The sequence below is a fragment of the Streptomyces bambusae genome (assembly GCF_020532645.1).
GTDB lineage: Bacteria > Actinomycetota > Actinomycetes > Streptomycetales > Streptomycetaceae > Streptomyces > Streptomyces bambusae.
The window spans coordinates 1-51,506 of the sequence record NZ_JAJAUZ010000039.1; the positions used below are offsets into that span (position 1 = coordinate 1).

76 protein-coding genes (1 of these 76 running past the window's edge) are annotated in these 51,506 nt (G+C 72.0%); 7 read left to right on the forward strand and 69 right to left on the reverse strand.

Going from position 1 to position 51,506, the window contains the following annotated elements:
• Together LG634_RS24500 and LG634_RS24505 are read left to right on the forward strand one after the other, a co-directional pair.
• Positions 1-2,063: DUF7507 domain-containing protein (locus LG634_RS24500; RefSeq protein WP_226736322.1), on the forward strand; the 2,063-nt coding region annotated here is incomplete at its 5' end.
• 139 nt (positions 2,064-2,202) lie between these two features.
• Complete coding sequence (locus tag LG634_RS24505; RefSeq protein WP_226736324.1) at positions 2,203-4,314, forward strand: DUF11 domain-containing protein; 2,112 nt, start codon at positions 2,203-2,205, stop codon at positions 4,312-4,314.
• Between the two features lie 122 nt (positions 4,315-4,436).
• Here the strand turns inward: LG634_RS24505 and LG634_RS24510 are convergent, their stop codons facing one another.
• Positions 4,437-4,868 (reverse strand): hypothetical protein, encoded by a 432-nt coding sequence (locus tag LG634_RS24510; protein WP_226736326.1) that lies wholly within the window; start codon positions 4,866-4,868, stop codon positions 4,437-4,439.
• A 17-nt stretch (positions 4,869-4,885) separates the two neighbouring features.
• Positions 4,886-5,101, reverse strand: a complete 216-nt coding sequence (locus LG634_RS24515; RefSeq protein ID WP_226736328.1) for a hypothetical protein — start codon at positions 5,099-5,101, stop codon at positions 4,886-4,888.
• A gap of 229 nt (positions 5,102-5,330) precedes the next feature.
• Between LG634_RS24515 and LG634_RS24520 the strand changes: the two genes are divergently transcribed.
• Positions 5,331-5,522, forward strand: a complete 192-nt coding sequence (locus LG634_RS24520; RefSeq protein WP_226736507.1) for a helix-turn-helix transcriptional regulator — start codon at positions 5,331-5,333, stop codon at positions 5,520-5,522.
• 313 nt (positions 5,523-5,835) lie between these two features.
• Here the strand turns inward: LG634_RS24520 and LG634_RS24525 are convergent, their stop codons facing one another.
• The 25 genes from LG634_RS24525 to LG634_RS24650 all read right to left on the reverse strand — a co-directional run bounded on the left by LG634_RS24525 (position 5,836) and on the right by LG634_RS24650 (position 26,125).
• Positions 5,836-6,324, reverse strand: a complete 489-nt coding sequence (locus LG634_RS24525; protein WP_226736330.1) for a glycine-rich domain-containing protein — start codon at positions 6,322-6,324, stop codon at positions 5,836-5,838.
• A 167-nt stretch (positions 6,325-6,491) separates the two neighbouring features.
• Positions 6,492-6,722: a hypothetical protein gene (locus LG634_RS24530; protein WP_226736332.1), complete on the reverse strand. Its 231-nt coding sequence runs from the start codon at positions 6,720-6,722 to the stop codon at positions 6,492-6,494.
• Positions 6,723-6,861: 139 nt separating this feature from the next.
• Complete coding sequence (locus tag LG634_RS24535) at positions 6,862-7,092, reverse strand: hypothetical protein (protein WP_226736333.1); 231 nt, start codon at positions 7,090-7,092, stop codon at positions 6,862-6,864.
• A 50-nt stretch (positions 7,093-7,142) separates the two neighbouring features.
• Positions 7,143-8,387 carry a helix-turn-helix domain-containing protein gene (locus LG634_RS24540; protein ID WP_226736335.1) on the reverse strand — a complete coding sequence of 415 codons (1,245 nt, stop codon included), beginning with the start codon at positions 8,385-8,387 and terminating at the stop codon, positions 7,143-7,145.
• A gap of 144 nt (positions 8,388-8,531) precedes the next feature.
• Positions 8,532-10,691, reverse strand: coding sequence for a GDSL-type esterase/lipase family protein (locus LG634_RS38305; RefSeq protein WP_308072659.1), 2,160 nt, complete (start codon positions 10,689-10,691; stop codon positions 8,532-8,534).
• A 12-nt stretch (positions 10,692-10,703) separates the two neighbouring features.
• A complete protein-coding gene (locus LG634_RS24555; protein WP_226736337.1) occupies positions 10,704-11,075 on the reverse strand; it encodes a hypothetical protein in 372 nt (123 codons plus the stop codon).
• The gene (locus LG634_RS24560; RefSeq protein ID WP_226736339.1) at positions 11,065-11,499 is read right to left on the reverse strand and encodes a hypothetical protein; all 435 of its coding nucleotides are present in this window, start codon (positions 11,497-11,499) and stop codon (positions 11,065-11,067) included. Before LG634_RS24560 ends, LG634_RS24555 begins: the two co-directional genes overlap by 11 nt.
• Entirely contained in the window at positions 11,499-11,762 is a 264-nt protein-coding gene (locus tag LG634_RS24565; RefSeq protein ID WP_226736341.1) for a hypothetical protein, read from the reverse strand. The genes LG634_RS24560 and LG634_RS24565 overlap by 1 nt, the downstream gene beginning before the upstream one ends.
• A 20-nt stretch (positions 11,763-11,782) precedes the next feature.
• Complete coding sequence (locus tag LG634_RS24570) at positions 11,783-12,730, reverse strand: hypothetical protein (RefSeq protein ID WP_226736343.1); 948 nt, start codon at positions 12,728-12,730, stop codon at positions 11,783-11,785.
• Entirely contained in the window at positions 12,730-12,888 is a 159-nt protein-coding gene (locus LG634_RS24575; RefSeq protein WP_226736345.1) for a hypothetical protein, read from the reverse strand. The genes LG634_RS24570 and LG634_RS24575 overlap by 1 nt, the downstream gene beginning before the upstream one ends.
• 63 nt (positions 12,889-12,951) lie before the next feature.
• Positions 12,952-13,434 (reverse strand): hypothetical protein, encoded by a 483-nt coding sequence (locus LG634_RS24580; protein WP_226736347.1) that lies wholly within the window; start codon positions 13,432-13,434, stop codon positions 12,952-12,954.
• Between the two features lie 16 nt (positions 13,435-13,450).
• Complete coding sequence (locus LG634_RS24585) at positions 13,451-16,825, reverse strand: hypothetical protein (RefSeq protein ID WP_226736349.1); 3,375 nt, start codon at positions 16,823-16,825, stop codon at positions 13,451-13,453.
• A gap of 18 nt (positions 16,826-16,843) precedes the next feature.
• Positions 16,844-20,044, reverse strand: coding sequence for a phage tail family protein (locus LG634_RS24590; RefSeq protein ID WP_226736350.1), 3,201 nt, complete (start codon positions 20,042-20,044; stop codon positions 16,844-16,846).
• A 15-nt stretch (positions 20,045-20,059) separates the two neighbouring features.
• Positions 20,060-20,209: a hypothetical protein gene (locus LG634_RS24595; RefSeq protein WP_226736352.1), complete on the reverse strand. Its 150-nt coding sequence runs from the start codon at positions 20,207-20,209 to the stop codon at positions 20,060-20,062.
• A gap of 44 nt (positions 20,210-20,253) precedes the next feature.
• The gene (locus tag LG634_RS24600) at positions 20,254-20,754 is read right to left on the reverse strand and encodes a DUF7426 family protein (RefSeq protein WP_226736354.1); all 501 of its coding nucleotides are present in this window, start codon (positions 20,752-20,754) and stop codon (positions 20,254-20,256) included.
• The gene (locus LG634_RS24605) at positions 20,751-21,221 is read right to left on the reverse strand and encodes a phage tail tube protein (RefSeq protein WP_226736355.1); all 471 of its coding nucleotides are present in this window, start codon (positions 21,219-21,221) and stop codon (positions 20,751-20,753) included. The genes LG634_RS24600 and LG634_RS24605 overlap by 4 nt, the downstream gene beginning before the upstream one ends.
• Positions 21,222-21,235: 14 nt before the next feature.
• The gene (locus tag LG634_RS24610; protein WP_226736357.1) at positions 21,236-21,667 is read right to left on the reverse strand and encodes a minor capsid protein; all 432 of its coding nucleotides are present in this window, start codon (positions 21,665-21,667) and stop codon (positions 21,236-21,238) included.
• Positions 21,668-21,715: 48 nt separating this feature from the next.
• Positions 21,716-22,069 (reverse strand): hypothetical protein, encoded by a 354-nt coding sequence (locus LG634_RS24615; protein WP_226736359.1) that lies wholly within the window; start codon positions 22,067-22,069, stop codon positions 21,716-21,718.
• Positions 22,066-22,380, reverse strand: coding sequence for a hypothetical protein (locus LG634_RS24620; protein ID WP_226736361.1), 315 nt, complete (start codon positions 22,378-22,380; stop codon positions 22,066-22,068). The genes LG634_RS24615 and LG634_RS24620 overlap by 4 nt, the downstream gene beginning before the upstream one ends.
• On the reverse strand, positions 22,374-22,793 hold the full coding sequence (locus LG634_RS24625) for a hypothetical protein (RefSeq protein WP_226736363.1): 420 nt from the start codon (positions 22,791-22,793) through the stop codon (positions 22,374-22,376). The genes LG634_RS24620 and LG634_RS24625 overlap by 7 nt, the downstream gene beginning before the upstream one ends.
• Before the next feature lie 12 nt (positions 22,794-22,805).
• A complete protein-coding gene (locus LG634_RS24630) occupies positions 22,806-23,315 on the reverse strand; it encodes a hypothetical protein (protein ID WP_226736365.1) in 510 nt (169 codons plus the stop codon).
• A 10-nt stretch (positions 23,316-23,325) separates the two neighbouring features.
• Positions 23,326-23,913, reverse strand: coding sequence for a hypothetical protein (locus tag LG634_RS24635; protein WP_226736367.1), 588 nt, complete (start codon positions 23,911-23,913; stop codon positions 23,326-23,328).
• On the reverse strand, positions 23,910-24,254 hold the full coding sequence (locus LG634_RS24640; protein WP_226736369.1) for a hypothetical protein: 345 nt from the start codon (positions 24,252-24,254) through the stop codon (positions 23,910-23,912). The genes LG634_RS24635 and LG634_RS24640 overlap by 4 nt, the downstream gene beginning before the upstream one ends.
• Before the next feature lie 2 nt (positions 24,255-24,256).
• Positions 24,257-25,321, reverse strand: a complete 1,065-nt coding sequence (locus LG634_RS24645) for a major capsid protein (RefSeq protein ID WP_226736371.1) — start codon at positions 25,319-25,321, stop codon at positions 24,257-24,259.
• 15 nt (positions 25,322-25,336) lie between these two features.
• The gene (locus LG634_RS24650; protein WP_226736373.1) at positions 25,337-26,125 is read right to left on the reverse strand and encodes a hypothetical protein; all 789 of its coding nucleotides are present in this window, start codon (positions 26,123-26,125) and stop codon (positions 25,337-25,339) included.
• A gap of 213 nt (positions 26,126-26,338) precedes the next feature.
• Between LG634_RS24650 and LG634_RS24655 the strand changes: the two genes are divergently transcribed.
• Positions 26,339-26,593, forward strand: a complete 255-nt coding sequence (locus LG634_RS24655; protein ID WP_226736375.1) for a hypothetical protein — start codon at positions 26,339-26,341, stop codon at positions 26,591-26,593.
• Here LG634_RS24655 and LG634_RS24660 read toward each other — a convergent pair.
• The 16 genes from LG634_RS24660 to LG634_RS24730 all read right to left on the reverse strand — a co-directional run bounded on the left by LG634_RS24660 (position 26,590) and on the right by LG634_RS24730 (position 36,701).
• Positions 26,590-27,738: a phage minor capsid protein gene (locus tag LG634_RS24660; protein ID WP_226736376.1), complete on the reverse strand. Its 1,149-nt coding sequence runs from the start codon at positions 27,736-27,738 to the stop codon at positions 26,590-26,592. The genes LG634_RS24655 and LG634_RS24660 overlap by 4 nt on opposite strands.
• Positions 27,739-27,748: 10 nt before the next feature.
• Complete coding sequence (locus LG634_RS24665; RefSeq protein WP_226736378.1) at positions 27,749-29,317, reverse strand: capsid protein; 1,569 nt, start codon at positions 29,315-29,317, stop codon at positions 27,749-27,751.
• Positions 29,304-29,432: a hypothetical protein gene (locus LG634_RS37965; RefSeq protein WP_264203535.1), complete on the reverse strand. Its 129-nt coding sequence runs from the start codon at positions 29,430-29,432 to the stop codon at positions 29,304-29,306. The genes LG634_RS24665 and LG634_RS37965 overlap by 14 nt, the downstream gene beginning before the upstream one ends.
• 17 nt (positions 29,433-29,449) lie before the next feature.
• Positions 29,450-29,611, reverse strand: a complete 162-nt coding sequence (locus LG634_RS24670; protein ID WP_226736380.1) for a hypothetical protein — start codon at positions 29,609-29,611, stop codon at positions 29,450-29,452.
• Complete coding sequence (locus tag LG634_RS24675) at positions 29,608-30,897, reverse strand: PBSX family phage terminase large subunit (protein WP_226736382.1); 1,290 nt, start codon at positions 30,895-30,897, stop codon at positions 29,608-29,610. The genes LG634_RS24670 and LG634_RS24675 overlap by 4 nt, the downstream gene beginning before the upstream one ends.
• A complete protein-coding gene (locus LG634_RS24680) occupies positions 30,887-31,402 on the reverse strand; it encodes a helix-turn-helix domain-containing protein (RefSeq protein WP_226736384.1) in 516 nt (171 codons plus the stop codon). The genes LG634_RS24675 and LG634_RS24680 overlap by 11 nt, the downstream gene beginning before the upstream one ends.
• A gap of 101 nt (positions 31,403-31,503) precedes the next feature.
• Positions 31,504-32,088 carry a DUF4352 domain-containing protein gene (locus LG634_RS24685; RefSeq protein ID WP_226736386.1) on the reverse strand — a complete coding sequence of 195 codons (585 nt, stop codon included), beginning with the start codon at positions 32,086-32,088 and terminating at the stop codon, positions 31,504-31,506.
• A 62-nt stretch (positions 32,089-32,150) separates the two neighbouring features.
• Positions 32,151-32,369 carry a helix-turn-helix domain-containing protein gene (locus LG634_RS24690; RefSeq protein WP_226736388.1) on the reverse strand — a complete coding sequence of 73 codons (219 nt, stop codon included), beginning with the start codon at positions 32,367-32,369 and terminating at the stop codon, positions 32,151-32,153.
• Between the two features lie 126 nt (positions 32,370-32,495).
• Complete coding sequence (locus LG634_RS24695; protein WP_226736390.1) at positions 32,496-32,837, reverse strand: hypothetical protein; 342 nt, start codon at positions 32,835-32,837, stop codon at positions 32,496-32,498.
• 198 nt (positions 32,838-33,035) lie between these two features.
• Positions 33,036-33,293: a hypothetical protein gene (locus LG634_RS24700; RefSeq protein ID WP_226736392.1), complete on the reverse strand. Its 258-nt coding sequence runs from the start codon at positions 33,291-33,293 to the stop codon at positions 33,036-33,038.
• A gap of 7 nt (positions 33,294-33,300) precedes the next feature.
• Positions 33,301-34,050: a hypothetical protein gene (locus LG634_RS24705; protein ID WP_226736394.1), complete on the reverse strand. Its 750-nt coding sequence runs from the start codon at positions 34,048-34,050 to the stop codon at positions 33,301-33,303.
• A complete protein-coding gene (locus LG634_RS37970; protein WP_264203536.1) occupies positions 34,047-34,550 on the reverse strand; it encodes a hypothetical protein in 504 nt (167 codons plus the stop codon). The genes LG634_RS24705 and LG634_RS37970 overlap by 4 nt, the downstream gene beginning before the upstream one ends.
• The gene (locus tag LG634_RS24715; RefSeq protein ID WP_226736395.1) at positions 34,547-35,098 is read right to left on the reverse strand and encodes a hypothetical protein; all 552 of its coding nucleotides are present in this window, start codon (positions 35,096-35,098) and stop codon (positions 34,547-34,549) included. The genes LG634_RS37970 and LG634_RS24715 overlap by 4 nt, the downstream gene beginning before the upstream one ends.
• Positions 35,098-36,060: a hypothetical protein gene (locus tag LG634_RS24720; RefSeq protein WP_226736397.1), complete on the reverse strand. Its 963-nt coding sequence runs from the start codon at positions 36,058-36,060 to the stop codon at positions 35,098-35,100. Before LG634_RS24720 ends, LG634_RS24715 begins: the two co-directional genes overlap by 1 nt.
• A 72-nt stretch (positions 36,061-36,132) precedes the next feature.
• On the reverse strand, positions 36,133-36,384 hold the full coding sequence (locus LG634_RS24725) for a hypothetical protein (protein ID WP_226736399.1): 252 nt from the start codon (positions 36,382-36,384) through the stop codon (positions 36,133-36,135).
• A complete protein-coding gene (locus tag LG634_RS24730) occupies positions 36,381-36,701 on the reverse strand; it encodes a hypothetical protein (RefSeq protein WP_226736401.1) in 321 nt (106 codons plus the stop codon). The genes LG634_RS24725 and LG634_RS24730 overlap by 4 nt, the downstream gene beginning before the upstream one ends.
• A 164-nt stretch (positions 36,702-36,865) precedes the next feature.
• On the opposite strand from LG634_RS24730, the gene LG634_RS24735 reads away from it, so the two are divergent.
• From LG634_RS24735 to LG634_RS24745, 3 genes are all read left to right on the forward strand, one after another.
• Entirely contained in the window at positions 36,866-37,093 is a 228-nt protein-coding gene (locus LG634_RS24735; RefSeq protein ID WP_226736403.1) for a hypothetical protein, read from the forward strand.
• An 86-nt stretch (positions 37,094-37,179) separates the two neighbouring features.
• Positions 37,180-37,650, forward strand: a complete 471-nt coding sequence (locus LG634_RS24740; RefSeq protein WP_226736405.1) for a hypothetical protein — start codon at positions 37,180-37,182, stop codon at positions 37,648-37,650.
• 42 nt (positions 37,651-37,692) lie between these two features.
• Positions 37,693-37,926, forward strand: a complete 234-nt coding sequence (locus LG634_RS24745; RefSeq protein WP_226736407.1) for a hypothetical protein — start codon at positions 37,693-37,695, stop codon at positions 37,924-37,926.
• 394 nt (positions 37,927-38,320) lie between these two features.
• Here the strand turns inward: LG634_RS24745 and LG634_RS24750 are convergent, their stop codons facing one another.
• The 26 genes from LG634_RS24750 to LG634_RS24875 form a co-directional block, all read right to left on the reverse strand.
• Positions 38,321-38,983 (reverse strand): hypothetical protein, encoded by a 663-nt coding sequence (locus LG634_RS24750; RefSeq protein WP_226736409.1) that lies wholly within the window; start codon positions 38,981-38,983, stop codon positions 38,321-38,323.
• A gap of 47 nt (positions 38,984-39,030) precedes the next feature.
• Positions 39,031-40,002 carry a hypothetical protein gene (locus LG634_RS24755; protein WP_226736410.1) on the reverse strand — a complete coding sequence of 324 codons (972 nt, stop codon included), beginning with the start codon at positions 40,000-40,002 and terminating at the stop codon, positions 39,031-39,033.
• Complete coding sequence (locus tag LG634_RS24760) at positions 39,999-40,271, reverse strand: hypothetical protein (protein WP_226736412.1); 273 nt, start codon at positions 40,269-40,271, stop codon at positions 39,999-40,001. The genes LG634_RS24755 and LG634_RS24760 overlap by 4 nt, the downstream gene beginning before the upstream one ends.
• Before the next feature lie 85 nt (positions 40,272-40,356).
• Complete coding sequence (locus tag LG634_RS24765) at positions 40,357-40,767, reverse strand: hypothetical protein (RefSeq protein ID WP_226736414.1); 411 nt, start codon at positions 40,765-40,767, stop codon at positions 40,357-40,359.
• On the reverse strand, positions 40,764-40,934 hold the full coding sequence (locus LG634_RS24770) for a hypothetical protein (RefSeq protein WP_226736416.1): 171 nt from the start codon (positions 40,932-40,934) through the stop codon (positions 40,764-40,766). The genes LG634_RS24765 and LG634_RS24770 overlap by 4 nt, the downstream gene beginning before the upstream one ends.
• A gap of 2 nt (positions 40,935-40,936) precedes the next feature.
• Positions 40,937-41,341: a hypothetical protein gene (locus LG634_RS24775; RefSeq protein WP_226736417.1), complete on the reverse strand. Its 405-nt coding sequence runs from the start codon at positions 41,339-41,341 to the stop codon at positions 40,937-40,939.
• Positions 41,338-41,622, reverse strand: a complete 285-nt coding sequence (locus LG634_RS24780; protein ID WP_226736419.1) for a hypothetical protein — start codon at positions 41,620-41,622, stop codon at positions 41,338-41,340. The genes LG634_RS24775 and LG634_RS24780 overlap by 4 nt, the downstream gene beginning before the upstream one ends.
• Complete coding sequence (locus LG634_RS24785; protein WP_226736420.1) at positions 41,619-42,107, reverse strand: hypothetical protein; 489 nt, start codon at positions 42,105-42,107, stop codon at positions 41,619-41,621. The genes LG634_RS24780 and LG634_RS24785 overlap by 4 nt, the downstream gene beginning before the upstream one ends.
• A 169-nt stretch (positions 42,108-42,276) precedes the next feature.
• Complete coding sequence (locus LG634_RS24790) at positions 42,277-42,750, reverse strand: hypothetical protein (RefSeq protein WP_226736422.1); 474 nt, start codon at positions 42,748-42,750, stop codon at positions 42,277-42,279.
• Positions 42,751-42,825: 75 nt separating this feature from the next.
• Positions 42,826-43,155 carry a hypothetical protein gene (locus LG634_RS24795; protein ID WP_226736424.1) on the reverse strand — a complete coding sequence of 110 codons (330 nt, stop codon included), beginning with the start codon at positions 43,153-43,155 and terminating at the stop codon, positions 42,826-42,828.
• Positions 43,156-43,181: 26 nt separating this feature from the next.
• Complete coding sequence (locus tag LG634_RS24800; protein ID WP_226736426.1) at positions 43,182-43,517, reverse strand: hypothetical protein; 336 nt, start codon at positions 43,515-43,517, stop codon at positions 43,182-43,184.
• Positions 43,518-43,528: 11 nt separating this feature from the next.
• The gene (locus LG634_RS24805) at positions 43,529-43,972 is read right to left on the reverse strand and encodes a helix-turn-helix domain-containing protein (RefSeq protein ID WP_226736428.1); all 444 of its coding nucleotides are present in this window, start codon (positions 43,970-43,972) and stop codon (positions 43,529-43,531) included.
• Between the two features lie 16 nt (positions 43,973-43,988).
• Positions 43,989-44,306, reverse strand: a complete 318-nt coding sequence (locus LG634_RS24810) for a hypothetical protein (protein WP_226736430.1) — start codon at positions 44,304-44,306, stop codon at positions 43,989-43,991.
• Entirely contained in the window at positions 44,303-44,554 is a 252-nt protein-coding gene (locus LG634_RS24815) for a hypothetical protein (RefSeq protein ID WP_226736433.1), read from the reverse strand. The genes LG634_RS24810 and LG634_RS24815 overlap by 4 nt, the downstream gene beginning before the upstream one ends.
• A 56-nt stretch (positions 44,555-44,610) precedes the next feature.
• Complete coding sequence (locus LG634_RS24820; RefSeq protein WP_226736435.1) at positions 44,611-45,030, reverse strand: hypothetical protein; 420 nt, start codon at positions 45,028-45,030, stop codon at positions 44,611-44,613.
• An 8-nt stretch (positions 45,031-45,038) separates the two neighbouring features.
• Positions 45,039-46,793, reverse strand: coding sequence for an AAA family ATPase (locus tag LG634_RS24825; protein WP_226736437.1), 1,755 nt, complete (start codon positions 46,791-46,793; stop codon positions 45,039-45,041).
• A gap of 11 nt (positions 46,794-46,804) precedes the next feature.
• A complete protein-coding gene (locus LG634_RS24830) occupies positions 46,805-47,104 on the reverse strand; it encodes a hypothetical protein (protein WP_226736439.1) in 300 nt (99 codons plus the stop codon).
• Positions 47,104-47,427, reverse strand: a complete 324-nt coding sequence (locus LG634_RS24835; RefSeq protein WP_226736441.1) for a hypothetical protein — start codon at positions 47,425-47,427, stop codon at positions 47,104-47,106. Before LG634_RS24835 ends, LG634_RS24830 begins: the two co-directional genes overlap by 1 nt.
• Complete coding sequence (locus LG634_RS24840; protein ID WP_226736443.1) at positions 47,424-47,825, reverse strand: hypothetical protein; 402 nt, start codon at positions 47,823-47,825, stop codon at positions 47,424-47,426. The genes LG634_RS24835 and LG634_RS24840 overlap by 4 nt, the downstream gene beginning before the upstream one ends.
• A complete protein-coding gene (locus LG634_RS24845) occupies positions 47,822-48,514 on the reverse strand; it encodes a WhiB family transcriptional regulator (protein ID WP_226736445.1) in 693 nt (230 codons plus the stop codon). The genes LG634_RS24840 and LG634_RS24845 overlap by 4 nt, the downstream gene beginning before the upstream one ends.
• A complete protein-coding gene (locus LG634_RS24850) occupies positions 48,511-48,948 on the reverse strand; it encodes a hypothetical protein (RefSeq protein WP_226736447.1) in 438 nt (145 codons plus the stop codon). Before LG634_RS24850 ends, LG634_RS24845 begins: the two co-directional genes overlap by 4 nt.
• Positions 48,945-49,517 carry a RuvC family protein gene (locus LG634_RS24855; protein ID WP_226736511.1) on the reverse strand — a complete coding sequence of 191 codons (573 nt, stop codon included), beginning with the start codon at positions 49,515-49,517 and terminating at the stop codon, positions 48,945-48,947. The genes LG634_RS24850 and LG634_RS24855 overlap by 4 nt, the downstream gene beginning before the upstream one ends.
• A 5-nt stretch (positions 49,518-49,522) precedes the next feature.
• Complete coding sequence (locus LG634_RS24860) at positions 49,523-49,735, reverse strand: hypothetical protein (protein WP_226736449.1); 213 nt, start codon at positions 49,733-49,735, stop codon at positions 49,523-49,525.
• Complete coding sequence (locus LG634_RS24865) at positions 49,732-50,112, reverse strand: hypothetical protein (protein WP_226736451.1); 381 nt, start codon at positions 50,110-50,112, stop codon at positions 49,732-49,734. The genes LG634_RS24860 and LG634_RS24865 overlap by 4 nt, the downstream gene beginning before the upstream one ends.
• Positions 50,112-50,939, reverse strand: coding sequence for an exonuclease domain-containing protein (locus LG634_RS24870; protein WP_226736453.1), 828 nt, complete (start codon positions 50,937-50,939; stop codon positions 50,112-50,114). Before LG634_RS24870 ends, LG634_RS24865 begins: the two co-directional genes overlap by 1 nt.
• Positions 50,936-51,506, reverse strand: partial view of an ERF family protein gene (locus LG634_RS24875; RefSeq protein WP_226736455.1) — the 3' portion only. It continues 191 nt past the right edge of the window; only the last 571 of its 762 coding nucleotides appear in the window; its start codon lies off the right edge, out of view — the gene reads right to left on this strand; it ends in the stop codon at positions 50,936-50,938. The genes LG634_RS24870 and LG634_RS24875 overlap by 4 nt, the downstream gene beginning before the upstream one ends.

The following is a 51,506-nucleotide window of genomic DNA, read 5'->3' on the forward strand; positions in this document are numbered from 1 at the left end:
CCCTGTGCGCCGCCGCGCTGGCCCTCGCCGCACTGCCGCCGGCCGCCGCCACCGCGCATCCGGGCGGGAGCGGCTCCGCGCCCCGGACCCTGGTCTTCCCCGTGCACGAGCCCTTCGACAGCGCCACGAACTCCGGCACCGCCACCGGCAACGCCTCGTACCCGGACGCCGGCTGGCTCCGGCTCACCTCGACCGCCGGCAGCCAGGCCGGCACCTGGAAGATGAAGGACTCGTTCCCCTCCGCGCTCGGCATCGTCGCCGAGTTCACGTACGCCACTTACGGCGGCACCGCCTTCGAAGGCAAGCGGGGCGACGGACTGTCCTTCTACCTCACCGACGGCTCGGCCGCCGACGGGGTCGGCGCGACCGGCGGCGCCCTCGGCTACGCCTGCTCCATGTCGGGCTCCACGTGCACGGCCCGGTCCGGCGTGCCCGGCGCGTACCTGGGCATCGGGCTGGACGAGTTCGGCAACTTCTCCTCGGCGGGCGTGGGCAACGGCGGACCCGGCGCCCAGCCCAACAGGATCGTCGTCCGGGGCGGCGGCAACGGCTCCACCGGCTACCGGTACGCCACCGCCGTCAGCCCGCCGGGCGGCACCGTGGAGACCGGCAGCCGCGCCAAGAACCGGACCATCCGGGTCTCGCTCCTGCCCAGCGACAAGAAGATGCTGCTGTCCCTGTGGTCGGACAGCGGTCCCGGCACCGACCTGACCAGGCTGCTCACCGACTACGACGTCACCGGGATCACGAGCCAGCCGGCCCTGCCCGCCACGCTGAAGGTGGGGTTCTCCGCCGGCACCGGGGGCGCGACCAACAACCACGAGATCAACGATCTCAAGATCAACATCCCGGTCGACCTGACGATCGGGAAGTCCGTGGACACCGGCACCGTTCCCGCCGGCGGCGGGCCGGTGACGTACACGGTGACGGTCACCAACAGCACCACCAACGACGTGACGGGGGCCGTCGTCCGCGACTCCGTCCCCGGTCTGACCGGTGTGACCTGGACCTGCACGGCGGAGACCGGCAGTGCCTGCGGGAGCGCATCCGGCAGCGGCAGCGTCCTCGACACCACCGCCGACCTCAGACGCGGCGGCAAGGTCACCTACACGCTCACCGGCACCGCACCGGCCCAGCCCGTCACCCTGACGAACACCGCCACGGTGACGGCACCGGCGGACCGCACCGACACCAACACGGCCGACAACACCGCCTCGTCCGGTACCACGACCGTCACGGCCCGCGCCGACGTGGCGGCGCTGAAGCAGAGCCTGGGCGCGGGCCCGATCGCCCCCGGCGAGGAGTTCGACTACCGGATCACCGCCCGCAACCTGGGGCCGTCGGACACCACCGCGGTCACCGTCGCCGACACCCTGCCCGCCGCGCTGACGTTCGTCTCCTCCCCCGACCGCTGCACGGCGGCCGGGCAGGTGCTGTCCTGCCCCGCCCGGGCCGCCCTCGCCGCGGGCCGGGACGTCTCGTGGACGTTCCGGGTCCGGCTGGCCGCCGGCTACCGGGGCGACGGCACCGACCTCGGGAACACCGCCACGGTCCGGCACGCGGTCACCGACCCGCAGGCCGCGAACGACACCAGCGCGGCGGCCGGACCGCCGGGTGGCACCCCCGTCGCACGGGCCGACCTGTCCACGGTGAAGGCGACGACCACCACGGCCGCCGTGGCTCCCGGCGAGACCTTCGCCTACCGGGTCACGGTGAGCAATGCGGGCCCGTCCACGGCCCGCCAGGTCAAGATCACCGATCCGCTGCCGCCCGCACTCTCGTTCGTCGCCCCGGCCGCCGGGTGCGCGGCCGACGGCGCGACGCTGACCTGCGGTCCGCAGGACGAACTCGCCCCCGGGCAGAGCGTGTCGTGGACGTTCACCGTGCGACTGGACCCCGGCTACCGGGGCGACGGCACGACGCTGGCGAACACCGCGACCGCCGCCTCGGCCACCGGCGACCCGGTGCCGGCCAACAACAGCGGCACGGCCGGCCCGCCCGGCGGGACCGTCCGCCCGGCGACGGCCGACGTGGAACTCGCCAAGACGGCGACGGCGGGCTGACGGCTCCCCACCCGCCCGTCCCCCGTCCCCCCGTCCTCCGGCTCCGGCTGCCGCTGCCGCTGCCGCTGCCGCTCCTGCTCCTGCTCCCGACTTCCGTACAGCCCCTGTACGGCCGACTCCCCACGAACGGAAAGATGCGATGACGAGGACACCCGGCCGGCGGCCCGCAGCGTGGGCCCTGGCCGCGCTGCTCTGCGCGGCACCCCTGGGGACCGCCCCGCCCACGGCCGCCGCCACGGCCCCGGCCGGCCCGTCCGCCGCCGGGCACGCGGGCGGCGGCATCGAGGTGACGGCCCGCACCACCCGGGCGCCCGGCGAGATCATCACGTACACCCTCACCGCGAAGAACAACGGCCCGTCCGTGGCGCGCAACGTGCGGGCGCGCGACCGGCTCCCCACCGGCATCACCTTCGTGGGCTCCTCCGACGGCTGCACCGCCACCGCGCAGACCGTCACCTGCGGGCCCGAGCCCGAGCTGGTCGTCGGCCAGAGCAAGACCTGGACCTTCCAGGCCCGCCTCAGCGCCTCGTACGAGGGCGACGGCTCGGACCTCGGCAACAGCGCCACCGGCAGCTCGGACGCGGTCGACCCGCGGCCCGACAACAACAAGCCGGACCCGGTCCTCCCGCCGGGACCGTTCGACCCCGTCTCGGACCTGGCGACGGTCAAGACCGCGCTGGGCACCGGGCCGACGGTGCCGGGCCAGGAGTTCGAGTACGAGGTCCGCACGTCCAACAAGGGTCCGTCGGACGCCCGGAACGTCACCGTGACGGACACCCTGCCGGACGGGCTGACGTTCGTCTCCTCGGCGGACCCCTGCACCGCCTCCGGCCGGAGGGTCACCTGCGGGCCGCTGGCCCGGCTGGTGCCGGGCGGCGAGGTGGTGTGGACGTTCAAGGCCAAGCTGGACCCGGCCTACCGCGGCGACGGCAGCGACCTGCGCAACACCGCGACCTCGGCCTCTGCCTCGAAGGACCCCGAGCCGGCGGACAACACCTCCCGTCCGGTACTGCCGCCCGGCGGTGTCACCGCGCCGCAGGCCGACCTCTGGACCTCGAAGCGCCCGGTGACCGACACGCCCATCGCTCCCGGCCAGACCTTCGAGTACCAGGTCACCGCGACCAACGACGGCCCGTCGCGGGCCCTCAACACCACGGTCACCGACCGGCTGCCCGCGCAGCTGGCCTTCGTGTCCTCCGCCGACGGCTGCACGGCGAGCGGCGCCACGGTGACCTGCGGACCGCTGGCCGTCCTGGACCCGGCGGCGTCGCGGAGCTGGCGGTTCACCGTGCGTCTGGACAGCACGTACACCGGCGACGGCCAGGACGTCCGCAACACGGCGACCACGACCTCCGACACCGCGGACCCGCGGCCGGAGAACAACACGAGCACGGCGGCCGGTCTGCCGGGCAGCAAGGTGAACAAGCCGACCGCCGACCTGGCCGTGACCAAGGAGGCGCTGGGCAGCCGGGCGCCGGTGCCGGGCGAGGTGTTCGACTACCGCATCCGCGTGACCAACAACGGTCCCTCCGCCGACGCGTTCAACGTGAAGCTGACCGACGACCTGCCCGTGGGCCTGATGTACGTCGCGTCCTCGCCGTCCGGCTGCGAGGTCTCCGGACGCCTGGTGTCGTGCCGGCGCGGTACGCCGCTGAAGGTCGGCGAGACGGTCGAGTACCTGCTGACCGTCAAGGTGGACCCGGCGTACAGCGGTGACGGCAGCGACCTCAAGAACACCGCACGCGTGACGGCGGACAACATCGACCCTGCGAGCGAGAACGACTCCAACACCGCGAACGTGCCGGGCGGCGGCGTCGCCGCCCCGGCCGCCGACCTGGCGGTCGCGAAGAAGCCGGTGCAGACGGACCCGGTGGCCCCGGGTGAGACCTTCGACTACGCGATCACCGTGACCAACCACGGCCCGTCGCAGGCGGAGCAGGTCACCGTCACCGACACCCTGCCGACTGCGCTGAGCCACGTCTCCGGCGACGCCGGCTGCACGACGGGCCGCGCCGTCACCTGCGGGTCGCTGCCGCGCCTGGCTCCCGGGGCCTCCTTCACCTGGGTGATCAAGGTGAAGCTGGACCCGGAGTACACGGGCGACGGCTCGGACATCCGCAACACGGCCACCGTGTCCGCGCTGACCCGCGACCCGAAGCCGGAGAACAACACGAGCAGCGCGGCGGGCCCGCCGGGCGGCTCGGTGAAGGACCCGACGGCGGACCTGGAGGTGGGCAAGACCACGCCGTAGCGTTCCGCGCCCCCCCGCCCGGCCGGGTCAGGCGGCGCGGGGCGCCGGACGCCCCCGCGTCCTGCGCCCCGCGCCGGGGGACCCCGCCGCCGGTCTTCTCGGGTACCGGCGGCGGGGAGTCGTCAGCCCACCCGGACGGTGACCGTGCCGCCGGGGGCCACGGACGGGGTGGCGTACGTGTACGCCGTCCCGTCGACCACCTTGGTGCGGACGGGAACCGGGAGGCCGTTCACGCGGATCGAGGACCAGCGTCCGGGGAAGCGGGCCTCCCAGGTCCAGCGGCCGGTGCCGGAGGTGTGGGTGAGGGTCGAGCTGCGGGCTCCGTCGTGGCGCAGGGCGAACGCGGAGCTGCCGATCCGCAGGTCGTCGATCTTCAGCCAGTCCATTCCGGCGGGCAGCCGGGACTGACTGGACAGACGGCGGGCGGGTGCGTCGGGGGTGACGCCGAGGAGACCCTCGACGGTCTGCCCGAGGAGGGTGAAGGAGACCTCCGGGTAGTCGCCGTTGGTGCCCTGGGCGGTGTTGACGTGGCGGACGTCCTTCTGGTCCGACAAAGTTTGAAACCACACATCTAAACGTCGAGGTCATCCAGAAGGAGGACGGACTCGTCGAGGCTTGCACGCAGGGTCTCGATCAGGGTGATCAGCTCCGCCTCGTCGAGCGCGGCAAGGTTTATCACTCGGGATGCCGCGAGGGTGCGGCGGACCACGGCGAGGCGGCTGCGTTGGGCGTCGGACAGGGCAGCGTGCTGGCGGGGCAGGCCTGCGGGGTCCGGCTTTTCGTGCACTGTGCATCACCCTGAGTCGTCGGTCGGAGCGCGCTGTAGCCGCTGTCAGCACCCTGACAAGTTCAAGCCACTGACGCAATACGTTTCGGTCACTTGATTGGCCGGTGCACTGAAATTGCTTTGATGTACCTGGGCAGGTACAGACAAAACGGCATGATCACCCGAGCGTGGTCGGGTGCACACCGACCCCCCGCCCACGCCCGCGTGGGTCCACGCCCGCAGGGTGGCCGTGGGGGACAACCTGCGCGACGCGCGAACCACAGCGAACATGTCGCAGGAACACCTGGCCGAGCTGGCCGGCATCGACCGGAAAACGGTCTCACGCATCGAGGGCGCCACCAGCGACGCCCGCCTCTCCGTCTGGCTCCGCCTCGCCGACGCCCTCGGCGTGCCCCTCGCGTACCTCGTCAGAGACGAGTGAGCCCCGACCGGTGAAGCCAGCTCCGGCCGGGGCGGTCGCTCGTGCAGCGTCAGCCGCTGCACTCCTCGCAGTGCAAGTTCCGGTGCGCGCGGGTGGCCACGTCGACCAAGACGAGCACGCCCCGACCATGAGGGCATGTCCGGCGCGGCCGACGACCGGGACGCCGCTCCACCAGGTACTCGTTCCAGTTGGCTACGAGGCCGCTGTACCGAGGGTCAGTCCACCGGCCGGGCTCAGAGTTGTTCAAGGCGGCTCCTTCCCGAGGGTGCGACTGTAGTGGAACGGGCATGGTCATTTCGCCCAGACGTCAGCCCTACTGCGGCGCGGTGCAGGCCCCGCCGCCGTTGTCGTCGTTGCATTCGCTGTGCATGCAGTCGGCGGACACGAGCACGGCCTGCTGGGCGTCGCGGGTCCACAGGTACGTGTCGGGCTCGAATCCGGCGGCGCGGATCGCGGCGAGGACACGGTCCACGGTGTCCTCGTTGTGCACCTTGGTGGCCGGGGGCTCGGGCACGTGGTGCACGAACTGCCCGAGGTTCGCGCACAGCCGCTCGTACACGACGGTGTGAAGGATCAGCGCGTGCCAGCCCTCGTCGACAACCCGGGACGGCCGCAGGGGGCCATCCCAGCCGCGGGCAGCGGCGGCCACGAACTTGAGGGCCTCCTCGACGATCCGCTCGGCCATGACCAGGCCGACATCGGGGTTGGCGATGGACACGGTGGCGGTCACGCCCTGGAACGCGGCGGGCGTGAGCAGGCTGCGGGCGTCCCTGGTGGCGGGCGCGAGGGTGGTGGTAGTCATGGGGTGGTGCCTCTCCTTCGTTGTGGTGGAGGTGCAGGGCTCCGCCCGGCCGCGGTCCTGGCAGGGATGCGTGCGGCCGGGTGGGGTCTATCGGGCGACGCCGGCAACGAGCGCGGCGAGGATCGCGGCGATGCAGAGCCAGTACAGGACTTCCTTCTGCGGCCCGCTCACTGCCGGACCTCCCGGCCGCCGTACCTGCGGGCGGGCGGCTCCGAGAGGCCGAACTGGCTGAACAGGCCGTCCTGCCGGTAGGGCTCGGACCAGTGGCACGAGCAGTCACAGCGGCGCGCGGGGAGCGCCACGTCGCCGTAGCAGGTGCGGACCTCGTCGGGCTTGCACAGCTCGTGCTCGGCCAGCGTGCAGGGCGGGAGGAGTACCTCGTCGGTGGTCGACTTCACCGGCCCTCGCCGTCCCGGCAGGCACGCCGGTCGGCGTGCGCCCAGCTGCTCGGGCGGGCGCCGCTCATAGACTCCTGCGTCGTCTCGCGGGCCGGGCCGAGGATCGGACGGTCACAGCGACAGCAGATCCGGCCGCGGCTCACCGGGAGTCCGAGGTGACAAGCAGGCTCTCGGCGTGAGCCGACCAGTCCGGGCCGCCGCCCTCCGGCCGCAAGTGGAAGACCTGGGTGCCGCTGTCCTCGGGGAGAGACACGATCACACCGGTTCGCCCGGTGCTGGTGTCGGTTGCGAGGTCGCCGCGCTGCGGCCTTCGGGTGCCCGACGGGTCGGAGGGAGGGGCGGACGGACCGCTCTTGGGGAGATCAGCCATGCCGTGACCGTAGGATCGCGGCATCTGCTCAACATGATTCTGCGGAATACCTACAGGTCATTGAGGGAAAATCGGCTGCTCATGCCGCGAAGCTTCTGACGAGTCAACTCGCGTTCCGAGTAGATGATCTGACGAAGCGTCGAACGCGCGATCGGGTGATTCCGGACCAGCTGCGGAGCGAGGGCTTCGGCCGTCTCCAGCTCGGTCAACGCCTTACTCCGGTTCCCGTCCCACAACCACGCTCGGGCAAGATCCATGTGCAGATGCCCCTGCCGCGACTTCGGCAGAGCCGTGATGCGGTTCGGATCGGCACCGCGGGCAAGTCGCAGCGCTTCACGCTGGTTGTTCATCTCCAGGTTCACGCTGATCTGGTGGATCTGCACGTTGCCAGTGGAGAACGTCACCGAGTGCCGATCGAACGGCTCGGGGCCCTCGCCCGCATCCATGCGCTGCGCAGCCTCGGCCGCGTACCCGATGCGGGTGTGCGCCTCGTCGCGGCGGCCGGCGCGGGCCGCCGACACCGCCGAGCGCAGTTGAATGGCCCCCCAGACACGCAGCGCGAGCGGGTCACCGCTGTCGTACAGCTCCTGAATGCCGGCGAGCGCCTTGTCCGCGAGGGCGAGGGCGTCCTCGTAGTCCGCCGTGGCCCACATGTCCCACACGCGCATCCAGTCCGCTACGGCCGGCAGGAGCGGGTCCCCGGAACGCTGAGCGGCCCACACGGCCCGCTCGCAGGAGAGCGCGACCAGCTCGGCCTGGCCGAGGGCGTGCGCTGCGGTGTGGGTGAACTTGCAGGCGACGGCGTACACCCCGAAGGCCTCCTCCTGCTCCTGGCCGGCGGAGTTCTCGGCAAGGGCGCGGGACTCGCGCAGCACATCGGGGATCTCGCGGAGGATCGCAGTGTTGGCGGCGGCGTCACGCAGGCGGTGCAGGCGCTGCATGTCCCGCCACAGGTCGGCGGAGGGACGGGGAGCGCCGTCGAACACCGGCGTGAGGTCGTAGCGCCGCAGTTCCCGCATGATCGAGGCCGCGGCGGCGTGCCAACCACGGTCGGCCTCCGGTGGAACGCCAGTGTACGGACGTGGGACCAGGTCGTTTGGATGGCAGTGGAGGGCAGACGCCAGCGCACTGATCAGCGTGGCTCGGTCCAGCTCGATGCGGCCCTTTTCCACCCGCGAGACCCACGCCTGCGTCTTGCCGACCGCGGCGGCCAGATCGGCCTGCGTCAGGCCAACGTCGAGGCGGCGCCGACGTACGCGCCGGCCGATGGCCTCCTGCTCTTCAACCTCGGGCATCACGAACTCCGTCTCCTGTGCTCTGCTCTGGACGGTACTCGTAAGCTGCTGTGGCGGTAGACCCTTCTCACTGGTCGGTCCCGGACGCGACGAAGCGCCCCCTCCCGGCCCGAAGGCACGGAAGGGGGCGGGTGGGGCGGCGGCTCAGTGGGGCATCAGCTCACGGATCGCGGCCGTGATCCTGCGCGCAAGGTACACGTGCCCCGCGTCGGTCGGATGGACGGCGTCACCTCCCACGTACGCGGCCACGGCCGCGGTGATGAACGGGCCGTGCGTCGCCACCAGGGCGCCGGTCCCGTCGTAGCACGAGCCGGTCAGCGGGCTGATGAACGGAATCCCCGCGGCGGCCGCCGCCGTCCTCAAGGTGGCGTCCGTGTTCGTCTGCCCCGCAGCCGGCGTCCCGGTCGGCGACCAGCAGCCGATCACGAACATCTCGCAGGACGGGAGCCCCGCCTTCAGCGCCGCGTACAGGCTCGCCGCGGCCGTCGCGATCTGCCCCTGGTCGCCCGCGCTGTCGTTGTAGCCGCCCCAGATGATTAGCCGGGTCGGCGCCCACGGGATCACGTCGATCGGCGCCCGCGTACCGAACGTGGCGGTGCTGCCCGCGGTGATGTACCCGGTGCTGCCCAGGGCCTGGTTCCACGCGTCCGTGCAGCCCAGGTACCGGGCCGTCCGGGCGAACCAGGTACCGGCGCCGCCTGCCGTGTTCATGCTGGAGCCGCCGGGGAGGCTGTCGCCGAGGACCATCAGCCGGCCGCCCTGCGGCGGAACCCGCCACAGGGTCGCGGTCGGCGGCAGGTAGATCCCGCCGAAGGGGACGACGGCGAAATCCATCCTGATGAGGCGCGGCGCCGCCGAGCCGAGGTTCACCGTCATGAAGTGGGTGTTGCCCGGCGTGCTGCCGCCGACGGGCTGCATCAGGTCGGTGACGCGCCGGCCGTCGATGCTCAGCCGGTAGTGCCCTGCGCTCTGGAAGTTGAAGCGGAGCTGGAACTCGGGCGCGTCGGTGCCGAATTCGAGCGACCAGATCGACTGCGAGCTGCTGAACGATCCGCGCGTGTTCGGGTAGCGGCTGGTCGGCAGGATGTACGTGTTGTCGGGGCTGCCGGAGCCGATTTGGAAGCCGCCGGCGCCGAGGAGCGAGAAGTTCCCGGTGACGTCGCTGCCGCTCAGTGCCACCCCGGGCGGGGCGAACTTGAGGTAGGTCGGTGTCGGCGTGCTGGTCTGCGCGACCCCGATGGTCGGCGCCGCGCCGGCGTACAGGGTGTCCACGGGCACCGGATCCGGCAGGTGCCGGCGGAGCCATGCACCGGTGGCCCCGGGCGCGGTGCCGTCCGAGATGATGCCGGTCAGATTCAGTGCGGTCAGCAGCGACGTCAGCGCCGTTCCGTCCGCCCGCGATCCGCTGACCGTCTGCCGGGTGACCGGTGTGGCCCCATACAGGCCGACGGTGTTGGCCGTGCCGTTCAGGACGTGCCGGACCGTGCTGGCCGCGCCCTCGACCCGCAGCTCGTCGTCGATGATCCGTGCGAGACCGTTGGAGTTGAGGCCGGAGAGGAACGCGGTCCCACCCTCGATGGCGGACACGCGGGTCAGGAGGTCGCCGAGGTAGTTGTCGAGGGCCTGCCCGGACGCCACCGGGTACGAAGCTGCCTGCGCCGCATCGGCCTTGGCCTGCGCGCCCGCCGGGGTCTCCGCGCCGATCGACGCAGGCGAGACCGGGTCCGAGCCGCCCGAGGCGTGCGTGTCCGCGTGCGGGGTCGGTGTCCGGGCGTTCGTGGTCGTCGGGTCCGTCGAGCGGAGCGCAATGGTCGCGCCCGCGCCGGCCGCGCCGAGGGGCGGCTGCGGGCCCTGCGGCCCTGTCTCGCCCTGCGGTCCTGTCGGGCCGGTTGCGCCTGTTGCTCCGGTGGGTCCCTGGGGGCCGGTTGCCCCGGTGGGCCCGGCCGCGCCGCGCACGTAGCCGGGCAGGCCCGGGTCGGCGACGACCAGGTCGAGGATGTCGAGGTCCCCCGCCCCGGACGGCACCTCGAACGTGCGGCGCCGAACCGGCACCCCGCCGACCGACTCGACCAGCCGGTAGTACCGGCCCGTGGCAGGCTCGATGCCCGGCTCGTCGGTCGGGATCAGAGCGATCGACCACACCCCGCCGGTGACGGTCACCGGGTGGTCCGGGGCGGCCAGCAGCCGGTTGCCGGCCTCGTCCGTCCACCGGCGGGGCATCGCGGACAGGGTGACGGTCACGTCGGCCGCGGCCGCGTCGGTGAACAGGTCGTGGACGGTCCCGGTGACCGTACGTCGGGCCACGATGGGCTCCCTTCAGTCGATCGAGTACGGCCGCAGCTCGGCCGGGACGGTCTCAGGCTCCAGCCCCGCCTGCCGGAGCCGCTGATTCGCGCGCTTGACGATGCCGAGGGCCTGCCGGAGCATCCGCAGGAGGGACGACTCGCGGGCCGCGGCCTGCTGGACTTCCGACTTGAGCAGGCCGACCTCGTCCTCCAGCGCGAGGACCCGGCGGTTGAACTCCGTCCAGATCTCCGGGGACACCGCCAGCTGCCCGGGCTGCTCCGGAGCATCCGCCTCTGCGGCGGCCGAACCCCGGCCCGGCACGGTGATTCGGGCCACCAGCACCGAGCCGATCACACCCACCACGGCGATGATCACGCCGAGCACAGAGTCCTCACCGCCCATGGGGCACCCCTCTTTCGCACGTGCAGCGGCGCGCACCACCCCCTGTGAGCCTGCCAATGATCCAGACCAGGACCACGACCACGCCCAGCACGGGCACAGACGCCCAGGCGGGCTCGTAGGCACCCGTGACGGCGGCCGCGACGTACGCCAGCCCCCAGATCAACGGCGGGCCCACCGCCGCGGCGAACCCGGGCGCGTCCCGGCCGGGCCGGAGCAGCGCGGTGACGAGGCAGATCGCCCCGCAGGCGATCCACACGGCGCCCCACGCCTCCAGGCACATGACCCGCAGGATCGGGGACGCCGCCGCGGTGAGGCCGGGCCGGTCGGTCACGAGCAGGCCGATGCCGTACGTCACCCACCCGGCGCCGGCCACCGCCAGAGCCAGCCCCCGCCACTGGAGGTGCCGCCACAGGGCGGCCAGCATCACACCCCTCGGACGGTCGAGGCGCTATTCGGGTCGCCGACGAGCCGCGCGAACAGCCCCTTGAGGAGGGTGCCGCCAGCGACGATCGCGGCCACGCCAGCGGACTCCCAGAAGCTTGTCTTCAGCATGTCGGCCGGTCCGGACGCGATGAGGACGCCGCCGAGGGCGGTTGCGCCGGTCCACAGGACTCGCTCGGTGAGGTCCTTCGCGTACGTTGCGCCGGTCTTCAGGATGACGTCGGTGGAGGGGAATCGGTCGGTCATAGGGTTTCTCCTTCGGTGAGTTACTGCACCATGCGCGCAGCGATGAGGTCGGCCGCCGCGGTAGCGAGGGGGCCGGACAGCTTCCGGGCGAGCTGCTCGATCTGCTCGTCCGTAAGGCCGTGAGTCTGGAGCTGCTCCACCCGCGCCGAGAGCGCGCCAAGCTTCGTGTTCAGGGCCGCGACGGATCCGGCGGTGTCCCGTAGGTACGCGTACGCGTCGCGCGGGTCGGTCTTGCCGTCGGGCAGCTTGCCCTTGTAGCTGTGCACGGACAGCGCGATCTTCGCCAGCTCGGCCTGAGTCAGAGCCATGTCGGGGTCCTCCGTTGCGGTGCCGGTCGCGTGGGCGAGGACCCGCGCGAAATCAAGGTCACCCGGGTCGCCATGCGCGTTCTCCGGGACATGTTGGTGGCCCAGCCACCCGTAGTAGGCGCTCCATTCGGCGCCCGTGAGGCGGACGCCGTTCGCGCCGTATGAACCGCCTGTCTGGCCCTTCTTGTAGGCCTTCCACGTCACGGTGGACTGCATCTTGATGCCGTGCTGGTCGTGCGCCCACCGGACGATCCGGCCCAGCTCGGCGAGCGCCCAGTCCGGGGCGTCCGGCCAGAACAGGTAGTCCACGCCCGCACGGGCGCCGTCCCACGTCTCCGCGTTCCGCTCATCGCAGGTGCCGACCAGCTCGAACTGCACGGCGTTCGCCGTGTTGGTCTCGACACCGCCAGCGAGGTTCACCAGAGCGCGGCTGGAGACGTCGAAGTCGAAGTGCTGGAACACCCGCAGCTTCAGGGCCTGGATGTCCGGCAGCAGCGTGAAGGTGGGGGCGTCCCGGCCGCCCCGGTAGCCCGGCACGGTGCGGCCTTCGGTGGTGTGGACGACGCCGACGTTCGACTCCATCGCAGTGCCCGGCCAGTCGTCCTGGAACCAGAGGCTGAGGTCGGCGCCGGGGTACTTCTGCGGTCCGGTCTTGGCCATCAGTGACCCGCCCAGTGCCAGGTGCCGCCCCGGAGCTCGACAGCCTTCGTGACGATCGCGGTTCGGCACGCGTACGCCTGCCTGCCGTTCTCGCGGGCTGGGGTCCCGTGGCTGACGTAGGGGACGATGTCGCCGACGCGCGGCGGTGGATGCTGCATGAGGGCCTCCAGGCACAGAAAAACCCCGGGCCAGAGCGGCCGCGGGGACGAAGGGCAGAACGATCAGACGTACTCGTACACGCAGTACAGGTTCATCGAGTCGCCGGTTCCCCAGGCGAAAGGCCGCGTGGCGTTCCACTCGGTGGGCGTCGCGCCCGTCGATGTCGTCGGTGAGATCGGCATGATCACCGTGCCCGCCTGGAAAATCCTGCTGACGCCCGGGTAGTAGTTGGCGCCGGAGTCCAAGCCGATCGCGCTCCCCGCGTACATCGCCGTATCGATGGCCCGCGACGCGGCGTTGACGGGCAGCGAGAACGCATGCTGACCGCCACCCCACGTCGTGGTCGAGCCCCCTTTCAGGGACACCCAGACGTGGCACAGGCCGCCCTGCATCGCGTACCGGCCCTCCAGCGACCCGTTGCCGAGGCTCGGGGCCGCACCAGACGTCGACGTCCACACCACGTTGTACGACGTCGGGATGCTGGAGATCAGATCGAGACGCTGCGTCGTCAGCCGCTGCCCGGCCAGCCAGCCAGTGAAGGCCATGAGCTACCTCCTACTCCTACAGAGCGGTGATGGTCGGCGTAGCGAGCCGCACGTCGGTCCCGGCCGACTGGGTCTTGACGATCCCGTTCACGGCCCGCGTCACCGTGATGCGCTGCGGTGTCGGCACGATCACGTCGTCGAACCTGAACTCGACGCCCGTGTTGGTGTTGCCGGACAGGGCCACCGCGCCCACCCCGACCGCCCCCGATTCGATCGTCGAGCTGGTGATCGTGCGGTCGATCTGCCAGGCCGCCGGCTCCGCGCCAGTGATCGGCCAGGCCTTCGCGAGGACCCGGTGCCCGATCAGCCGGGCCCGGATACGGAACTGGTCGCCGGCCGAGTACGTGAAGCCCAGCGACACGTTCGCGTCGATCTGCGTTGAGCCTCGGCAGACGGCCAGGTTCGTATTCCCGCCCGTCGTGAAATGGAGACGAACGCGGTAGTGATCAGTCGTGTTCAGGTAGCGGAGCAGCACACACGGCGTCTGCGAGCCGCCGGTCGAGGTCTGCGACACGGCCACCGTCGCCAGGATCTCCGCGTCTCGGCACTCCTCGGCCACGGTCTGCGCCCGCAGCGTGGTCTGCGACGAGGAGATCGTCACCACGCCCCGCCCAGACGCCACCGACCGCTCCGAGTTCGAACCGCCGGCCAGCACCCACGAGTGCCCGTCCGTCGCCGTCCCCCACGAGCCGGCCGCCACCGTCCGCGTGTAGGTGTCGAGGAGCAGCTCGGCGGCCGCCGACGCGGTCACCACCTCACCACCCACTCGCAGGTCGAGCGGGTAGTCCGCCGGGTCCTGCGCCCCTTCCCCGTGCCGTGCCGTCTCCTCCTGCACCGTCGCCACGATCAGCGTCGTGTCCGACGAGGTCGCGTCCCGGCCGAGCACGGACCCGTCGGTGTCCACCCGGCCCAGCTCGGCATCGTCCACCACCCCGACCGTCCACAGCGACCCGGGCGTGCAGTTCAGGGTGATCACCCACGTGTGGGGCGTCGGCCACGACTCCTCGTAGCCCTCGACGATCAGGTCCACGTCGTCCGGCGACAGCCACGGCGGCAGGTTCGTGAGCCGGATCAGATCGCCGATCTCCAGCGCGAGCACGTCATCGATCAGGTCGACTGCTTTGTGCAGCAGGATCCTGACCTTGGGGAAGTGCGGCTGCTCCGGAGTGCCCAGGTGCACCAGCCACCCGGCGATCGGGCCCGTCGTGGAGTCGTCGTACAGCGACAGCTCCGTCTCCTGCGGCCGCGGGCCGGCACCGGCCGGCGGCGGCGCCGTCGACAGCGGCCCGTCGCCCCGTGTTGCCCGCGCGCTGGAGCCGTTCCTACGCTTCACGGTCATGTCGTTGACGACGTCCGCCAGCCGCTCCGCCAGCTCCAGCGGCGGCGCGATGTGCCCACCCGACGCGTAGTCCAGCACCAGCCGCGGCGTCTGGTTGTAGAGCGTCGCGCGGTCCCGGTAGAAGAGGCCGAGACGGTCTGCCCGCTCGTACAGGATCCCGCCGTCGGCCTCCGCGCACTCCTCCAGCAGGGACACGATCGTCGCGATCGGCTGCGGCCCCAGCCGCATGGATCCCGTCGTGTAGTCCCCGTCGTCGGTGGTGATGTCGAGGGTCGCGGCCTCCTCCAGGCTGAGGCGCCCGATCCTGGTGATGGCGGTCTCGCCGTTGTACGCGTCGTCCGCCCCATCGAAGATCAGATTTCCGGGTGCGGCGCCCGGGTGTGGCGTGCCGGTCGCGGCGAAAGCGGCGAGGTGCCCGATACGGATCCCCTCCAGCGCGGTGCCCCACGTGCCGGTGATGCCGTTCGCGTTGCCGGGCAGGCCGGTGTAGGCGGTGACGACGTACGAGTAGCCGCCGGTCCCGTTGATGTCGCGCCACATGCCGACGACCTGGGTGTCGCCGCCGGACGGCGCGGTGAAGATCGCCAATCGGTTCCATCGGTTGAAGAACTGGCTGGTGGCCGCAGCATTGTTGAAGGTGGCGTCGACGATGACCGCGTCGGAGGCGTCGCGCAGCTCCATCTTCAGGCCGCCGGTACTGACGTACAGGATCGCCGCGGCCATCCCGCCCGGGCCGGTCCCGCTCACGTTGACCCGCAGCACCTGGGTGAACCCGGCGGGCGGGGACTGGTCGATGCGGTAGACGCACTCGACCTGCCAGCCGGTGGCGGTCGTCGCCGGCACCGAGGCCGTCAGCGTCGCCGACGCACCGGCAGCGGGCAGTGCCGCCGAGCCCGGCATCGAATCGTCGGCCCCGAACGTAAAGCCGGTGACCCTCGCGGACGCGACGCCGGGCAGAGGTGAGGCCACCCGGTTCGCCGCCGGGGCGTCCTCCATCGGCCAGTACGCCAGCGGAGACCCAGACGGGATCCGCCTGCGCAGCGCCGATTTCAGGGGCACGGAGCCCTGGGTGAGCCGGTCGAGGATGCCCGCGCCGTGCACGGGCGTTCGGATGAACTGTCCGGCCGTGTCCCACCGCGGCGGCCCCAGGTTGGTCGCCTCCACGTGTGCCCGGTACTGACGGTTGGTGATCTCCGCGTCCGACGTCGTCGTCCACGGCCGGCCCGCAGAATCGGTCCACATCGTCGTGCCCGGCGTCAGGCCGCGGAGGTCCGGCGCGGCAACGATCGTCCCGCCGATGCCGGAGCGGACCTCGGCCCGGTGGATCCGGCCCCGCGTCGGGTTGAAACCGGACGGCAGCGGCGGCACTTTGAGGTCTGAGGTGCTGGAGAACAGGGTGATCACGCCGAGAGACGTGTCGCTGGCCGACCCGATCAGGGTCCACGGGCCGTCGAGGGATTCCGCCCAGTACAGGGCGGCGGTGAACCCGCCGGCGCCGTTGTTGACGTCCAGGGTGCCGCGCAGCGCCGCCCGGCGCGGCAGCGTGGCGGGCAGCGACAGCGTGTAGAAGAGGCTGTTGCCGCCCGTCGTGCTGAACCGGAGGCTCACGGTGCCCTGACTCACCGACAGCGCGTACGACCGCTGCGCCGTGGCCGACTCCCACTTGCCGATCAGGGCCTGGTTGACGACGGCCGACCACACGATCGACGCCTCGCACCGGATGTCGATATCGCCGGTGATGTCCAGCGACGCGTGATCCGGCGTCGACGCGTACGCCGTCGCCGTGCCCGGCAGGCTGAGGTACGACTCGGCGCCCGGCCGGGACACCCGCAACGGAGTGCCCCGACCGAACCGCCCGTACAGGTCCGACAACGGATTCCTGGTGGCGTACCGGTCGCCCTTCAGCGACAGCCGCACGGACGTCGGATCCGACCGGGTGCCGCGCGCAGACCGGCCCCGCTCGATCGTGATCGGCTCCTCCGTGATGAGGTCCGCGGACAGCGACGTCCACACCCCGTCGATCTGCGCCTCGACCTCCGGCCGGTAGCTCACCGCACCCCTCCTCCCTGGTCAGGCGCGGCCGAGCGCGCGCACGACGTCGCCGCCGCCGTAGTCGATGACGATGTCCCGGATCAGCTCTCGAACCGCCGCCGGGCCGCGCACCTCGACGATCACCCGCGGCGACGGCACCGCCGCACCGCCACCGACGGCACCCGAGCCCCGGCCCGGCCCGCCGACCGTGGTGGACACGCGGGACGGATCGACGAGACCCGCCATCGTGGCGTCCAGCCGTCCGGCGCCCGCCCGGATACCGGCCGCGATGCCAGCCGGGATGTGCCGGCCGACCTCGCTGGCCATCACCCGCGACGGCGACCTGATCCCGAGCGCCTTCCGGATGGCGGCCGACATGCCCTTGGCGATGGCGAGCATCTGCCGCTCGATCGCCGACTTCTCCTTCTGGAGACCGGCGATCAGACCCCGGGCCGCCTGAATGCCCGCGCCGTACATGGCCTCGCCAGCCACCGAGCCAGCCTGCCCGGCCGCGGTCACCAGCTGCGCCTGCGTGGCGTTGATCTCCCGGATCTGCCCCGCGTTCGCGCTGGACAGCGCTGCCAGGGCGGAGGCGCCCTGCTCGACACCGGCCTGCGCAATCTGGGCGATCAGGTCGGACCTGACCCCCTTCTTCCGCAGCTGCGCAAGCTGGGCGGCGAACTGCTTGGCCTGCTCCATCTTGGCGCGCAGGTTGCCGAGCAGCTGCTCGGCGGCCATCGGCTCGCCGGCCGTGCCCTTGGTGATGTTGGCGCTGTCGAGCACGCCAGCCTTCACGTCCGCGGTGAGCTTGTCGCGCGCCTTGATCTGGTCCGCGAGCGCTGCGGTCGCCGCCCGCATGCGGACGGCGAGCCGCTCCTCGCGGGCCGCCAGGGTCAGCAGCGTGCCGGTGCCCCGGCTGATCGTGGCCAGCGCCTGATTCCGGGCCCGGCCGGGCCGCATGCTGTCCCGGACGATGTCCGCCAACCTGGTCGCAGCCGCCCGCACCTGCTTCGAGGTGCCCGTCATGCCGACGATCAGACCGCGGGCAATCCAGCGCCCCTGCGCCGTGGTGACCTTAGAGGGTGACGCAATTCCCAAGGCTTTTGCGATAGGCCCGGGGATGATGCGCCGCGCCCACGCCATGAGCTGTCCGCGAATCCAACCGCCCATGGCCTGAATTCCGCGCCACAGGCCCTGAACCACTGCGGTGCCCTTGGAATAGAGCAGCGAGCCCAAGTTGCCGAGCGCGTTGGCCATCATGCCCGGCAGGCCGCGCAGCCAGGCCACGGCGGCCAGGGCTTTCTGGACGATGACCGTGCGGATCGTCGTCCAGTGCTTGATCATGAGGCCGATTGGCGTGAAATTCAGAAATGCCTGGTAGATCATGCTGGGCACGCGTCGGAGCCATCCGACAATCGCGCTCCAGGCTGCGGATGCACCGGACTTGATGGAGTTCCAGTGCTTCATGATCAGGCCGGGGAGCGTGAAGTTCATGAAAATCTGAACCATGAAATTCACTGCGGATTTAACCTTCTGCCAAATCCAATCCCACGCCGCGACCGTAAACGCCTTGATGCGGTCCCAGTTCATGACGATCAGCGCAACCAGGCCCACCACCGCCGCGATGATCCAGCCCACCGGGCCCATCGCCACGATCCACGACGCCGCCATCTGCGCCGCCCACACCACCGCGCGCGCCGCCATCATCACGAACGACGCCGCCGACGCAGCCGCCGCCCGGGCAACCGCCGCCACCCACGTGCCGATCGAGGCGAGCGCCGACCCCGTCCACGCCGCCGCAGACCGCAGCGCCGCGGCCGTCGACGCGGCAGCGATTCTGGCCATCGACGCCAGCCCGACCGCGTTCATCCGGACCCAGGCCGCGACCATCATGGCCGACGACCGCACCCACGCCACCGCCGCACGGGCAGCCGAAGCGACCGCCGCCGCGGCCATCCGGGCCCACGCCATGATGGCCCGGCCCGCCGCCGACTCAACGAACCGCGTCCGCGCGGCCACGATGGACAGCCACGCCGCGTGCGCCATCAGCCCGCCCTTGACCACCACCAGCACCGCAGCCAGGGCCTGAAGGACAGGCAGAGGGGTGGCGCTGACGAGCTGCGCCAGGATGGTGACGAGCTGCGTCGTTACGCCGAGCACCGGCCCGAGCGCCACCAGCAGAGACACGGCTGCCTCGGCCAGCGTGCCGAGGGTCTGGCCGCCGGCGGACGCCAGCTGAAGGAACTGTGCGAAGCCTTCGCTGCCCTTGAGGCTGGTGCCCCAGTTGGCGAAAGCGGCGGTCATGGCAACCAGCCCGCCTGTCACGCCGGCACTGGTCGGGAGGAAGGCCTGCATCAGGCCCATGAACCCCTTGGCGATGTTGCCGAGGGCGGTCACGAAGTTGGTGATGGCCGGGCCGGTGGCGGCGGCCATGTCGGCGGCCCACTGCTTGAAGCCGGCGGACTTGACCCCGGCGGACACCTTCGTGAGGAGTCCGCTGAAGGCGGTGGCCGCCGCCTTCACGAACGGGGTCAGCTGAGGCAGGAGTTGGCGCAGCAGCTGCATGCCCTGTGTGAAGACGGGCATCGTCGTGCCTGCCAGGCTGTCGCTCCAGTCCTGGTGGGCCTTCTTCAGCTTGGCCTGCTCCATGGCCGCCGCGCGGGTAGCCGGCGGCAGGTCCGCCAGCTGCGCCTGGTACGCCGCGTCCGCGTCCTTCGCCGCCTTCGAGGCGGCCTGGGACTCGGCAAGCGCGGCCTTGTACTCCTCGCCGCCCGTCGCCGCGAGCTTGGCCGCGGCGGCGGCTTTCAGCTGCGCCTTCGCGTGAGCGTCCTCCGCCGCCTGCGCAGCCTCTGACGCCTCCGTCATGGCCTCCAGCTGCGGCTGCGCAGCCAGCTTGAACGCCTGCACCCCGAGCTGGGCGGCGACTGCACCGGCCGCCACCGACCCGAGAGCCGTGGCCAGCGCCGCGGCCGCCGGCACGCCCGCGCTGATTCCGGCCGCCGCCGGGCCGATCTTCTTGATGGCGCCGACCGCGCGCTCGGCGTGTGCGCTGATGCCGTCAGCGAAGCTGCGGCCGGCGGCCTCGCCCTCGGTGACGAACCTCCCGCGAAGGTCGCGGAGGCGTCCGTCGGCGTCGGTGGTCAGGCCGCGGAGCCGGAGCTGCGCGGCGGCCAGGCCGGCCCGCCACCCGCTGTCGTCCGCGCGGATTGTGGCCACCAGCTCGCCCACGTTGAGGGCCATGGAGCACCCCCTCGGCTACGTCGTCTTGGGCTCCGGCGGCGCGAAATGCCTGCTCAGGCGCGTCTCAGAGGAGAGGAGGCCGAGGATCCGCAGCCGCAGCCACCGCCACGACCGGGCCCGCAGCAGGCCCGGGGTGTCGAGGTCGATGCCGTACGTCTCGTGCATGTCGGCCTCGATCAGCGGCCATTCGGCGAGCAGCGCGCCCCACGTCAGGTCTGAGCGGCCTTGCGGGCGCGGGCGATAGCCGGCCGGGTACTCGTACCACTCCGCGAGCCCTGTGACGGGGTCGATTTCGCCGCACGGGATGAGGCCCGGCGCTGCTCCCTGTTGGCCGGGCCCTGCTGAGAAGGGCGGCCGTCCGCCAGCCAGTACGCCTCGGCGGCCTCCAGGCCCTGCGTGATCCACACGACCGCGGTCATCGCGACGTGCCGGAACCGCGGCCAGTCCAGCTGGGCGAGGGCATCCTCGTACGCGGGCCCGAGCGCCGTCCGGTAGAGGTCCAGCTCCTGGGCGTCGTCGAGGACGTCCGTGCGGATGTCCTCCGCGCCGGCCGCCAGCTGGAGGCCCACCTCCATGAGGCGCTGCACCCGGAGGCCGTCCTCGGCCGAGACGCCCGGGATGACGAACTCGCGAACCTGCCCGTCCGTGCACCGGACGGGCAGTGTGAGCGAGTCGTCGAGGAACTCGTCGAGAACCTTCAGCGTGCTCACGGGGTCACCGGGTTCGTGATCAGGTTCAGCTGGCCGGTGCCCTTGAGGGTCACCTTCACCTGCCCCAGGGCCTTGTAGTCGCCGCCCTGGTCCTCCCATTCGACCAGCACGGTCCCGCTGTACGCCTCCGGGCTGCCGTCGCGTTTGTAGAAGCGGACGCCGACCTTCGAGGCAGCGTCGAAGCCGAACGAGACCGTCCGCAGCTTCTCGTGCACCGTGCTGAAGGTCGTGGAGTCCTCAGACACCTTGCGGTTGAAGGTGGCCTCGATCTGCCAGGACTGGCTCGTCTTGGTCGACTCCTCCCACCCCTCGGAGTCGTAGGTCGTGGAGTCCTCGAAGTTCGGCGGCCACGTCGGCTGAAACTCCGTGATCGCCGGGCACAGCTGCCAGTCCGGCGTCAGGTCCGGGCCCATATTGACGTCCATGCGCCAGTGACGGGCGAGTGCGACTTCGGTGGGCGTCGACATGACGGCCCCTCCTTCTATTCGTGCGCGTAGGGGGAGGGCCGTGTGGCCCGGATGTAGTAGGTGGCGGAGATCTCCTCGCGCCCATGCGGGTCCTGGCCCATCGGGCCCTCGGACTCCCGCCAGATCAGGCCGACGCGCGTGGTCCCGAACAGCAATGCCTCCCGGCCGTGGAGTTCGTCGCGGACGAGGTCGGCCAGGTCGAGCACCGCGGTGGGATCGAGCCCTTCACGCATGCGGACCTGCATGCCGGTGATGACGTCCGTGAGGCCGGTGTCCTCCACCGGGTACGGAGTCAGGCAGATGACCCGGGTCGGCTCTTCCGGCATCACGCCGTAGGTGATCGCGTGCGTGCCCTCGGCGTACACGCCGTCCGGTTCGTACACGCCGAGCCCGGCATCGGACAGCAGCGCAGCGACACCGGTGACGAGGTCGCGGGTGTAGCCCACAGGCGCACCTCCCCACGCGGGTCAGGCGCCCGCGTGCGGGCGTACGGGTCAGCCGCGGAGCCAGTCCCGCAGGGACACAGCCATCAGCCGCGCGACGGTCTCTCTGGAGTCGTTGACCGCGGACTCCAAGTACTTCGCGCGGCGGCCGGGGAGATGCCGCCAGGTCAGCTCTTCGTGCTGGCGGACGGCGTACACGGTGTCGTACGAGATCGTCCCGTTCAGACCCTCGCGCGACGCCTTGCCGGAGCGTTCGAGGGTGCCCTCCTCCAGCGGCACCCGCGAGTTCGAGACGCCGAGCACGTGCTCCAGCGCCCGATCGAGCCCCCGCTCCGCTACCCGCCGGCCTCGCTGAGTCCACAGCCGGTCCCCGGTCCACTCCATGCGGGCGTACTGCGGGCTCATAGCAGCCTGAGTTCGAGGTGATTGGGGGTGGGCAGGGTGCCGCCGTCGTGCCGCCGGGACTCGATGACGGTGGTCCGCCGTCCGGCTGGCAACGTGACGCGGCTCTTCACCGGGACGGTGGGCCCGAGCCGGGTGTAGACGGTCGCGGTTGAGGTGATCTCGTCGCCCTCTGGGGAGCGGACCAGCCTGGTCTTGTCCTGCGCCAGGCACTTGATGGTGAAGGCTGGGCCGTACTTCGGTCCGGATGGGCCGGTGCCGAGGTACGGCTCGACCGTTGCTTGGTGGACGAGGAGAGCGCTGGGGATCAGCACGACGCGACCACCCCCATCACGAACTTGTCCGGGGTGAGGTCGGGGCTGCGGAGCGCGTCCCCGACCGCCGGAGCCACCTGCCGGCCGGGCGAGTCCGCCCCGCTGACGGAGGTGACCGACCGGCCCAGTTGCACATCGCCGATGCGCACGCTGCCCCAGCCGGCCAGCCCGGCACCGGTTACATCCCCGGTCTCGACGCCCCACTCCGCCTGCGCACACACCGCGCGCGTGAACGCGGCCGCGACCACCGCGTCCGTGGGGAGGCCGGTCGCGTCGTCGGCCCGGTACCAGCAGTACCGGAACACGTTGGCGTCGAGGAACTTCGAGGCCCTGGCGAGGCGCCCGTCGATATCGGCGGGCGCCGTCCCGTACGTGTACGCCTCGTACTGCTCGGCGGTCGCGTAGACCCGCACGACGACCACCTCCTACGCGGAGCAGCCGATGATGCCGATGTCGTACGTCACCGACGTGCCGGCCGCGGAGTTGAGGATCTTGAGCTGGTCCCCGGTGCCGGCGGTCACTGCGTAGCACGTTGCGTCGGCCACGCCGGTCACGAGGCAGATGCTTGTGCCGGGACGCAGGGTCAGCGTGTGCGTCGCGCCGAGCAGCGCCGCCCAGGCGTTCGACGTCGCGTTGCCGACGACGACGTTGTTCGTGTTCGCCGCGGACGCTGCGATGTACAGGCCCTTGATCCGGGCGAACGTGATCGTGGCGCCGAACGCGTCCACAAGCACGCCCGCCAGGTCGAGATCCTCGCTGGCAGACGCTGCGAGCGTCCGTCGGTCGGACCAGATTCGGTCCGCCTTGCCCGCTCCGGTGCCGGTGGACCAGGTCGTCGCGTCCCGGATCTTCAGGTCCATGGCCGGGGTGGCGAGGTCCAGCGGGTTGGTCTGGACGCCGTTGAGCGCGACGGACGCTGAGGAGGTGAGTGCCATGCCCGCCTCCTCAGGTGATCACGACGTACGGCGCGAAAGTCTTCGCCGTCGGGGTCGCGATCGTGGCGGGCGCCGTCGTGGTCAGCGACGAGCCGGACGACTGGGACAGGTTCCGCTCGCCGGTCACGATCGCCGGAGCGGCCGCGCAGCCGAGCAGGGTGGGGGTCGCGGTGGCCTTGACCATGATGCCGACCCAGTAGATGCCGGACTCGGTGATCGTCTTCGGCGTGGCCAGCGCGAGGTTCTTCGTGGTGTTCGCCGCCCACGCGGTGGTCGTCTGGTCCGCGGTCTGTCCGAGCAGGGCCGGGGTGGCCGCGTTGCTGTACAGGGCGAACCAGTAGTTCGTGGGGGTGTCCGCCGCGGTCGCGCCGGAGCGGACCGCGATGTTGGTGACCACGTCCCCGGCGTGCAGGTAGATCGGCACGGACGTCATGACCTGGGTGGTCAGTGCTGTCTGGCCGGTGTCGCCCGCCGAGTCGTACAGGCCGACCCGCGGCATGCTGCGCCGGAAGTAGGTGTCCGGGCTGGCCGGGTCGGAGGCGCCGGCGTATGCGAGGAGGTCGCGGACGTTGCGGTTGTAGCCGCCGAGCTGCGTCACGACGCTGCTCCCTTCTTGAGGATGGTCGCGCGGGCCTCGCCCGCCTCTTCAGCGGCGAGCACGCGGGCCCGCTCGTCGTCGTCCGCGTCGTTGAGGTACGCGATCACCTCGGCCACGGTGTGGGCGGCCGGGTCGAACGCGTCGTCGGCGTGCGGGTCCGGCTCGGCCGGGTCCTCGCGGACTGTGCCGCTGTCCGTGATCCGGTAGCCGCGCCGGTGGAAGTACGCCAGGGCCGCGGTCGCGCCGCCCGCCCCCGGGTCGAGGGTGGCTTCGCCGCGGGAGAACTGAACGCCAGCGACCTCGCCGGAGAAGCCGCTCTCGGGACTGTTGATGGTGATCACGGTTAGGCCACCTTGATGTTCCGGAGCGCGCCGCACGCCTTTACGTTGCGCAGCACCATGGCCGCCGGGCCCATCTCGATCTCGCCGGTCTTGACCGCGCCGGACTGCGAGAAATCGGGCATCCACGTCTGGACCAGCGGGTTCCCGGCCACCGACGCACCGTGCAGCGCGTCCAGACCGAAGCTGGCCGCGTACAGGTCGGTGAGGTTCGTCGACGTGCCGGAGTCCGCGGAACCGCCGTGCGTCCGGGTCTCGTTCGGGATGATCGGCGCGGCCCCGAGGGCGTTGTCGCCGAGGTCGACCAGCACCCACGGGCCGTACCGCTCGATCTGCCGGCCAAGGTCGTCCCGCTCCTGCGTGTAGATGCCAGCCCACCGAGCGAGCGCCCGCATGCGGGTGATGCTCCGGGTGTTGCCCAGGATCGCCTTCACGCCCGGGGGCAGGGCGCCGGGCATGCCCTGGTCACCGCCGCCGGTGTGAGACGGCACGATCCGCGACAGCCAGTCGTCGACCACGTCGAGCTGCGACATGGCCTCGGCCTGGGTGTCGATGGTGCCGCGGGTCCAGTCGAGGATGCCCGTCGTGATGCCCTCGGTGAGGGGCACGTACTCGGTTGCCTGCCCCGTGAGGCTCTTGTCGAGGCCGTCGTAGCCCGCCGCGTCCACGGCCACATCGCCGTTGATCAGCTCGTCCTGGAAGCGGGTCCGGGTCGCGGTCAGCAGCTGCTGCATCTGGAAGCTGACCTCGTTCGACGCGGCCTGGCCGAGGTTCGCAAGGACCCGGTCCACGGAGAATGCTCCACCGAGGGGCTTGAGTGCCACGGTGAACTGCTGGCGCGCGGCCTGCCCGGGGGTGTACTCGGCGTTGAGCTGCCGGAACTGCGCGGAGCGGGCTGCGGTGAGGCGGACGTAGCCGTACGTCAGGCTGGCGCCGCCGGTGCCCGGGGTGACGGTGTCGTCGAACACCATCTGGTCGAGAAGCCAGCTGTACCGGCGGAGGTTGTCGATGACGGCGTAGTCGATGTCGGCCTGGCTGTTGACCTGGGCCTGGGCAAGAGTGATGGGCACGGGGTCCTCCTGTGGTTACGTGCCGAAGGTGGAGCGCACTGCGGCGCTCAGAGATGTAGGGCGCTGGCGCGTGCTGCCTTCGCCGGTTCCGCCGGAGAGGTCGCTGCCAGACGCTGAGGCGACCGTGGCGGAAGCGAACTGCGGGTTCGCCTTGACGGCCGCCTTGATGGCGTCGTCGAGGGCAGTGGTGAAGCCCTTCGCAGAGGGGTCGAGCGCGGCGAGCGCTGTGACGAAGCTGCGGGAATCGAGGAGCGCCGCAGCCCGTGCGCCGGCCTTGTCAGCGCGGGCCCACACGGCGAGTTCGACGTCCTTTGCCTGAAGTTCCTTGCCCTGGTCGGCGATCGTGACGTCCTTCTGCGCGATCGCCGCGGCGAGGGCCTTGGGGTCCGGCGGCGTGTCCTCGGCGACCAGACCGAGGGCCTTGGCGAGCTTCTCCGTGAGCGCCTTAACCGCGTCGTCGGCGGCCTGAGCCTTGGCGGCGGTCCGGTCCTTCGCGGCTTCCTTTCGGGCGTCCGAGGCTTCCTTCTCCAGGCGCTTGATGGTGGCCGCAGGGTCCTCGCCCGCAGGAGCGCCCTGCGTGCTGGCCTGTGCGGATGCCTGTCCGGACTGCTGTCCGGATCCGTCCGAACTCTGTCCGGACTGTCCGCCGTCACCGCCTGCTGCTCCGTCGCCGCTGCCGGATCCGGAGCCGTCGCCGTCCCCTCCGTCCGCGTACAGGTACGGGTCGAAAGGGCCCGTGCGGTAGGGGTGCGACCAGGCGGCGGCGCGCAGGGTGTGCGCGCGGGCGAGGGTGCGTCGAGGCATGGGGTGCCCTCCAAGGGCGTCGGCGGTCCGCGCCTGGCGGTCCGCAGGGGGTTGGGCGCCGCGCCTGGCGGTCGCCGGGGTGTGGCCGCGGGGCGGCCGGGTGGTGCTGGAGGTGACCCGCGCCCGGCGGGTCGGTGGTCCCGGCCCGCTCCAGGCGCGCCGAAGTCTGCGAAGCCCCACATGGGGCGCCGTCGGCGCGTAACGTGCCGACACATGGTTGAGATCCAGTTCACGGGACAGTCGCCGGTCACAGGCCAGGCGACGTATACGTACAAGGACGACGGCAGCAGCGAGTACAGGTACGCCATCAACGACAACGGGACGCTGGCCATCTTCGAGAAGGAGAAGGGAGGCAACCTCGGCCGCACGGATGTTCCCGTCGCCGTGTACGGGGCTGCCGCGTGGTTCAGCGTGTCTGGCGACCCACGTACCTCGGCGGACGGTTCGAACAAGACGATGGGCTTCTAGCGGGCCTTGCCGATCTGCTCGCGCGCGGGCTTGCGCGTGAGGTGCTCGTGCGCGGCGACGTGCTCGCGCGCGGCCGCCTGCCAGCGCCGTACGTACGCGCCCGCGCGGGCCCGTGCGTCGTCGTCGAGGGCCGCGGCCTGGCGGCGCTTCCACTCGCGGATGTGACGCTCGATCGCCCGCTGCCGCTGCGTGTCCTCGTACGTCGTGCCGGGGGTCGCGTGCCGCGGGGGCCGCGTTGTCACGCCGGGCAGGTACGCCGCCAGGCTGTGACGGCAGTTCGGGTGGAACAGGCCGGCGCCGCGGGCCTCGGCAAGCGTCCCGGCAACCTGCACCTGCACGGTCTCCGGCGGCTGGAACAGCGCCCGCAGCCCGCCCGGCTGCATGGTGTGCTCGACGGTCAGGGTCTGCTCGCCGGCCGCGCCGGTGAGCGACAGCACCTTGCCCTCCCACGGCCGGCACAGTGGGCATTCGAGGGGCGCGTCCGACACGATGACCAGCCCGACGCCCACGTTGGCGAGGGCGTCGATGTGCCCCTCGATCGCGGCTCGGGCGGCCACGGACCGCACGGCCATCTCGGCGTACGCGGCGAGTTCCCAGGACCGGCCGGACCGGTCCACGAACCCGGTGACCCCGCGCTGCGCGAAGGCGTTGAGCGCCCGCTGTGAGGCGGCGCGTCGGGTCTGCCCGGTGAGCAGCTGCGTGCCGGCGGCCTGGGTGGTCACGGTGCGGAAGACGTCGAGGATGCTGCGGGTGATCCGCTGGTAGAGCGGCCGGGTGTCCTGCGCGTACGAGGCCGCGAGCCGGTCCACGGCAGGCGCGTTCGGCGTCACCCGGCGGGCCTGCGCCTCCCGGCCGGTGTCCAGCGCGCCCAGCTCGGCCACGGCGGCCTGCTGCCCACGGTCGTAGGCCACAGCCAGGGCGGCCGCGACGGCCCCGGTCGCATCTTGCTCCAGAGACGCGGCGACCTCCTCAACCGCCTCCCGAAGGTCGCCGACCGTGCGCGCCTTCAGCTCGGCCCACCGCGGCGAGTCGATGCCCTCCGCGACGGCGCGCCGCAAAATGTCGATCAGGGCCAGCTCGGCGTCCTCGTACAGCATGCTGATCGCCGCGGCGAGATCCTCGGCGAGCGCGGGAGACACGGGCATGCCGCACCCCCTACTCGCCGAACGGGCCTCCGCCCGCGGCCGGGAAGCCGGGCCCGCCGTTGCCCTCGCTGCCGGTGAGCGCCGGGTCAGCGACGCTGCGGCCGGACTCGCGGAGGATCCGCTCGACCTCGGCGGCCTGCCAGTCTGCATCGCGGTCGGGGTTGACGAGCGCCACCAGCGCTTCCGTGCTGGCGGCCTCGCCCTGGCGGAGCAGAGCCGCAGACTCGGCAAGGTACTTCACGTCGTCCTGCACCGAGTCGGCGAACAACATCTCCGGCCGCTCAACCTCGACGCCGGCCCCCGGGAACAGGTCGGACGACTCCAGCATGAGGAGCGTCTCCACCAGCTCCGGGACGTAGACGCCCTCGACCTCGGACTTCCGAGCCCGGGTGGCCATCGACCGGGCGGTGCTGGCCTTGATCTCGGTCGCGGTGACGGCCGGCCCGCCGGAGTCGTCGCCGAACGTGCCGCTGCTGTAGCCCGCGTTGCGGACGACGCGACCGAACAGGTCGGCGATCGTGGCCTGGTGCTCGGCGTGCCGGATCGCGAACTGGTTGATCGTGATGCTCTTGTCGCCGGTCGGGGGGATGTTCATCTCCGCGTAGACCTCGCGGTCCTCCCACGCGACACCGCGGCCGGCGCCCTGCGACTGGAGGTAGCCGGACGGCACGATGATCCGCGACCGGGCGAGCCGGACGTCCCGCATCCACGACGTGTACGTCTCGTCGATGGCGCTGAGGAGGGTCTCGCTGCCCTGGTAGTCGGAGACGCCGAGGCCGGCCGAGCCTGGGAGGTCGTGCCAGTCCGGGGCGGTGGTGGTGTTCGGGATGTAGGCGCAGGCGAGGCGCTGCTCCATGCTGCGGGGAAGGGGCTGCACGGGCAGGAACCCGCGGGTCTGCTCGAACGCGGTGAGGTCGACGGGTCGGCCGAGGTTGTCCTCGGTGCCCTCGTACACACCGTGCAGGATCACGCCGGGCTCGTGCCGCTCCAGATGCCGAATGACCGTCTGGCCGTCGACGCCGAGCACCGTCCAGAAGGTGGCTCCGCGCAGCCGTTCGTGGACGAACGTGGGTGCCGCACCGTCGGCCCGGATCGTGGAGATCCACGGCTCTGGGCTGATCGCCTTGTCCCACACGATCCGCAGGTAGCCGCCGCCGAGCGCTGCGGATGCCTCCGCGCGGGCGAGGAGCGTGCGGCGCAGGCCCTCGGCCATGAGGCGTTCCAGGCGCTCCTGCGTCTGCGGGTTCTCGGCGATCAGGCGGGGCGGCTCGGAGTACAGCAGGTCGGCGGAGGTACGGGCGATATCCCGGGCGAGCGGCATGTGCAGGTTGGTGCGCTTCTCGCCGAAGGGGGTCGGCTCGCCCCAGAACCACCTGGCGACGGTGCCGACGATCCCGCCGCGGTACTGGCTGGGCCGGTTCTCCGGGGTCCCGTGCCGGTTCCGGCCGGACCCCTCCCGGGTGTACCGGTAGGCGAGCCGGTCCGGGGACGCGGACCACCAGGCGGCCCAGTCGGCGATGTCGGAGCGGATCGCCGGGTCGATCGGCGGCCACGGCGCGCCCTTCTCAGGCAGGGGCATCGGGCACCTCCTCGGCCGGCGGGTTCTCGTAGGCGTCCGCGGCAGCACGGAGGAAGGCGGCGATGTACCCGATCTCTGCCTCGGGTCCGTCGCCGGCGCGGAGGTAGATCGGCATACGGGGGAACGTGGCCATCAGACGCGCTCCCGTTCCGTCAGCAGCTCCGCCATGCGGACCCACGTGGAGGCCAGTTCCTCGTACCGTTCCATCAGGGGCTGGTTGGTCAGTTCCATCTCGGCGGCTTCCAGGAGGCGGGCGGCGTTGGCGAGGGCCTGCTCGGCGGTCGGCTTGCTCACGCGGCCACCTCCTCACGGGACGGGCGCAGCAGGTGGCGCCACTCGTGGGCGGTGGAGTGGAGGGCGTACCGGAGGGCATCCACCGAGTGGTCCGCCGTCTTCAGCGGTCTGTCCTCGCCCCGCTCGGCGGCCCGTTCGTCCCAGGCGTAGCCCGGGAGTTCCGCGAGGAGCCCCTCGCAGGACCGGTGGATCCGGAGGACGCCGCCACCGAGGGCGGTACCGACCGACCGGATCCCGTCGAGGACGGCGTTCGCGGCCGGCGCGATGCCGGGCACGTTGTCCGTCCACATCTGCGTCATGAAGGACGCCGCCGACGGGTCCACGAAAATCCACTCCGGGACGGCGCCCCGCGTCCCGGGCTGGCCCGGGGGCCGGACGTTCGCCAGCCAGTCCTGCACCGCGCGGGAGTACTGCGCGTCGGTGAGCTGCCGCAGCGCGCGGGCGCTGTCGTGCCGGTACTCGGAGGCGGCGTACAGCCGGTTGTCGGCGCCGAGCCCGATGAGGACTGCGGCGAACGGGTTCGTGGTGCCGTAGTCGATGCCGACCGCGGTCCAGCGGTGCATGACCGGCATGTCGTCGACGACGTGCTGCTGCGCGTCGAACATGTCGTACACCGAGCCGGAGGCGAGGCACCACTCGCCGAGGATGAACCTTCTGTACCAGAGCCCCGTGTACTGCGCTTTCAGGCGGGCCACCATGGCCGGGGCCAGCGACGGGTTGTCGTCGATGGTGAAGTGCCAGTGCCGCAGGCCGATGTCGGCCCGGCTCAGGATGAAGTCCCGCCTCAACCAGTGGAACGGACCGTCGGGGTTCGTCGTGGCCATGAGCCGGGAGGCGTCGCCGACCCGGAGCCGGGACAGCAGCATCATCCAGAACGGATGCGGAATCAGCGTGGCCTCGTCCACGTAGGCGAGGACGATGGTGGAGCCGCGGATCCGGCCCTCGGCGCGAGCATCCGACGCGCCGACGAGGTGCACGGTGCGGCCGAGGATCGTGGCCGTGGTCGATCCGGCGGTGTGCTGCACGTGCGCGGCGAGCGGCCCGAACAGGTGGCTGGACTGGAGGGGGTCGAGGAGGTTGCGCTCGATGGTGTTCAGGCTGCGGCCGACGATGACCACGAGCCCCTGGTCGGGGGCTGCCGCCAGCCGGATCAGGAACGCCAGCAGCGAGGCGATCGTCTTGCCGGACGACACGGCCCCGGACCACAGGGCGATCGGGGCGTCCTGGGCCTCAACGATCGAGCGGATCTGCGCGGCGGACAGGGGCAGGGGGACGTCACGGAGCATCACCGGCCCCCTCGGTGTCCATGGCCTGGTAGGCGGCGGTGAGGCCGGCGGCGAGCTGGCCGAGCATGCTCTTCGCGTCGGCGACGCCGTTGTCCGTGTTCAGCGCCTCCAGCTTCGCGGCCTGGGCGGCGGCGGCCCCGGAGGCTTGGACGAGGTTCCGCACGTCCTGGGTCGGCAGGTCGGGGGCCGTGTACTTGACGACCTTGCCGATGGAGACCTCGGTGATGTGGTGCTCGTCGCGTTCGAGGCGGGCGAGGATCTTCTCGGCCTGGGCGTAGTACCGCTCGATGAGGGCTGCGCGGCGGGCCCGAGTGTCGATCATGCGGGCCTCCGTAGCGACGGCGGTGGCCGTCCGGTCGAAGGGGAGGCCGAGGTCGGCGCAGATGAGGCTGATGGTGCGGGTGCCCCGGCCGATCTCGCGGGCGATGGCGTTGCGGCCGAGGCCCTGCGCGTGGAGGTCGCGGATCCGCTGGCGTTCGGCGTCGGTGACGCGGCCGGTGGCCATGGCGTCACCTCCCGAACGGGGCCGCCGCCCGGGGCGTCTACCGCGCGCCCTCGTGCGCGGGAGCCAGCCGGGCGGCGGGTCCTAGGGTGTGCCGGCGGTGGCTACTTGATGTTCCACTGGCCGGTCTGGGGGCCGAAGCCCGAGTTGAGGGCGAAGTGCAGCTTCGCGATCTTCGAGGCCTTGGGGACCTCGAACACGATGTAGCCGAGGGCCTTGTCGCCGGGTGCGATTGTCGTGCTGGCCGGAAGTTCGGGGCCGGCGGTGATGCCCATGGTGAGGGCGGCGGTGAACTGCTGGCCGGCTTGGTCGGCGACCTTCGCGCCGTTCGACGGCGAGTCGTTGTACGCGGCCTTGCCGGTGTTCGACAGCTCGATCTGGGCGGCGACGTACTTGTTGCCGTCCTTGGGCTGCATGAACTCTTCCTTGGACTTGGCCGGGTCCACCCACTGCTTGATGGTGACGGCGATCTCCTCGCCGTCTGACTGGCCCTTGAGGGTGAGGGTGTCGCCGATCGCCGCGGTCTGCTTCTTCGGCGTGTCCTTCGGTGCGTTGTCGGCCGGCTTGGCGGCGGCTTCCTTGCTGGCGGCCGGCTTGTCCGGGGTGGTCTTGACCTCGGTGCCGGTGCAGGAGGTGAGGGCGAGTGCGGCGGCCGCGGTGAGGGCGGCTGCGATGTGGTGTGTGCGCATCCGGTCATGCTGGCCGGTCGGCACTGGCTGTGTGGGCGCTGTGACCGGTCTGTGACGCAGGTTCAGGCGGCCCGGCCGAGGATCCGCTGCGCCCGCTCCCGCACCTGCCGCTCAGCGGCTGCGAGTTGGCGCTGGCTGTAGATCGCTCGTCCGCGCTCGTCGTGCGCGGCCTCGCCGAGGATGCCGCGGTCGCGCCAGCTGTACAGCGTCTTGGGGCTGCGGCCGAGGAACAGAGCGGCCTCGCGGATGGTGAACCAGAGTTCGCCGCCTGCCTCGCGCATGCCCACCCCCGGAAACACGAAAGCCCTCACCGTGTGGTGAGGGCTGGTTTTGGGCGCACGTGTGGCGCTGCATTTGATTCTGCATAGAAAGATCAGCGGTGTCCAGCGAGTGCGAGTCTGGCTGGCTCAGTTGCCGGACAGAGACAGGTTGTCGAGTGTCCAGGTCTCGCCGTCGGGGGTGGAAGCCGTGCAGTCGTAGGTGTTGCGGATGCTGGCTCCGAAGCTGTTGTCGCTGTCAACGTGACCCATGACCTGGTACTTCCAGGGGGCGCTGCTGCTGATAGCGGTGACGGAGGTGTCGGACGCGCCGGAGAAGTTCGCGGACCCGGGCGACTTGAGGCGCTGCTTCACGAACTTCTCGCACATGATCGTGGCTTCGACGCCGTCGGCCGGTTCGCCTGATCCGCAGGCCGTGAGGGTGAGCAGGGTTGCTGCCGCGAGGGCGGTGGTGGTCGCGTGTGTGCGCATCACGACATGGTGGCGTGGTGGGCGCCGGAGTGTGACCGGAATGGCGGAGCTGAGGCAGGAGTGAGCCCCGTCGCGGGGTGGTGCGACGGGGCTCGTGGGGCGGCGTGAACCGAAGGGAGCTGCCGCCCGGCCTCCGAGGGCTGGTGCTGACGCTACGCCGGGCATGGCCGGGACAACACCCCTCGGGTGTGGCCGAATTCACTCGACCCAGGGTGGGGGGCCGGATCCGTAGATCTCCAGCCCGCCACCCTCCATCAGGAGCGCGGACACCGGCGGCCGGTTGGGGAGGTGTAGCTCGACAGGCTCGTACGTGAGCCCGACGGGGCCGGTCGGGTAGACGGTGCCGTGCCACTCGTCCTTGTGCGGGCCGATGCGGAGGGCGACGCGGACGGTGTGGGTGTCGACGCCGTCGTCGTGGGGCATGTGCAGCACGGCCGGGCCGTCGTACTCGCTCATCACGCCGTCATCCTCCCGCGGCCGGGCCGGCGCCGACCCGGTAATGCCGCATCTCGGCCGGGTCTTTGACGATGCGGAGCGCTCCGCCGCCGTGCTCCTCGACCTGTGGCTCCGCGGGCGTAGCTGTAGCTGTAGTTCCCCCTGTAGTCGTGTCCTGACCTGCGACAACTACAGCTTCGGCCGGGTCGGGGGAGGGGTTCGGGAGGGGCTGGGGGAGGTCGGTGACGGCCACCCCGGTGGACACCCGCCGGCCGGGCTGCCGGACGGACGGCGTGACGGGGATCCCGGCGGCCTTGCAGGAGGCCCGGACGGCGGCCGGGGTGACCGGCTGGCCGGTGGTCTTGGTGAGGTGTGCTGCGAGGGCGGCGATGTGCGCGCCCTGCCCGCCGGCGGCGAGGGTCCGTACGGCGGCCGCGAGGGTGGCAGCGTCGACGGGTGCGGCCGGGGTCTCGGCGGGGTCCTCCGTGGGGGTGTCGGCGGGGGCTCGGTGGGGGTCTCCGGCGCGCCACGCGGCGGCCGCGGCGGCGGCGACCGTCGGCCACATCAGCCACGTCCAGCGGTCGACCGCCTGCCACAGCAACCCCGCGGCGCCTGCGAGGAGGGCGGTGCGGAGCCAGCATCCGAGGGCGGCGGTCCAGCCGTCGAGGTCGTGCCGGCGGCCGGCGGCGACCCATGCGGTCAGGGCCTGCGAGGTGTGCCGCGCCGCGGCTTCCGCGCCCGCCCAGAGCCGGGCCGCGGCCGCCTGCCCCCGGGTCACAGGGACACCTCGCCGCGGACCAGGCCGTACGCCCAGGTGCCGAGCCCGTTGGCGGTGCCGGGCAGCCAGCCGAGCATGGCGGCGATGCCGGGGAGGAGTCCGAGGATGGCGCCGGTGGCGACGCCGCCGAGGATGCGGCGGCTGTCCTGCTGGCCGGAGGACCGGTACAGGAGTACGACGTAGGCGAGGTAGACGACAACGGCGACGCCGCCGGGGCCGGTGAGGGTGCCGGCGCGGGCCGTTTCGACGGGTGCAGCACTGGTGCCTGCGACGGCTTCGGTGGCGGTGTTCCCGGCGCGGGAGATGAGGCCGGCGATGCCGTGGGCGCCCCAGCCGAGGGCGCCGCCGGTGCACACGGTGGCGAGCGCGCCCAGGGTCCACCCGGAGACGAAGGGCAGCAATGCCTTCGGGTCGCGGCCGCCGTTCCACCAGGGGCGGAGGTTGGCGATGAGGATGATGATGCCGACGGCGACGCCGGCGAGGGACAGGCCGATGGTCACCGGTGTACTCCTGTGATGATCGTGACGATGTCGAACGGGTCGGCCGCTCCGGCGAGGCCGCCGATGGCGACGGCCAGGACGAACAGCCGGCGAACGCTGCCGCCGTGGCGGGAGATCCGGATCAGGACCAGGGCGAAGGGCACACCGGCGAGGGCGTATGCCTGCTGCGGCCCCCACTCGGCGCGGGCCTCGGCGACCATCCACGCCCAGGTGCTGGCTGCGGAGTGTCCGGTCCAGGGGATCGGGACGACGGCGAGCGCGAGGGCGGCGGCGGCCTGCCACGGGCTCCCCCATTGCCCGAGCCAGGCCCGGAGCCGTTCCCACCGGGTGGGGTCGGGCGGGGTGGGGAGCGGCAGCAGGGTGACGTGGACCTCGATCGGTCCGGGTGGGGGGCCGGGCACCTGGTGCCAGGCCGGCGGCCCGGGCGGGGCGGGAGGAACCGGCGGCGGGGGCGCCTGCCGCCATGGGGGCAGCTCGTCGGGCTCGGGCGGCCTCTCCGGGAGCGGGGCGCCGGGCGGGATCAGGCGGGTGATGGGAACCTCGGCCATCAGTTGTAGCCCTCCCCGCCCTGGCCGACGCCGGGCGCGTTCTTCTTCCGGGACAGGACGGTGCGGACGTAGGGCGCATCGACGGTGAGGCCGGTGTCGCGCTTCACGCGCTCCACGACGGCGGCCGCTTTCGCATCCGGGCCGAGGGCTGATGCGGCGTCGAGGATCGCGTCGCTCTTCGTGAGGCGCGCGGGCGTGCTGACCTGCGGCGCATCAGGCGCATCATCGCGTTCCAGGGTGATGCGGGACGGTGTGGCGCCCAGCACCAGGGCGACCTGCACCGGGGAGACGTGCACGCCGTACGAGACCAGCTCGGCCGCGAGGTCGGCGGGCGGCGCGGTGGGCTTGGCCGAGTGCGCGACACGGATGACGTCGGCCGGATCCATGGTGGCGAACTGCTCGCGCAGCACCTGTGATGCGGTGCGCGCCGGGCGATGCGGCTGCGGCGTCTCAGGTGATGCGTTGCCGGTGACGTGCTCGATGGCGCGGCGCTTCGTGGCGTTCCAGGCGTCGTCTCCGGCGAGGAGCCAGCCCCACACGCCGTACCGGGGCAGGGTCACGGGGACGTTGCCGGTGGCGGCGCGGTGGCGGGCCCGGTGCCCGGACCAGGCGAGGCCGGTGATGAGGAGCAGTGCGACGGTGGGGGTGGCGAACAGGAGGGTGGCGCCGAGGCCGCCGTCGATGTGGGTGGCGTGGAGCCGGTTGAGGTAGATGGAGACGCCGGCCATGCCGAGGGTGGCGAGGTGGGGGCCGAGGGCGGAGCGGTTCTCGGCGACGGCCTGTCCGGCGAGGTAGAGGGCGGCGATGGCGGTGCCGTCGAAGACGAGGGCGACGCCGAGGGCGAGCAGGTTGGGGACGTTGTAGATGTCGTGGGCGACGACGTAGAGGGACCAGCCGGTGATGCTGGCGGCGGCGATGCCGATGAGGCCGAGGGCGGCGCGCCAGATGAGGCGGTTGGGCACGGGTGCTCCGGGGTGGTGGGGGCCGGGCCTGCGCGGGTGGTCAGCGCGGGCCCGGCCCGGTCGAGGGGTGGGTCAGTGCGATACGTCGGTGCAGGGACGGCCGTCGGCGCAGGCCGGGCATGACGCCTTTGCCTCGCACCCGGAGCAGCTGCCCTTGGGCTCGTCGTCGTGCTCGACGCAGAGCACGTCCACGTAGGTCCCAGCGGTGCGCCGGTACGTCGTGGCGAGGGCCTGCTCGGCGAGTTCGAGGCTGCCGCACACGGTGGTGTCGTCGTCAAATTGGATGAGCGCGCGGCCAGCGGCGTTGAAGACGGCGTGGGTCATCGGACGGCCTCGGCGGTCTTGCGGAGCCGGAGGGCGTATTCGCCCCGTGTCTCGTCGGCGTACGGGCGGGGCATCGCGTCCAGCAGGGCGGCCGTGGTGGTTTCGGCGAGGGCGCTGTCGATGCCGCCGTGTTCGGTGCCGAGGCGCTGCGCGTAGTAGCGGCGGACGATGTCGACCATGCGGTCCTGGGGGCGGCTGGCGGTGAGGATGCCGGCGGCGACGAGGAGGAGCGTGCTCGTGGTGTCGGCGGTCTGCTCGTGGTGGGTGGCGCGGCGGAGGTGTTCGTCCGGCTGGCTGGCGTAGGTACGCTCGTGCATGGCTGTCCCCTGTTCTGGCAGGTGGATGGCTGGCCCCGGCCGGGCTTCCACACACCGACCGGGGCCGTTCTGTGTTGCTGAACTCAACGTAGCGACTTCGTTGCCATATGGCAATGAGGTCAGGGAAGATGGTGCCCATGACCGAGCCCGGAGGAGGGCCAGACATGGTGTCGTTCAGGGAGTTGGCGCGGCGCCTGGTGGCGGACGGCGTCGTGCCGAGCATCAGCCACCAGCGGATCTCGAAGCTGTCCCAGGACGACCCGGACTTCCCGCCCACGGTGCCTGTCGGCAGGTCCCGGGCGGTGGACTACAGGCTGGCCCGGCCGTACTTCGCTACCCGGAAGAGCCGACAAGGGCAGCGCACAGATCTCCAGCCGCCGGCCGACGAGTAGCCGTACACGCCGATGCCCCCGACCGTCCGCGGTCCGGGGGCATCGCGCTACGCTCGGGCACTCGATCGAACCTCTGGGGGTGGGACATGCGGTTGGCTCTGCGCGCGCTTGGCGTCGTCCTGGCGATATCCGGCGCGGGAGGCTGCTTCGGCTCCTCCGCGGAGCCTGGGCTCGCGGATGCCCGCGCTGCGTGCAAGGGGTGGGGTCGTGATTGGCAGGCGTCGAAGTCCGGGTCCTCCAGCTCGAAGGACATCACCGAGACTGACTGGGCCAGCCTCGCAAAGGCGATCGACCCGCAGGTCGAGGCGGCGGCCCTCGCGGCGCGGAAGGCTCCCCGATGGGATCGGCTGTCGAACGCCTGGACCGATCTTCAGATCGTGACCGACGAGCTGGCAGCGCTGGTGTCCGACGGAAGCGGTAGGACGAGCAGCACCGGGTCCGGGAACTGGTGGAACACGGACACGAGGGTGACGACGATGCCGCCATCGATCGCCGTGCGCCTGTCGGATCTGACCCGGATCATGAATCAGGAGTGCCGCAAAGCCCAGGCTGGGTGACGTCCGGATGCGTCCGAGCCCTTCCCGGCGGACGCTGGGATCGTGGACCGCGCCCGGATCGTCGTGCACCCGCCCGCTCCGACCGGCGGCCGGCGGGTTGTCGCGCACGTGCACGGCGAGGACACCATCCTCGGCACCGCGTACCGGCTGGCCGACGTGGCCGAGTTCCTGCGCCGCATCGGGATCGAGGACGCCGAGGAGCTACTCGCCAGCGAGGACCCACTGGTCGAATGGCGTCGCGGCGGCCGGGACGTGTGGGGGTCTCCACCGTCGTAGAGCTGGCCGCCGTACGCAGGGAGATGACGGATCCAGGGTGTCGCCCCCCAAGACGCCACCCTGGACCCGTGGCGTGGCGCCGCTGACCAAGGGCGTCGCCACGCGCCAGCCCGACCCTGCTCGGGTCCCAGCGGGAAGCGGGGCTGGCGATCGGCGACCCTCTCAGGGGGAGTGTGGGAGGGCCGCCTCCAGGTCGGCCGCCTGACCAGCCGACGTGTTGAACACTAGGCGGCGTGCGCGCTCTGTCTGATCATCCATCTGGCCGGAACTGGGTCTAGGCCAAGGAGCCGGAAGGCCCCACCCGAGTGGCGGGTGGGGCCGAGTCGCCAGCACCCGCAGCCAGCGATCGTCTGATGATGTGCTGCCACCGTACGGGCCCGGTCTGACACTCGCCTCAGGCCGCTGCCGCTGCTCGGCGGCCGGCGTCGGCGGCCAGCTCGGCCTCGGTCCAGCTGGTCTCGCACTCGCTGCAGCGGACGTACAGGTCACCGTCCGTGCGGGTCAGGGTCAGGCCGTCGCACCGCGGGCACGGCCGGGTGACCGCGCGGGTGATCGGCCGGGTGGAGGTGATGTGCCAGACACGGCCCATCATCTCGCGCAGCTCGGCGTGCATCTCCCCAGCCCAGGGCTGGCGTGCGGCGCGTTCGAGGTGCCGGTCGAGCCACGCGGCGAGGGCCGTCTCGGACACGGTGGCCGGCGGGTTCAGGTAGCGCTGCTCCTCGGACAGCAGCTGCACCCAGCCGTAGAGGGTGGCGGCGATGGGCGGGTGGCCGGTCTGGTCGCCGTGGGGGTCGTGGACGGTGCCGGCGGCCCAGGGGCCGAGGATGTTGAGGGTGTCGCCGCGGCCGGGGCCGTCGGGGGTTCGGGTGCCGGAGCGCACCGGGCTGCCGGTGGTCTCGCGGTGGGTGGAGGCGGCGAGGACGACCAGGGTGTTGGGGATGCTGGCGAGCCACCGGCGGATCGTGTGCACGCAGGGGGTGCACAGCTGCTGCCCGGTGTCGGTCTCGGTGTCGCGGAGGGTGTGGGTGCAGGTGGAGGCGGCGCAGGGCTGGGACACGGTGGGGCTCCTCGTGCGGGTCGTACGGGCGGGTCAGGCGGTGGCGGTCAGCCCTCCGAAGCCCACGTGGCGCTGTAGGCCTGGTCGGGCGCGGTCCGGATGAACGCCTCGTGGTAGCCGGTGTGGCCTTCGCGACGGCGGCAGGGCTGTCCGGACACGGGCCCGCCGCCAGCGGAGAGGAGGCCACACCGGCTACCGGACTCCTCCATCAGCACGGCTTCGGCACGCCCGCGCTTCTCTGGCGCCCGCGTCGCCGCTTCGGGGCCGGGCAGGGGAGGCGGTTCCGGCAGGGCGCGGACCGCTGCCCGGTAGCGGCGGGCCTTGGCAATCGCGGCGTCGTCCCAGCCGAACGCGTCGGCCATCTGCTGAAGGGTGTCGTGGGCGCACTCGATGTCGGTGCAGCCAGGCTCGCAGTCCCAGCCGCAGATGACGGCCCACAGCCAGGCGTCCTCGCGGGTGGCGCCCCAATCGCGGGAGCTGGTGGCGAGGAGCCGATCGAGGCCGTCGAAAAGCTGGGAGAGGGCCGCGAGCGCGGCCTCGGCCTGCTCGGCGCGCTGTTCGGCGGCGAGGTAGTCGGTCAGGGCCTTCGCGGTGTCCCGGGCGGCTGACTGGGCGAGGCGCTCCGCTCTCTCTGCCCGGTTGAGGGCGTCGGTGCAGGTCTGCCTGATGTTGGCGTCCAGGTGCCGGGTGAGGCGGAGTTCGCCGTACAGGGCGTCGAGTTCGTCATCGGTGATCGTGTCTGCCGTGCGCCGGCGGGACGATGCCGGGGCGGTGAGGATGTCGGGGGTGATCGTCCGGCCGTCGGCGGCCTTGATGCTCTGCCCGTGCTGGAGGTTCCACAGGTCCGCGTACCCGAAGGGGCCGCCTTGGCAGGACATCAGCGGCGGGCAGGGCCGTTCGGCGCCCGGCCGGGCGAGGCACAGGCAGCGGTGCAGTCGGCTCGTGCCGTGCGTGACAACGTGCTCGCACTCGTCGCCGGGGGCATGCTGCGGATGTTCGCAGGTGGGGCAGTTGGTCATGTCAGACCTCCGGTGGGAACGGTCGCGGGGGTGGCGGGGTCGGCGCACCAGGGGCAGCCGGCGGCGGTCTCGGTGTGGTGCTCGTCGTGCACCGCGCGTGAGTGGGTGCAGTGCTCCAGCTCGGGTGCGATGGCGGCGAGGACGGCGTCGGCGATGGCGTGGCGTACCAGGTACGGGAGGCGCCAGCGGCTGGTTTTGAGGCCGGTGAGGACGCCATCGCGGGCGAGCGCGCGTCGGCGGTCGGCGGCGCTCATCAGCGGTCCGTCCATGCGCGGTAGAGGGCGTATCCGCCGGCGGTGATGCTGAGGGCGAGCCAGGCTGCGGCGAGCCAGAGCAAGACGGTGAGGGCGGTGGTCATCGGGTGTCTCCGTTGGTCGGGCCGGCGCCGAGGACCGCGCGAGCAGCGGCGGCAACGCGGCACATGAGGTCGCAGGTGTAGTCGTCGCAGGCGGGCCGGTAGTGGTCGTGGGCCAGGACGGGGTACGCGGTGGCAAGGTCGGCTGCGGCATCGAAGAGTTCGGCGAGCGCGGTTCCAACGCCGGGGTGCATGGCGGCGGCGTACTGCGCGTCGCACAGCCGGACGAACCCGCCGCCCTCGTAGCCGTGTCCGGCGATGTCGGGCTCGTCGGGCGTGGTGCCGAGCCCGGCCTCGAAGTCGTCCGGGGCGTCGTACTGGACGGCGTGCCAGGGTCCGTCGGTGGCTGCGCTGGCGAGGTGGTCGCGGAGGAGGGTGGCGGCGGCGCGGAGTTTGTCGGCGGGCGTCATCGTCGGTTCCTGTCGTGTCGGGCCCAGGTCGGGCGGTGGGCGGCGTGTCGGGCGCGGCGGTGCTGCTGCTCGCCGTGCCGGATGCCGCGGCCGACGAGGAGCGCGAAGGGGACCGAGATGAGGCACCAGGCGCCGGCCGCGGCGAGCACGATCGCGAGGACGGACACGGCTACCCCTCGCCCCCGGCGGCCATCCGGCGCGTCCACTCGCGGACCTCGGCCAGGGCCTTCCCCCGCAGCTCGGTCATGTACGCGAGGAGGTCGGCCGGGGTGATGGTGCCGCCGTCGTCTACGGCCTCCTGCACGTAGCCGGTGAGTTCGGTCCAGGCGGAGGCGTAGTCCGCGGTAGGCAGGTCGAGGTCGGTCCACACGATCTGGGTGGCGCCGCCGTGGCCGTGGACGTGGTCGACGCTGGCCTGCCCGCGGTCCCAGAACACGATGCTCGGGTGCTCGCCGAGCCAGCGGACGGAGGCGGTGCCGTCGGGCCAGAGGATGCCGTCGGCGACGCGGCCGGTGCCGGAGACGCCGGTGATGTCGGTGGTGCGGTGGAGGTAGAAGCGGCGGGGCGTGGTCACGGTGTGGGCTCCTCGGGTTCGTGTGGCCAGGGGGCGAGTCGTACGGGCGGGGACAGCGGGGGCGGCGGGTCGTGGCGGGCCCGCCAGGCCTGCCGGGCGCGCCCAGGGTGTGTAGCGAGCCAGACGAGGTCCTCGGCGGAGAAGATCGTCCACACGGCCGCGTACCGGAGGCCGGTCGGCCGGGTCTGCCAGCGCGCCCAGTCGGAGGCTCGGCGGGCGGGGCGGGCGCGGCCGGCGAGGTAGCCAGCCACGACCGCCACGGCCAGGAGGAGGCCGGTCACCGCGGGTCCGCCCCATCGTCGTCGGGCAGCGGATAGCCGGCGTCGGCCAGGTCGCGGACGAGATCGTCTGCGTCCCAGCCGGCGCCGTCGTTCACGTCGACGTACCAGCGGCGGACGATGTCGAGGGCCTCGGCGACGGTCCGCGTCTTCGGGGTGTCCCACCGGCAGGTCTCGTCGCCCTTCTGCTTGACGTCGCGGTGGACGTCAAGGTGGCGGGGGCTGCGCTGGCAGGTGTGGTGGTGGCCGGGCTCGGGGCAGGGGGTCCCGCAGGTCGGCACGGTGACGGGGGTGGGCGTGTGGCCGGCCTGGCGGACGGTGTCGCGGAGTCCGGCGACGAGTTCCTCAACGCGGTCGGCGGGGATGTGCGGCGGGTCCTTCGGGGTGACGATCTCGACGGCGGGCCCGCCCTCGGCCGCGGGGACGGCGTGGAGGCGGATGGGGTCGCCGTGGGGGTCGGTGTACTCGTACGTCGGGTGGTTGTTCATCGGTTCCTCCTGCGTGCTGCTCGGGCGAGGGCTCGGCGGGTGGCGCGGTTCGGGGGTGGCGGGTCGGGCTGGTCGTCGTCGACGAGGTGCTCGGCGCGGGCGAGGACGGCCTCCCAGGTGATGCCGGGCCGGCCGGGGCACTCCCCAGCCGGGACCGACGAGGGGCCGCTCACGAGGCGGGCCCTTCCCAGACTCCGCTGCGCCCGTCCGTGCCTTCGCCGTGGTGCGCGCCTTCGTGGCCGTGTGCCAGGGAGCAGATGCGTCCCAGGGACGGGTGCTTGGCCGGGCAGCCGTGGAGCGGCTGCACATGCGCGCTGGCCGGCGGCCGGCGGTCGATGTCGCTGACCCACGCGGCGCACACGGCGGCGACCTGCACCAGCTCGGCGCGCAGACGGGCGGGGTCAGACTCGGCGAGGGCCTCGTAGACCTCCTCCTGAAGCACCATCCTCCACGTGAAGGTCGGGGCGCCCGCGTGTTCTTCGGCGAGCTCGCGGTGGCGGTTGGCCAGGTGGCGGAGGATCCCCGTGCCGGTGCCGTCGGGGTGTCGCTGGTCGCCGAACTTCGCGAGCTGCTGCTGTCGTTCGGCGTCGATCTCCTCGGCGAAGCGGGCGACGCCGGGGGTGGTGAAGAGGCTGGGGTACATCGGTGGCTCCTTCGGGGTGGATGCTGGTGGTGCCGGTCGCCGCGCACTGCCCGCGCGGCGACCGAGCGGGCGGGTTCAGGTGGTCGGGTCGGGCACGGGCAGCCACTGCATGACCGTCACGGGCCGCTGCTCGACCTCTACGGCCTCGACCGTGTCGCCGTACCAGCCGTGGTTCGGGGGTCCGCCGTCGCCGACCTCGTAGTCCCCGGTGTCGATCGGGGCCTCGTACTCGACGGCGTAGGCGGTGGTGCCGCTGAGGAAGATGCAGCGGCGCTGGGCGGTGTACTTCAGCGTGGCGACGTACTCGTCGGCGAGGAGGTCGGGGTCGTACTGGATGTCGTCGGGGCTGTCGGGCGGCACGCCGAGGGCGGCGAGCTCGTCGAGGGTGAAGCGGCGGGTGGGCATGTTCGGCTCCTTGCGGGTGTGGCAGATCAGTTGGCGGTCGGGGCGCAGCTGTCGTGCCGGTCGCAGCGGCAGGACCCGCACACGCCGCACCGCTCAATCGCGGCCGTGTCGCAGGCGGGGCACATGCCGGGCTCGTCGCCCTTGCAGGCGGGGCAGAGGTCGCCGGCGGCGCCGCAGTCCCACTGGCCTTCGGTGTTGAGGTGCGCGCGGGCGACGCCGAGGCGCTCGGCGGAGGTCATGCCCGGGGTGACGATGTAGTCGGCGGTGACGGCCTGGCCGCAGAGGTCGCAGTACACGGTGATCAGCGACGGGTACGGGCTGGTGTCGTTGTTGAGGTCGGCGAGGCTGAACGGCAGGGACACGGCGGTCTCCTTCAGGTGGTGGTGTGCGGCCGGCGGGGCGGGTCGGGCTGGATGTCGGCGGGGGTGATGACCTCTGCTTTCAGGCACAGGGCGATGAGCCGGGGCCGCGAGGCAGCGCCGTTCACGCCGAATTTGGTGGCGATGTTCCGCAGGTGGGAACGGAGCGTGTCCGGCTCGATGTCCAGGCGGGCTGCGATGGCGTGGCTGTCGTGCCCGGAGGCGACCTCCCGCATCAGTTCGACCTCGCGCAGGGTCAGCGGGGTGTCGGGGGCGTAGGCGGTGGCGGGCAGCGTGGGCGTCGGGGTGTGGCGGTGGACGAGGTCGCGGCGTGCGCGGCCGCAGCGGCACCAGGGGCTGTCGGGGCGGCTCATGAAGGGGTGGGGGTGGCGGGTGTCCTCGGCGGGGTGGCCGCAGCGGCAGCGGCCGCCGGCGGCGGGGACGAAGTAGTGGGGCATGGGGGCTCCGGGCGGGTTAGGTAGTGGGGCGGGGCTGGATGGCTCGTCCGCCGAGTCCGGCCGGTCGGTAGGCGTCGGGTTCGTCGACGTCCCGCGGCCGGTGTTCCTCGATGAGGGCGTCCAGCCAGGCCGGCATCTCGGCGGTGGGTGGCCACGCTTCGGCCGTGTCCTCCCACTCGACTGCGATGTCGACGCGGGCGATGTCTGCTCGGATGGCGTAGGTGAGGCGGATGCCGCAGGGGCGTCGGCGGCTGCCGGTGAGGCTGGTGAGCGGCGGGGTGTCGGTGAGGTCGATGCGGACCTCGTGGCGGATCTCGCGGACGGTGGCGTTCACCGGGCGGCCGGGCGGGCGATGCCGACGGGCCGGTACGCGGCGAACACGCTGCGGGAGATCGGAATGGCCACGCCGCCGCCCCACGTTGCGGCGACGCGCAGGTCCGACAGGCCGCCCACGGAGACGCTCGGCGTGGAGAAGAACGGCGGCTCCACGGGGATCGCAGCGACGTGCGACGGGGTGGTGCCGGCGACGAGGACGTGCTCGCCGTGCGGGGTGAGGTAGACGGTGCCGGGCGTGGGCTGCATGCGGGGTCTCCTGACGGTGCGCGCGAGGATCGGGGAACCGGGTAGCGGGCCGGCGGTCATCGCATGGGGTTGTGGAAGGTCCACCAGCCGTCGTGGTCTTCGGGGATGGCCGGGTAGTTCGCGAGCATCGGTTCGAGGAACGTGAGGTGTAGGGCCTGCTCGAAGGGCTTCTGGGAGCCCCAGTAGTGCTCGCCGTCCCAGCGGCCGTGTGGGTCGCCGCCGTATCGGCTGTCGAGGTTGTTGCTGAGGATGGCCTCGGGGCTGGAGATGTCGGGCTCTTCCCCAAGTCGGTGGGCCCAGAGCTGGAGGGTTCCGAGGCAGGCGTAGGTGGTGCCGTTTTTGCGTCGGAACCAGGCGGCTTGGCAGGTGCCGGAGAGCCAGTAGGCGCCGTGTCGGTGGGTTCGTTCTGCGGTGACGGTGGTGAGGTCGATGGCGAAGGGTTTGCGGGAGATCAGGAATCGGGTGTCGCGGTGCATGGGTGCTCCTATGCGGCGGTGTTGGGGTGGCTGCCGGTGTCGGGGTCACAGGGGAGGCAGGTGGTGTATCCGCGGTCGAGTCGGTAGCCGTGGAGGGGGGTGTTGCAGACGGTGCAGAGGGGGGTGTTGGGGGTGCTTGTTCCGGGCGTTCCCTCCCCGTTCCCACTCTTCGAGTGGGAAGCGGGGGGAACGGGGGGTGTTCCAGACGTTTCCGCGACCGTTCCGGGAAACGTTTGAGCTGGGGCTTTACCGTTACTTGACCCGTTCCGGGAAACGTTTCCGGGAACGGGGTCTGGAACGGGGTCGGGGAACGCTTCTGAGGAACGGGCGATTGACGCTTTTCGGGCGCGGACGATTTCGGCGATCCGGCCGCTCCCAGCCGGGATCTTCAGCTCGGCGAGGGCGTCCCGGACGACGCGGTTTCCGGCGTCCATCGGCACCCCGTGGGCCTTGAGACGGGCCATGATGTCCGCGTCGGTTCCGGGCGCCGCGGGGGCATCTTCGGTGTCCCAGGTCATGAGGACGTGGCGGGTGCCGCCGGGGGCGTAGTCGTCGCCGTTGCGGCGGGCGTGCCGCACGATCGCGAAGGAATCCGGGCCGATGCCGGTGCGGGTGTGGGTGCGCTTGAGGGTGAGGGAGCCGCCGCCCTGGGACCGGAGTTCCCACACGTGGTCGACGTCCTGGGTCTTGGCGGAGGAGCCGCGGGCGCCGCGCTCGCCGTCCTTGCCCATGTGGTCGATGCGCACGGACGCGATGTCGGCGCTCTTCAGCGGGAGCAGGGTGTGGCGGTAGAGGGCGAGCCAGGTGTCGGCGTCGTTCTCGGGGCCGCTGATGAACCGGGAGACGGTGTCGAGGCAGACGACTTGGGCCTCGCATTCGCGGACGAGCGCGAGGAGGTCCTGGCCGCCGGCGGCGGTGTCGAGGGGCCGGATCGGCGGGAACGAGGCGTAGGAGAACAGGCCCATCCGGCCGGGCCCGGCGCCGTACGAGACGAGGCGCTGCTGGATTTCCTTCTGCCCGTTCTCGGCGTCGACGTACAGCACCGAGACGGGGTCGTGGGCGCGGTCGCCGAGGAACGGGAGGCCGCTGGCCATCCGCCACAGCCACTCCTGCACGAACAGGGACTTGCCGGCCTTGCCTTCGCCGACGACGGCGATCTGCTGGCCGGGGGCGAGGAGTCCGCCGAGGAGGAGCTCGACGCTGCCGTAGTCGGTGGCGAAGAACTCGGCCCAGTTCAGCAGGCTGTCCGTGAGCCGGGCGGAGGCGCCTTCGGGCGCGGCCTGCGCCTCGGCGTGCCGGGTGGCGAGCTTGTCGAGTTCGTCGGGGTCGGCGGCGCCGGTGAGGATGGCGGCCTCGATGGCGGTGGCGTGTTCGAGGTGGCGGCGCAGCCGAGCCTTGTTGTGGATCTCCTCGGCGAACGAGGGGGCCATGAGGCCGGAGATGACGTCGCAGCCGAGGCGGTCGATGAGGAGCCCGCCATTGACCTCGCCCAGCCGGTCGAGCCGCTGGATCTCGTTCTTGACGAGGACAGGGTGGAGCTGCTTTCCCTCGGCGACCATGCCGGCGACGACGTCCCAGATGAGTTGGGTGTGCCGCAGGTACAGGTCGTCCCGCTTCATGATCTGGGCGCAGGCGTTGAAGGCGTCGGCGTTGTGCATGATGACGCCGGCCACGAGGTTCTCGGCGTCCGGGTCGTAGGGGACGCGCCGGTTGAGGCCGTCGTGGTCCGCCTGCTGGTGCGGGATTCGGCGGACGTTGTCCACGTGCGGTCTCCTCAGAAGAGCGTGGTGGGTTCGGCGGGCGGGCAGCGGTGTTCGGTGACGTGCGGGTGCGGGCAGCCGGCGGGGTGGTCGCGTCCGGCCCAGGTGAGGCGCCGGGTTGTGTGCGGGGTGGAGCGGAGGCACCAGATCAGCCGGTTCGGCTCCCGGACCGCGGTCTGTTCGGCCGGGGTGAGTGGGGTGAGGTCGGCGACCACGTAGAGGGCGGCAACGATGCCGACCCACTGGCGGTGCACCGGGGTCCGACAACGAGGGCAGCGGGAGTCGGCGCCGCCCTCGCTGCCGGACCGGCTCATCAGGCCGCGTGCTCGTCGAGCGTGCCTTCGGCGGTGCGCCGCTGGTGCAGGTCGCGCATGATCTGCCGGAGTTCGTTCTCGAAGATGGCGTCCGGGGCGATCTCCAGGTCCGCAACCCGGATCTTCACGGACGGGTTCTTGTCCTCCTCCGGGCCGGGCTGGGTGCGCTCGGCGTGGACGAACTCCACGACGCCGAGCCAGCGGCCGGTGCGCAGCTTGAACATGTCGGCGGCGTAGGGCTCCAGGGCCTCGCCGACGTCCGTGAGGACCTTGCTGTCGAGCTTGACGTCGGCGTCGGTGTGGATGCGGATCGGGGTGCTCATGCGGCGTGTGCTCCTTCGGTGGTGGTGAATCCGGGGCATGTGGCCCGGTGGGTGGTGCGGATGTGGCTGATGAGGGCCGTGACGGCCAGGGCGCCGACGACGGTGTCGGACTCGTGGCCGCAGGCCAGGCACTCGTAGCGGGCGCGCGGCTTGCTGGCCCAGGTGCCGTTGGAGAGCTGGCGGCCCATGTCGATGAACAGGGCGGCGGTCACGCGGCGCGGCGGCTCGGGCGTCCGGCGGGCCGGGCGGTGCTGCACGGGCGTGCGGACGGCCGGAGCGACCTCGGCGTGCACGGTGCGGGGCTGCGGGGCGTGGGTGGTGCACCGCCAGCCGCCCAGGTACAGGCGGACCGGCCCGTCGTGCGCCGCCGGAACCTCGCACGGCCGGACGCCCGTCACGCCGCCACCCGCGCTTCGCGCAGGGACCGGTCCGTGAGGTGCCCGCCGGCAATGCACCCGGCCCGGCCGCACACGGCCTGCACCTTGCCCTCCGGGGCCCGCCCGTGCTCGGCGACGAACGCCAGCTGCGGGCCCGAGTACTGGCGGCCGTCGATCTCCGGCCGGAACCCGGGACGGTTCCACAGCACGTGGCCGTCCTCGGCGGGCACGGCGTACTCGCTCAGGAGTCGGCGGACCGTCCGGGCGGCCGCGACGCGCTCGGCGAGCGGCGGGATGCCCAACGTGATGCGCCTGTCGCGGATGGTCTGCTTGCGGACGCCGAGCTGCCGTCCGATGGCGGCGTCCGACAGTTCGCCGGCGTGCAGCAGTTCGTCGGCGGCCCGCAGTGTGTCCGGGTTTTCGAGGGTGTCCGTGGCCGGGGTGACTCCGGCGAGCTGGGCCCGCTGGACGGGGTCGAGGCCGCCGCGGACACCGAATCGGGCCCACTGGCTGTCGTTGCGTTCCTCGGCGAGTGCGGAGCGCAGGCAGATGTCCTGTACGGGGCAGCGGCGGCAGTGTGCCTTGGCCGCAGCGACGTCCTTCGGTTCCTCGGAGTCGAACAGGGTCGGCTGCCGGCTGCACGTGGCGTGCTGCTGCCACTCGCCGGCGGCAGGCAGTACGGGCATGGCGCGGCCGATGACGGCGCTCATTCGGCACCTCCGAAGATCTGGGCGTACAGGGCCTTGGCGGCGGTGCGGGCGGGCTGGTCGTCGATGTGCGCGGGGGCGACGCAGAGGGGCCGACCGCAGCCGGGTCCCGTCCGGCCGATCGGCTCCCGACCGTTGTGGATCCGGAACGCGACGCGGTAGGCGGTGAACAGGCGGCCGCCGTGGCGGAAAGCGGGCAGGCCGCAGCCGTTGAGTCCGCCGAGCCACTTCATGTGGCCGCCCTTCACCCGGCGGGTGCGGCTCAGGAACAGCTCCTCGGGGCTGTCGCTCGGGCGGATTCCGGACCGGACTCGGGGGATGCCGAGCGTCCGGCGGGCGACCGCGACGCCCTTCGAGTCGGTGTGCAGCTGCTTGGCGATGGCCCGGTCGGACAGGCCGGCGCGGAGCAGTTCGGCAATGTCGGCGCGAACGTTCATCGGGCCACCGCCGGCATCTGCGGGGGCCACTGCACCTTGGCCAGCGCGGCCGCGCACCGGTCCGGGACCGGAGCCAGCTGGTAGCCGAGCCAGTCCATGCCCGCGGCCATCGCGACGTAGGCGTCGGCCTCGTCGTAGCGGGCGGCGCCCTCGGTGTGCACGCCGTACCGGTCGGCGACCGCCGACCGCACCTCGCCCTTGGCCGCACGGCCGTAGCCGGTGGCGTACAGCTTGAGCGACGTCGGGGCGATCACGCCGTAGGGGATGCCGCGGCGGTGGCAGAACAGCCTGACCAGGCAACGGAGTCCGGCCATGTCCTCGTGGCCGGCGAGGGCCGCGTGCCCGTACGAGGGGCCCTCCATGACGACGAGGTCGGCCTGCTTGATGTGGTCGCCGATCTGTCCGGCGAGGTAGTTGAGGCGGTGGTCGCCGCGGGCCTTGGTGCGGATGCGGGTGGTCCAGCCGGGCCCGGCGAGCCCGGTGGACGTGAGCGAAAGATCCAGCCCGACGACCAGCGGGGTGTTGGTGCCCGCGGCCGGGAGGGTGGTCATCCCGGCCGCGGGGGTCATGGCGGTCACTTCGTGACCCCCTTGCGGGCGGCTGCCCGGTCGCGCTGGCCGGCGGCCTCGGCGATCCGGCACGGGTAGCACAGCGGTTCCTTGCGCCACCGGTGCTGCTTCGCACCGTTCACGGTCCCGTGTGCGATGGGCTTGCGCTGGCCGCCGGACGGCTTCTTGAGACCGATGGCCTTGATGAGGTCGTCGAGCTGGGGGTCGGTGAGCGTCACGCCGCCACCGCCTCGGCGCCCGGCGCGGCGGAGATGCCGTCGTTCTCGGCCTGAAACTCGGCGAGCCGCCGCTCCAGCCCGCGAGCCGCCGCAACAGCCTGGTCCCGCTCGTACCGCAGCTGCCGGGTCTGCGCGTCGTCCACGACCCCGGCACGCAGCTGGTCGATCAGGCGGGCCCGTCGCTCCAGCTCCGCCGTCAGGAACCGGATCTGGTCGTCCGTCCCGCTGGACCGGGTCTGCATGTTCTTGGTGAGCGCGGCGTGGGCCGACTCCAGCCGGGTCTCCAGATCGCGAATCTTCACCGCCTGCCCAGCAATCACCCCGGCCGACCGGGCCTGGTCGCCGCGGAATCGGCGGATGAGGTCTCGTACACGCATCACAGGTCTCCGTCCTGCTGGTGGGGAATCAGCGGCCAGTGGGGATCGATCACCGCGGCCGGGTCGTGCTTGTCGCCGGCCTTCGCCGGGTCTCGCAGGTACGCCTGGAAGCGGATCGCGTCCTCCCGGGCCCACGCGGCCTGCCGGGTGTGCAGCTCGTCGAGGCCGACCGCCAGGGAGCTGAACCGCTGTGTGCGCAGCCTCCGGACCCACTCCGGGCGGTCCTGGTGGCGCAGGTGGGCGATCTGGCCCATGCGCCAGGCCGCCCGGGCGGACATCAGCGCGTCGTACTCCGCGCCGTGCGCAGCCGCCTCGTCCCACGCCAGCCCGTACGTCTCCGCGGTCGTCCGCATCTGGTACGGGCCCTGCGTCTCCGACACCCGTCGCCGGTACGGGGCGGCCTGCTTGTCGAGGACCATCGTGTCGATGACCCGCATCCGGTCGCCGGCGTCGGGGATCGTCTCGGTCAGCGGGCCGCCGAGGTGCCGGCGGGACTCGGCGCACAGCAGGTTCAGGTCGTAGCGGCCGATGTTGTGGCCGACGATCGGGACCCCGGCCGCAACGACCTCGGACAGGGCCGTCACGATCTCCATGACGCCCTGGTTGGCCGGCTGGCCGTGCTCGGCGGCGTACTCGTCGGTGATGCCGTGCACCGCGATCGCTTCCGGTTCCATCGGGATGCCGGGTGCGAGGAGCCAGGTGCGGGTGTCGGTGGGCAGGCCGCCGCTGATGAGGATCAGGGCGCAGGTGACGATGCGGGCGGTCGCGTGGTCCTTATCGGAGGACTCGAAGTCGAGGGCGGCCATCCGGCCGAGGTGCCAGCTCACTGGACACCCCCGGCGCGCTCCTTGCCGATGCGGACGACCATGTCGCCGATCCGCTCCTCCTCGCCCACCTCGTTCGTCACCAGAGCGCCGAGCTGCCGGGTGCTGCTCAGTTCGTGGTGGATCTGCCGCAGCCGTCCCGCGCTCGTGTGGGGATTGCAGATCTCATCCAGGTACTCCGAGGCCGGCCGCACGGGGCTCGGTGCACGCTCGAACTCGACGGCGTCGGCGTCACGGTCCTCGGTGGGCACCAGGCCGGCCGACAGCAGCAGCGTGCGCAGCGCCACGCTCTGAGCCTTGGGTGTAGACCGGCCGCCGGTGTCGGACGCTTCCCCCGCCGCCTGGGTGTCGAAGTGATCACCCGCCGGGCCGAAGATGCGGTAGGTCACGAGCACGGTGCATTCCCGCTTGACCCCGCCGCCCTTGGTGCTGATGTCGCGGTACTGCGGCTCGACCGCGACCGGCGCGACCACCACCCCGTGCTTACGGCATGCCGGCCCGAATGCGTTCAGGGCCAGGTCGACGCCGCGGAAGTTGAAGCGGCCAGCCGCCCCTCCGTCGAACCGCTGG

Bases quoted from the DNA above. Each gene is read 5' to 3' on its own strand.
- LG634_RS24830 (WP_226736439.1), bottom strand. From the start codon at position 47,104: ATGAGCCGGTCCGGCAGCGAGGGCGGCGCCGACTCCCGCTGCCCTCGT.
- LG634_RS24695 (WP_226736390.1), bottom strand. From the start codon at position 32,837: ATGCGCACACACGCGACCACCACCGCCCTCGCGGCAGCAACCCTGCTC.
- LG634_RS24790 (WP_226736422.1), bottom strand. From the start codon at position 42,750: ATGTACCCCAGCCTCTTCACCACCCCCGGCGTCGCCCGCTTCGCCGAG.
- LG634_RS24655 (WP_226736375.1), top strand. From the start codon at position 26,339: ATGGTTGAGATCCAGTTCACGGGACAGTCGCCGGTCACAGGCCAGGCG.
- LG634_RS24595 (WP_226736352.1), bottom strand. From the start codon at position 20,209: ATGCACGAGACGTACGGCATCGACCTCGACACCCCGGGCCTGCTGCGG.
- LG634_RS24730 (WP_226736401.1), bottom strand. From the start codon at position 36,701: ATGCACGAGCGTACCTACGCCAGCCAGCCGGACGAACACCTCCGCCGC.
- LG634_RS24630 (WP_226736365.1), bottom strand. From the start codon at position 23,315: ATGGCACTCACCTCCTCAGCGTCCGTCGCGCTCAACGGCGTCCAGACC.
- LG634_RS24560 (WP_226736339.1), bottom strand. From the start codon at position 11,499: ATGCTGGCCGCCCTGTGGCGGCACCTCCAGTGGCGGGGGCTGGCTCTG.
- LG634_RS24785 (WP_226736420.1), bottom strand. From the start codon at position 42,107: ATGAACAACCACCCGACGTACGAGTACACCGACCCCCACGGCGACCCC.
- LG634_RS24855 (WP_226736511.1), bottom strand. From the start codon at position 49,517: ATGACCCCCGCGGCCGGGATGACCACCCTCCCGGCCGCGGGCACCAAC.
- LG634_RS24700 (WP_226736392.1), bottom strand. From the start codon at position 33,293: ATGAGCGAGTACGACGGCCCGGCCGTGCTGCACATGCCCCACGACGAC.
- LG634_RS24755 (WP_226736410.1), bottom strand. From the start codon at position 40,002: ATGACCAACTGCCCCACCTGCGAACATCCGCAGCATGCCCCCGGCGAC.
- LG634_RS24715 (WP_226736395.1), bottom strand. From the start codon at position 35,098: ATGGCCGAGGTTCCCATCACCCGCCTGATCCCGCCCGGCGCCCCGCTC.
- LG634_RS24735 (WP_226736403.1), top strand. From the start codon at position 36,866: ATGGTGTCGTTCAGGGAGTTGGCGCGGCGCCTGGTGGCGGACGGCGTC.
- LG634_RS24815 (WP_226736433.1), bottom strand. From the start codon at position 44,554: ATGCAGCCCACGCCCGGCACCGTCTACCTCACCCCGCACGGCGAGCAC.
- LG634_RS24690 (WP_226736388.1), bottom strand. From the start codon at position 32,369: ATGCGCGAGGCAGGCGGCGAACTCTGGTTCACCATCCGCGAGGCCGCT.
- LG634_RS24505 (WP_226736324.1), top strand. From the start codon at position 2,203: ATGACGAGGACACCCGGCCGGCGGCCCGCAGCGTGGGCCCTGGCCGCG.
- LG634_RS24835 (WP_226736441.1), bottom strand. From the start codon at position 47,427: ATGAGCACCCCGATCCGCATCCACACCGACGCCGACGTCAAGCTCGAC.
- LG634_RS24580 (WP_226736347.1), bottom strand. From the start codon at position 13,434: ATGGCCTTCACTGGCTGGCTGGCCGGGCAGCGGCTGACGACGCAGCGT.
- LG634_RS24660 (WP_226736376.1), bottom strand. From the start codon at position 27,738: ATGCCCGTGTCTCCCGCGCTCGCCGAGGATCTCGCCGCGGCGATCAGC.
- LG634_RS24725 (WP_226736399.1), bottom strand. From the start codon at position 36,384: ATGACCCACGCCGTCTTCAACGCCGCTGGCCGCGCGCTCATCCAATTT.
- LG634_RS24615 (WP_226736359.1), bottom strand. From the start codon at position 22,069: ATGAGCCCGCAGTACGCCCGCATGGAGTGGACCGGGGACCGGCTGTGG.
- LG634_RS24605 (WP_226736355.1), bottom strand. From the start codon at position 21,221: ATGTCGACGCCCACCGAAGTCGCACTCGCCCGTCACTGGCGCATGGAC.
- LG634_RS24525 (WP_226736330.1), bottom strand. From the start codon at position 6,324: ATGACTACCACCACCCTCGCGCCCGCCACCAGGGACGCCCGCAGCCTG.
- LG634_RS24760 (WP_226736412.1), bottom strand. From the start codon at position 40,271: ATGGACGGACCGCTGATGAGCGCCGCCGACCGCCGACGCGCGCTCGCC.
- LG634_RS24685 (WP_226736386.1), bottom strand. From the start codon at position 32,088: ATGCGCACACACCACATCGCAGCCGCCCTCACCGCGGCCGCCGCACTC.
- LG634_RS37965 (WP_264203535.1), bottom strand. From the start codon at position 29,432: ATGCCGATCTACCTCCGCGCCGGCGACGGACCCGAGGCAGAGATCGGG.
- LG634_RS24535 (WP_226736333.1), bottom strand. From the start codon at position 7,092: ATGGCTGATCTCCCCAAGAGCGGTCCGTCCGCCCCTCCCTCCGACCCG.
- LG634_RS24675 (WP_226736382.1), bottom strand. From the start codon at position 30,897: ATGCTCCGTGACGTCCCCCTGCCCCTGTCCGCCGCGCAGATCCGCTCG.
- LG634_RS24795 (WP_226736424.1), bottom strand. From the start codon at position 43,155: ATGCCCACCCGCCGCTTCACCCTCGACGAGCTCGCCGCCCTCGGCGTG.
- LG634_RS24765 (WP_226736414.1), bottom strand. From the start codon at position 40,767: ATGACGCCCGCCGACAAACTCCGCGCCGCCGCCACCCTCCTCCGCGAC.
- LG634_RS24665 (WP_226736378.1), bottom strand. From the start codon at position 29,317: ATGCCCCTGCCTGAGAAGGGCGCGCCGTGGCCGCCGATCGACCCGGCG.
- LG634_RS24820 (WP_226736435.1), bottom strand. From the start codon at position 45,030: ATGCACCGCGACACCCGATTCCTGATCTCCCGCAAACCCTTCGCCATC.
- LG634_RS24850 (WP_226736447.1), bottom strand. From the start codon at position 48,948: ATGAACGTTCGCGCCGACATTGCCGAACTGCTCCGCGCCGGCCTGTCC.
- LG634_RS24740 (WP_226736405.1), top strand. From the start codon at position 37,180: ATGCGGTTGGCTCTGCGCGCGCTTGGCGTCGTCCTGGCGATATCCGGC.
- LG634_RS24555 (WP_226736337.1), bottom strand. From the start codon at position 11,075: ATGGGCGGTGAGGACTCTGTGCTCGGCGTGATCATCGCCGTGGTGGGT.
- LG634_RS24680 (WP_226736384.1), bottom strand. From the start codon at position 31,402: ATGGCCACCGGCCGCGTCACCGACGCCGAACGCCAGCGGATCCGCGAC.
- LG634_RS24650 (WP_226736373.1), bottom strand. From the start codon at position 26,125: ATGCCTCGACGCACCCTCGCCCGCGCGCACACCCTGCGCGCCGCCGCC.
- LG634_RS24570 (WP_226736343.1), bottom strand. From the start codon at position 12,730: ATGGCCAAGACCGGACCGCAGAAGTACCCCGGCGCCGACCTCAGCCTC.
- LG634_RS24575 (WP_226736345.1), bottom strand. From the start codon at position 12,888: ATGCAGCATCCACCGCCGCGCGTCGGCGACATCGTCCCCTACGTCAGC.
- LG634_RS24565 (WP_226736341.1), bottom strand. From the start codon at position 11,762: ATGACCGACCGATTCCCCTCCACCGACGTCATCCTGAAGACCGGCGCA.
- LG634_RS24805 (WP_226736428.1), bottom strand. From the start codon at position 43,972: ATGCCCCACTACTTCGTCCCCGCCGCCGGCGGCCGCTGCCGCTGCGGC.
- LG634_RS24845 (WP_226736445.1), bottom strand. From the start codon at position 48,514: ATGAGCGCCGTCATCGGCCGCGCCATGCCCGTACTGCCTGCCGCCGGC.
- LG634_RS24540 (WP_226736335.1), bottom strand. From the start codon at position 8,387: ATGCCCGAGGTTGAAGAGCAGGAGGCCATCGGCCGGCGCGTACGTCGG.
- LG634_RS24590 (WP_226736350.1), bottom strand. From the start codon at position 20,044: ATGGCCCTCAACGTGGGCGAGCTGGTGGCCACAATCCGCGCGGACGAC.
- LG634_RS24865 (WP_226736451.1), bottom strand. From the start codon at position 50,112: ATGCGTGTACGAGACCTCATCCGCCGATTCCGCGGCGACCAGGCCCGG.